Here is a 57,671-nt window from a genome sequence, read left to right as displayed (position 1 = left end):
GTGCAGGGCGTCGCGAGCGGCGCGCTGCTGCCCGTGACGCTCGCCCTCGCCGCCGACCTCTGGTCCGCGCGCCGACGGGCCGCCGTGCTCGGCTGGGTCGGCGCGGCGCAGGAACTGGGCAGCGTGCTCGGTCCCGTCGTGGGCGTGGGCGTGGTGACGCTGGTGCACAACCACTTCTCGTCGGTGCCCCGCGACGACGCCTGGCGCGTCGTCTTCTGGATCAACGTGCCGCTCGCGCTCCTCGCGATGGTCCTGCTGCAGCTGACGGTCCCGAAGCGCGCGGTGTCGAAGCAGAGGGTCGACGTGGTCGGTGGGCTGCTGCTCGCCGTCGCGCTGGGCCTGTCGGTGATCGGCCTCTACAACCCCGAGCCCGACGGCGAGCACATCCTGCCTCCGAACGGGGCGTGGCTGCTCCTCGGCGCCGCCGTCGCGTTCGTCCTGTTCGCGCTCTGGGAGCGGTTCGCGCAGGTCAAGCTGATCGAGACGTCCGGGATGCGGGTCACGCCCTTCCTCGCCGCCTGCGCCGCCTCGGTGTGCGCGGGCGCCGCGCTCATGGTGACGCTGGTCGACATCGAGATCTACGCCCGGATGGTGCTGCAGCGCGACGGCGTGGCCGCGGTGCTCACCCTCGTCCGGTTCCTGCTCGCGCTGCCCGTCGGCGCGATCCTCGGCGGCTTCCTCGCCACGCGCTTCGGCGACCGGATCGTCTCGGTGGCCGGCCTGGTCGTCGCCGCCGGCGGGTACGTTCTCATCGCGCAGTGGCCCACCGACGTGCTGTCCGCGCACTACCTGGGCTTCCTCCCCGCCCTCGATACGTCGCTGGCGATCGCCGGCTTCGGGCTCGGCGTGGTGATCGGCCCGCTGTCGTCGGCGGCGCTGCGCGCGGTGCCGCTGTCCCAGGCCGGGATCGCCTCGGCGCTGCTCGTGGTGGCCCGGATGAGCGGCATGCTCATCGGCGTCGCCGCACTGACCACCTTCGGCTTCTACCGCCTGAACTCCATCCTGGACTCGATGCCGCCGATCGCGCCGCAGGGCAGCTTCGTCGAGACCGGGCTGGCCGTGTTCCGGCAGACCCAGGAGGCCTACGGCCGCATGTTCGGCGAGGTCTTCGGCGTGACCGCCGGCATCTGCCTGGTGGGCGCCGTGATCGCGGCCTTCGTCGCGGGCGGCCGGAACGAATCGGAGCAATCGGCCACCGTCGACGGCGAGGCGCTCGTACCCTCCCGGTAGGGATCGGCGCGGGGGCGCCGGTCGACGAGCGGGGGCTCTCATGGGGGATCTGTCCGTGCGCCGCGGCGCGCCACGCGTGCGACTGCTGGGCCGGCCGGGCGTCGGGAGGACGACGCTGGCCGCGGCCCTGCGGTCGCGCTCCGTCGAGATCGTCGAGGACGACGTCGAGGCCGATGCGCTGCTGTACTGCTTCGCCGGTGGCCTCCGCGCCACGGACCGCGCCGCGATCGACGCGCTGGACGCCGATCCGGCGGGCCCGCCCGTGATCGCCTGGACGAAGGCCGACGCCGCGGGCTCGTGGCGCGCCGCCGACGAGTACGCCGCGCGGCTCGGTGAGGTGCTGGGCCAGCCGGTGATCGCGGTGATGGCGCTGCTCGCCGGCGTGGAGGCCGACGACCTGCCCGCGATCCGCCGCCTCGCCGGGGCGCCGCTCGCGCTCCCGGAGTCCGCGCTCGACGCGGCGCGGGCGCTGGGCGCGGACGCGCCGCTGCTGCGCCGGCTCGGCGGCTACGGCCTCGCCTGCGCGCTCGGCGCGCTGCGGGAGACCCCGTCGATGCCCGACGACCTGCTGCTGGCGAGCCTGCGCGAGCTGAGTGGCGTGGATGCGCTGCTGCCGCCCCTCGCCGCCGCCCTCGAAGGGTTCGAGGCCCGCCGGGAGGCGGAGTTCGACGGTGCGCTGCGCGCCGTGGCCGCCACCGACTGCGCGCGCCGCGACGAGGCGGAACACCTCCTGCTGGACCGGTTGGGGCGGGCGTCGTGACCGCGCTGGTGGCCGGGCAGGACCCGGCCAGCGCGGCCGCCGTCGCGGACCGGCTCGGCGGGGACGCCGCCGCCGTCGGCGCCGACGGCGTCCCGGTGCCGCTCGGCGAGCACCGCGGCGACCACGACGTGCTCGTCTACGTCCTCGACGCCTGCGTCCCCGCCGACCCGGTCGACGCCGTCGCGCTCGGCCGCCTGCGGGTGGGCCTGCCGGCGGTGCTCGCCGCCACCGGCGCCGACGTCTACGCGGACGCCGCCGACACCCTGGCGGAGTCAGGGCGGCGCCTCGGGGGCGAGGTGGTGAGCGTGCAGCCGGACTCGGGCGGCGGCTTCGACGCGCTGCGCGCCGCGCTCGCCGACCCGCTGCCGCCCCTGCCCGCGCAGGCGGCGACACCGCCGGGGGCGGAGGAGCGGACGGGCGTGCGGGCGGCGGGTCCGCCGAGCCCGGCGCTCGAGCGGGCCGACCGCTCCGCCTACCTGCGCTCGACGATCGCCCGGGTGCGGGCGCAGCTGCTCGCCGACTCCGCCGACGGCTTCCGCCGGCACGAGGACGAGCCGGGCGCCGACGTGCGCGTCCGGCTCACCGAGGTCGTGACGCGGCTCGAACGCGCGCTGTACGCGCACCTGTGCGCCGCCTACCGCGGCACCTTCGCGGGCTGGCCCGAACCGCCCGTCCCCGCGGTGCCCGTCCTGCCCCGCCCCGACCCGCCGGAGGCCCCCGCGCACCGTCGGCGGCCCGAGGACCTCGCGGTCCTGATCCTGGGCGCCTCCGCCGGTCTCGGCATCGGCCGCGCGGTGGCCGCGCCGCTCGAGGCGCTGGGCGCGCTGCGCTGGCTCGCACTGCCCATCAGCCTGGCGGTGGGCCTCGCCGCGGCGGTGTGGCTGCTGCGGGTGCGCCGCCGCAGCGCGGCCCGCACGGACCGCCTCAGCTGGGCGGACGCCGCCACCGCGGGGTTCCGGCAGCGCGTCGAGTTCGAGGTGGCGGCGGCGCTGGTCGCCGCCGAGGCCGACGCGGCGCTGCGCCTCGCGCGCGGACCGGGAACCGAACGGCGGGCTGGTGCGTCCAATGAATATGGACCCTGATTTCGGGCTGTTCGGTGCGCCGGACTCCGACGCGTTCGGCCCCGGCCTGTTCGACGGTGCCGTCCCGGCCGCCGCGCCGTCGCCCGGCGGGCTGTGGGTGCAGGCCGACGGCGGCTGGTTCGACGTGCACGCCCTCGATACGGACGGGGACGGACTGGTGGACACCGGCACCCTCACCGACGCCGACGGCACCGCGGTGTTCACCGATCTGGACGCCGACGGGGTGGCCGACGTCTACCACCGGGTGCGGCCGAACGGAACCTTCGAAACCTGGCGATTCGTCGAGGGGCGGTGGCGGTTGCTGGATAGGGGCGATGTTGGTTGAATCCGTTCGATAAGGTTGCGATCGCAAACCTGAATGGAGGGGGACCATGGCGAACCGGTTCAAGGGAAGGCGGGGCGCCCGCGGCGCACGCGCCGGCGTCAGGCTGACCCGGGCGCAGGAGCACGTCCTCTCCGCGCGCACCGCCGAGGGAGCGGGCCCGCTGTGGACGATCAGCGAGTACATCGTTCTCGACGGGGGCGTCGACCGCGACGTCCTCCGCCGCGCCGCCACGTACGTGCTCCGCGCCGCCGAACCCCTCCTCGTGCGGATCGAGGAGAAGGCGCACATCCAGGTCGCCGAGGCCGGAACGAAGGTCGCGGTGGAGGAGGTGGACCTCCGGCGCGAGGCCGACCCGGAGGGCGCCGCCCGCAGGTTCGCCGAGGGCCGCCTGACCACGCCGCCGCAGGGACCGCGCGCCCGCATCGCGCTGGTCCGCACGGCGGAGCGCCGGGTCCGGCTCCTGCTCGAGTGCGACCTGGCCGTCGCCGACGGGTACACCGCCGCCCGCGTCCGCGGGGCGATCGCGCGCACCTACACCGCGCTCGTGCAGGGCCACCCGGTGCCGGAGGACCCGATCCGCCCGCTCCGGGCGCTGCTCGACGCCGAGTCCGGCTACCTCGCCTCCCGCGACCGCGCGGAGGACGCCGCCTACTGGCGCGCCGCCGGGCTCCCGAGCGCGGCCGTGCTGCCGGGTGGCGCCCCGTCGAGCGCGCCGGACGGCCAGGTCCGGGCGCCCCTGCTGCCCGTCGCCGCGGACCTGGCGCGGAGCCTCGACGCCGAGGCGCGCGCCGTGGGAGTGCGGAACGTGGCCGTCGCGATCGTGGCCGCGGCGATCGTGACCGCGCGCCGCACCGGCGCCGAGCGGGTGCGCATCGATCTGCCCGTGTCCGGGCGCATCGACGAGACCGGACTGGACACCGACGGCGCCGCCGGCACCACCATCGCCGTGCGCGTCGAGCTCCCCCGCGGCGGCACGGTCCGCACGTGCCTGCGGGCGGCCGACACCGCGTTCCGGCAGGCCTTCCTGCACCAGCGCGGTCGCCCGCTCGACGGCGAGCACGGGTCGAGCGGCGTCGTCGTGAACTACCTGCAGCCGGTCCCCGAGGACTTCGCCGGCGTGCCCGGCGGCACCGAGGTGATCAACGCGGGCCCCGTCCGGCACCTCGCGTTCGTCGCGCTCGCCCACGACGACGGGCTGAGCCTCGACGTCCGCGGCCGCGCGGGCGTGTTCGACGCGCCGCAGGTCGCGGCGCTCGCCGCCGAGTGGCACGGCGCGATCGCCGCCCTCGTCGCCGATCCCGACGCGCCCCTCGGCCCCCTCCTCGACGCCGTCGCGGCGGCGCCGCCGGTCACGCCGCCCGCCGCGCCGTCCGCCGCGCCGCCCGGCGGAGCCGACGACGTCGCCCTCGTCGCCGAACTCCTCGGCGACGTCCTCGGGGTGCCCGACGTGCGGCCCGACGACTCGCTGTTCGACCTGGGCGGCACCTCGCTGGTCGCGGTCCGGATCACCGACCGGCTCGCCGAGCTGCGCGGCGTGCAGGTCCCCGTCGTCGAGGTCTTCGACAACCCCACACCCCGTGGCATCGCCGCACTGCTCGCCACGGCGCCGCCCGCCGCCCCGCCGGCGCGGCCCGCGGCCGGGGAGGCGCGGGGCGGGGAGGCGGGCGCACCGTCGGACCCCGGCACCGCGCGCCCCGCCGGCCCGGCGATCGCGCCGCTCGGCGATGTGGCGGAGGCCCCGGCCTCGTACGCGCAGGCCGGCCTGTTCCGCGACTTCCAGCTGGGCGGCCCCTCGCCCGTCTACAACATGCCGCTCGTGCTCGACTTCGACGAACCGATCGACGCCGACGCCATGGCCCGCGCCGTCCGCGACCTCGTGGACAAGCACCGGGCGCTGCGCACCGTGCTGCGGCTGCGCGGCGACGACGTGGTGCAGGACCTCACCGTTCCGGTCGACGACGCCCGGCTGCTCGAACGGCGCACCGTGCCGGCCGAGGACCGCGACGACGCCGCCCGCGAGTGCGCCGCGTACGCCTTCGACCTCGCCGCGGAGCCGCCGTTCCGCGGCTGGCTGCTCGCGGATCCCGATCCCGACGAGCCGCAGCGGCTGGTCCTCGTGCTGCACCACACCGCCGGCGACGGGGCGTCGGTCGGGCCGCTGCTGCGCGACCTCGTGGCCGCGTACGCCGCCCGCCGCTCCGGCGTCGCACCGGACCTCGGCGCGCCCGCGGTGCAGTACGCCGACTTCGCGGCCTGGCAGGTCGCGCGGCTGCAGGACCCCGACGGGCCGATCGCCGCCCAGCGCGACTACTGGCGCCGCACGCTCGACGGGGCGCCCGCCGAGACGGTGCTGCCCGTCGACCGCCCGTACCCCGCCGAGAACGGTTCCGCCGGCGGGACCGTCGATTTCGCGTGGCCCGCCGAGCTCACCGAGCCGCTGCGCGCCGTGGCGCGCGAGCACGGCGCGAGCCTGTTCATGGTCCACTACGCCGCCCTCGCGGCGCTGCTGTCCAAGCTCGGCGCCGGCGACGACGTGGTGATCGGTACCGCCGCGTCGGGCCGGCCCGCGTCGTGCGACGACGTGGTCGGCATGTTCGTCAACCTGCTGGCGCTGCGCACCACCGTCGACTGGTCCGCCCCGTTCGGCGACTACCTGCGGCGCACCCGGTCGACGGTCCTCGACGCCTACGCCCACCAGGACGTGCCCTTCGGCGAGGTCGTCGCGATGCAGCCGCGCGGCTCCGCCGACCGGCACCCGGTCTTCCAGGTGATCCTCGGCTGGAACGAGGACCCGGGCTGGAGCGGCCTGCGCGACGTGCTCGGCGCCGAGGTGGTGCCGACCGCCGCCGGGACCTCCCGCGCCGACCTGCTGTTCAGCGTCACCGAGACGGCCGGCGGGCTCACCGGCGGCGTCGAGTACCGCACCGACGTCTTCGACCGCGCGACCGTCGAGACCCTGGTCGCGCGGTGGCGCCGGCTGCTGGAACAGGTCGCGGCCGATCCGCGCACCGCGGTCGGCGCCCTCGACGTCCTGCTCGACCCCGAGCCCGCGCGCTTGGAGGCGTGGGGCGCACCGTCGGGCCCGGAGCGCACCGCGACCGTGCCCGACCTCATCGACGAGTGGATCCGCACCACCCCGGACGCGCTCGCCCTCGCGGACGACACCGAGTCCCTGACGTACGCCGAGCTCGACCGGGCCGCCAACCGCTGGGCCCGCTACCTGCGCGCGGAGGGCGTGCGCCCCGGCGACATCGTGGCCGTCACGGTGCCGCGCTCGGCCCGGCTCCTCGTCGTGGAGCTGGCCGTCCTGCGCGCCGGCGCCGCCTACCTGCCCATCGACCCCGCCTACCCCGACGAGCGCAGGGCCTTCCTCCTCGAGGACGCGGCACCCCGCCTCGTGGTCGCGCCCGACACCGACCCCGACCCGCGCCGGTTCGACGGTGCCCCGCTCACCGACCTCGAGCGCGGCGGGCCGCTGCGGCCCGGCGACGCCGCCTACGTCATCTACACCTCCGGCACCACCGGGACGCCGAAGGGCGTCGTCGTGCCGCACGCCGGCGCCGTCGACCTGGCCGCGGCGATCGTCGCGGAGACGGGGGCGGGCGCCGGCGCGCAGGTCCTGTCGAATTTCTCCGTCGGCTTCGATATCTCCTTCTGGGACCTGCTCAGCGCCCTCGCCACCGGCGCGACGCTGCGCATCTCACCCGAGACCCGCGTGGGCGACGAGCTCGCCGACTTCGTCGAGGAGCACGGCGTCACGCACGCGCTCATCACCCCGTCCGTGCTGGCCGCGGTCACGCCCGGCCGGATGGCGTGCCTGACGTCGCTCACCGTCGGCGCCGAGGCCGTCACCCGGCCGCTGGTCGACACGTGGGCGCCGGGCCGCCGGCTCGTCAACGCCTACGGCCCCACCGAGCTGACCGTCGCCGCGACCCTGGGGCGGCTGGTGGCGGGGGAGGACGTGGTCTCCATCGGCCGCCCCATCGGCGGTGCCCGCGCCTACGTCCTCGACGCCGGGCTGCGGCGCGTGCCGCCGGGCGTCGTGGGCGAGCTGTACGTCGGCGGGCCGGGCGTCGCGCGCGGCTACGCCGGCCGCCCCGGACTCACGGCGTCGCGGTTCGTCGCCGACCCGCTCGGCGCCGACGGCGCGCGCGTCTACCGCACGGGCGACCTGGTGCGCTGGCTACCGGACGGATCGCTGGAGTACGTGGGCCGCGCCGACGACCAGGTGAAACTGCGCGGCTTCCGGATCGAGCCGGGCGAGGTCGAGGCCGCGCTCGCCGCGTGCCCCGGCGTCACCGCCGCGGCGGTCACGGTGCAGGGCGACGGCGCCGCCCGGCGCCTCGTCGGCTACGTCACCGGCACGGCGTCCGAGGCCGACGTCCGGGCGGACGCCGCCCGGCGGCTGCCCGCGCACATGGTGCCCGCCCGGGTGGTCGCGCTCGACGCGCTGCCGCTCACCGCGAACGGCAAGGTCGACCGCGCGGCGCTGCCCGCGCCCGACGTGAGCGACGAGGCCCGGTACCGGGCGCCCGCCACCTCCGCCGAGGAGACCCTCGCGGCGGTGTTCGCCGAGGTGCTCGGCGTCGAGAAGGTCGGGGTCGACGACTCCTTCTTCGAGCTGGGCGGCGACTCCATCACGTCGATCCAGCTCGTGGGCCGTGCCCGCGCCGCGGGCCTGACCCTGACCGCGCACGACGTCTTCGCGCACCGCACCGTCGCGGGCCTCGCCGCCGCGGCGGGCACCGTCGATCCCGCGGACGCCGCCCCCGACGACGGCATCGGCGAGATCACGCCCACCCCGGTGTTCGCCTGGTTCGCCGCGCACGGCGGCACGGCCGACGGCTTCCACCAGTCGGTGCTGGTCCGCACCCCGCCGGCCGTCGACGCCGGGACGCTGCACGCGCTCACCCAGGCGATCCTCGACCGGCACGACGCCCTGCGCGCGGAACTCGAGTCGCGCCCGGGGGGCGCCTGGACACTCACCGCGCGGCCCGTCGGCGCGGTCGACGCCGCCGACGTCGTGGAGCGGTTCGACGCCACCGGCCTGTCGCTCGACGAGGCGGGCGCGGCGATCGCCGCCGAGCACCGCCGGGTGACGGGCCTGCTGCGGCCCGGCGCACCGTCGCTGCTGCGGGCCGTGTGGTTCGACCTGGGCCCCGGGCGGGAGGGGGCGCTGCTCGTCGCGGCGCACCACTTCGTGGTCGACGGCGTGTCCTGGCGGATCCTGCTCACCGACCTCGCGACCGGCTGGCACGCCGCGTCCGCCGGCCGGCCCGTGGTCACGGCCCCGGTGGGCAGCTCGTACCGCCGCTGGTCCACGGTGCTCGCCGACCGCGCCGCGCAGGCCGGCCCCGACGAGCTCGAGTACTGGCGGTCCGTGCTCGACGGTGCGCCCGCCCTGCTCGACGGCGCGCTCGACCCCGCCCGCGACACCCACGGCGCCGCCGGCCACGCCGACCTGAGCCTGCCCGCCGACGTCGCCGGGCCGCTGCTCGGCGCGGTGCCGGAGTCCTTCCACGCCGGCGTGCAGGACGTGCTGCTCGCGGCCTTCGCGACGGCCGTCACCCGGTGGGCGGGCGAGCGGGGCCGCGCCGACGACTCCGTCCTCGTCGAGGTCGAGACGCACGGCCGGGACGAGTCCCTGGCCCCCGGGCTGGACCTGACGCGCACCGTCGGCTGGTTCACGAACGTCCACCCGCTGCGGCTGCGGCCGGGCGGGGGCGCGCCCGCCGCCGTGGTCAAGCGGGTCAAGGAGCAGCTGCGGGCCGTGCCCGACGGCGGTATCGGCTACGGCCTCGCCCGGTACGGCCACGGCCGCCGGGCGGCGGAGTTCGACGCGTTGCCGCAGCCCGAGATCGGCTTCAACTACCTGGGCCGCACCACCGGCTCGGGCGACGGGCCCTGGGCGCCCGACCGCCGGTTCCCCGACCTCTCCCCGGCGCCGGACGCACTCGCGCTGCTGCATCCGATCGAGGTGAACGCCGCCGCCCGGGACGGCGCGGACGGCCCGGAGCTGGTGGCGTCGTGGACGTGGGCGCCGGCGCTGATCGACGAGGACGCGGTGCGCCGGCTCGGCGCGCTGTGGTTCGAGGCCCTGCGCGAGGTGGTCAGCGCCGCCGGCAGCGGCGACGGGGGCCACACCCCGTCGGACTTCCCGCTCGTCGCGCTCACCGCGGAGCAGGTGGAGCGGCTCGACGACCGCTACCCGGGCCTGCAGGACGTGCTGCCGCTGACCGTGCTGCAGCAGGGCTTCCGGTACCACGCGGAGTTCGGCGAGGGCGACGCCGACGCCGACCCGTACGTGGTGCAGACGGTGATCGATTTCGAGGGCGCCGTCGACGAGGACCGGTTCGCGGCCGCGGTGCGCGCGCTCATGGACCGCCGCGAGGCGCTGCGCGCCCGGTTCGTCGCCGACGGGCTGGAGGCCCCGGTCCAGGTGATCGCCGCGCCGGGCCCGGTGCCGTTCCGCCGCGAGGACGTGCGCGGGGCGCGCGATCCAGAGGCCCGTTTCGGCGAGCTCGCCGCCGCCGAGCGGCGGCGCGGCTTCCGGCTCGACCGGGAGCCGGGCGTGCGGTTCCTGCTGGCCCGGCTGGGGGAGCGGGAGTTCCGGTTGGTGGTGACCAACCACCACATCCTGTGGGACGGCTGGTCGGCGCCGGTGATCTTCCGCGATCTGCTGGCCGGCTACGCCGCCGGCGACCTGCTCGCGGGCGCCGATCCCGTGGCCCTCGCGGCCGGCCGGCCGCGGGCGAGTCTGCGCGACTACTTCACCTGGCTGCAGGCGCGCGACCGGGAGGCGGCGCGCGCCGCGTGGGCGGAGGAGCTCGCCGGCCTGGACGAGCCGACGCTGGTCGCCCGGGACCTCCCGCGGGCGCACCCGAGCCGGGACGGCGGACCGTCGGGGCAGGGGCGCGACGAGGTGCGGCTGACGATCCCCGCGACCGTGGGCGCGGCCGTCACCCGCCTGGCGGGGAAGCTGGGCACCACGACCGGCGCGGTCCTGCAGGCCACGTGGGCGATCGCCCTGGGCGGCGCGACGGGCCGCGACGACGTGGTCTTCGGCGCGGTGCAGTCGGGCCGGCCCGACCAGCTCGACGGCGTGGAGGACCTGGTGGGCCTGTTCATCACCACGTCGCCGGTGCGGGTCGCCCTCGACCCGCGCGCGACGGTCCGCGAGGTCGCCCTCGGCGTCCAGGCGCAGTACGTGCGGCTGCTCGACCACCAGCATCTGGGCCTGACCGAGATCACCCGCGTGGCCGGCGGGGACGAGCTCTTCGACTCGCTGTTCGTGGTGGAGAACTATCCGTCGACGGCCGGCGCCGCGATCCCCGGCACGGACATCGAGGTGGTGGACGTGCGCGGCGACGACGCCACCCACTACCCGCTGCACGTCGCGGTGGTCCCGGGGACGACGATGCACGTCCGCGCCGGGTATCGCACCGACGTCCTGGGCCGGGCCGCGGTGGAGGACCTCGTCGACCGGTGGCGGCGCGTGCTGACCGCGGCGGTGATCCGGCCCGACGCCCGCCTGGCCGAGGTCGACGGCACGGGCGAGGCCGACCGTCTGCTGGTGCGCCGCTGGGGCGGCGCGATCGGCGGCGTGCCCGCGCGGACCCTCCCGGACCTCGTCGAGCGCCGCGCCGCGGCCCGCCCGAAGTCCCGGGCCGTCGCGGGCGACGGGGACCCGCTCACCTACGCCGAGCTGGATGCGCTGTCGAACCGCTGGGCGCGGCGGTTCATCGCCGAGGGCGTGGGCCCGGGCGACGTGGTGGCCGTGACCGCGCCGCGGTCGGCCGGTTTCGTCGCCGCGGTGCTGGGCGTCGCCAAGGCCGGTGCCGCGTTCCTGCCGATCGACGCGTCGACGCCGCGCGAGCGCGTCGACGCCATGTTCGCGGACGCGCACCCGGCCCTCGAGGTCGACGGTGCGCTGCTCGACGCCGGCCCCGGCGACGACGCGACCGACGAGCCCGTCACCGACGCCGACCGGCGGTCGCCGCTCACGGCGCAGGACGCGGCGTACGTCATCTTCACCTCCGGGTCGACGGGCGTGCCGAAGGGTGTCGCGGTCACCCACGCGGGCCTCGCCGACCTGGTGCGCTCCTTCGCCGACGAGCTGGAGCTGGGGCCGGGGACCCGGACGCTGCACAACGCGTCCGTCGGCTTCGACGCCGCGGTGTGGGAGATCCTGTGCGCCCTCGCCACGGGCGGCACGCTCGTCGTCTCGGCGACGGTGCGCGCGGGCGCCGAGCTCGCGGCCTTCGTGGAGAAGCAGCGCGTCACCCATGCGCTGCTCACCCCGTCGGTGCTGGCCTCCGTGCCCGCCGGGCGGATGAGGGGCCTGACCTCGCTGGTCGTCGGCGCGGAGGCGGTGCCCCGCCCGCTGGTCGACCAGTGGGGGCCCGGCCGCAGGCTGCTCAACGCCTACGGGCCCACCGAGGCGACCGTCGTGGTCTCGACGGCGCGGATCCGGCCCGGCGAGAGCGGGCCGGTGCCCATCGGCCGGCCCGTCCGCGGAATGGCGGTCCGCGTGCTCGACGGTGCCCTCCGCCGCGTGGGCCCCGGTGTGGTCGGCGAGCTGTACGTGACGGGCGCGGCGGTGGCCCGCGGCTACGTGGGGCGGCCGGGCCTGACGGCGTCGCGGTTCGTCGCCGATCCGTACGGGACGGCGGGCGCGCGCATGTACCGCACCGGCGACCTGGTGCGCTGGCTGCCGGACGGGTCGCTGGAGTACGTGGGCCGCGCGGACGACCAGGTGAAGATCCGCGGCGTGCGGATCGAACTCGGGGAGGTCGAGGCGGCGCTCGCCGCGTGCCCCGGTGTGAGCGCGGCGGTCGCGGCGGTGCGCGACGCTGCGGCCGGCGCGCGGCTCGTCGGCTACGTGGTGGCCCCCGGCCGGTCGCCGGAGGAGATCACCGCGACCGTCACGCGACGCCTGCCCGCGGCGATGGTCCCGTTCGTGGTGGTCCTCGACGCGCTGCCCGTCACGCCGAGCGGCAAGCTCGACCGGGCGGCGTTGCCGGAGCCCGTGTTCGCGGCGGCGGCCGGCTACCGCGCGCCGGAGACCGCCGAGGAGCGCGCCATGGTGGCCGTCTTCGAGGCGGTCCTCGGCGCCGACCGGGTCGGCCTCGACGACTCCTTCTTCGACCTGGGCGGCGACTCCCTGTCGCTGATGCGGCTGGTGGACCGGGTCGACGTGGACTTCGGGGTGCGCGTGCCGATCGCGGCGCTGTTCGAGAGCGCCACGCCGGCGTCCGTCCTCGCCTCGCTGTCCGCCGCGGGCCGCGCCCGGTCGGTGGAGGTGCCCGTCGACGACGTGCGGTTCGCACCGTCGACCCCCGGCGTGGTGCCGTCCGGGCACGGGGTGCTCGTCACCGGTGCCACCGGCCTGCTCGGCGGACACCTGGTGCGCGCGGTGCTGGAGGCCGACCCGGAGGCCCGGGTGGTCGCGCTGGTCCGGGCCCGCGACGAGGCCTCCGGGCTCGACCGGATCCGCGCGTCCATGCGGCGTTACGGCTCGTGGGCGGAGGGGTACGAGGGCCGGATCACGGCGCTGCCGGGCGATCTCGCGGCCCCCGCCCTCGGCGTCGACGCCGCCGACTGGGACCGCGTGATCGCGCAGGTCGATGCGATCATCCACTGCGGGGCGCGGGTCAACCACGTCGAGCCCTATGCGCGGCTGCGCGCGGCGAACGTCGACTCCACGCGGTTCCTCCTGGAACTGGCGTCGCGGCGGCCCGGCACCGTCTTCCAGTTCGTGTCGACGATCTCGGCGGCCGGCTCGTTCGAGGAGATCCCGGACGCGGGGTACCCGCAGTCGAAGTGGGTGGCGGAGCGGATCGTGGAGCTCGCGGCGGCGAGCGGCGTGCGGTCGACGATCCTGCGTCCCGGCCTGCTGACCGGCGCGCTCGATTCGGGGGCGACGAACACCGACGACGCCTTCTGGAACCTCGTCCGGTCCATCGCGACGGTGGGGGCGGCCCCGTCGGAGATGCTGGACCAGACCCTGGAGATGACGCCGGTCGACCGCGCCGCGGAGGCGATGGTGGAGATCCTGCGCACGGGCGCCGAGCCGCTGCGCACCCTCGAGGTGGGCAGCGGCTCGCAGGTGAGCTGGCGGGAGATCGTCGAGGCCCTGCGCCGCGGCGGTTTCGCGATCGAGCCGGTGCCGGGCGCCGAGTTCCTGGACCGCCAGACGGCGGCGTTCCGCAGCCGCCCCGAGGTCGCCGAGGCGCTGGCCCGGTCGATCCTGCTCATCCGGGCCGGCCTGGAGCGCGACACCTCCGGCACGGGCGGGGCGTTCGTCCCGACCGCGGTCGCCGACGGGCGCATCGGGCTCGACGGTGACCGCGACCCCGTCGGGGACGCCGGACTGGACGTCTACGTCGACTACTTGGTGCGCATCGGCTTCCTCCCGGGTGCGGGGGACAGGGCCGAGGTGTGATGTGAGATGTTGCACGTCACCCTCGGTTCTGTGACCTTGCCCGATGTGTGACACTGGTTCAAAGGTTCGTATGCGACTTTGGAGATGACACCTATGACGTCAGCCACCATTCCCGGCCTCGACGGGGACGCGATCCCCACGAAGCACGCACAGCTCGTCGAGTGGGTGCGCGAGGTCGCCGAGCTCACCCGGCCCGACCGCGTGGTCTGGGCCGACGGCTCGGACGCCGAATGGGATCGCCTGACCTCCGAGATGGTCGCCGCGGGCACCTTCACCAAGCTCAACGAGGAGAAGAAGCCCAACTCCTTCCTGGCCCTCTCGGACCCGGCGGACGTGGCGCGCGTGGAGTCGCGCACCTACATCTGTTCGGAGACCAAGGAGGCCGCCGGGCCGACGAACAACTGGGTCCGTCCCGCCGAGATGCGGGCGACCATGACCGACCTGTACCGCGGCTGCATGCAGGGCCGCACCATGTACGTGGTGCCCTTCTGCATGGGCCCGCTGGGCGCCGACGACCCGAAGCTGGGCGTCGAGATCACCGACAGCCCGTACGTCGTGGTGTCGATGAAGATCATGACCCGCATGGGCTCCGCCGTGCTGGACAAGCTCGGCGAGGACGGCTTCTTCGTCAAGGGCCTGCACTCGGTGGGCAAGCCGCTCGCCCCGGGCGAGGCCGACGTGCCGTGGCCGTGCAGCGAGACGAAGTACATCACCCACTTCCCGGAGACCCGCGAGATCTGGTCGTACGGTTCGGGCTACGGCGGCAACGCGCTGCTGGGCAAGAAGTGCTACGCGCTGCGCATCGCCTCGGCCATGGCGCACGACGAGGGCTGGCTCGCCGAGCACATGCTGATCCTCAAGCTGATCTCGCCGGAGGACAAGGTCTACTACATCGCCGCCGCGTTCCCGTCGGCCTGCGGTAAGACCAACCTCGCGATGATCCAGCCGACCCTGCCGGGCTGGCGCGCCGAGACCGTCGGCGACGACATCGCGTGGATGCGCTTCGGCAAGGACGGCCGCCTCTACGCGGTGAACCCCGAGTTCGGCTTCTTCGGCGTCGCCCCGGGCACGTCGATGGACTCGAACCCGAACGCGATGAAGACCATCGAGGCCGGCAACACCATCTTCACGAACGTCGCCAAGACCGACGGCGGCGATGTCTGGTGGGAGGGCATGTCGGCCGCGCCGCAGCACCTCACGGACTGGAAGGGCCAGGACTGGGAGAGCTCGGCCGCCGAGGGCGAGGACGGTGCCGTCACCGTCGCCGCGCACCCGAACTCGCGGTACACCACCCCGATGGCGCAGTGCCCGTCGATCGCCCCCGAGTGGGACGATCCGCAGGGCGTGCCGATCTCGGCGATCCTGTTCGGCGGGCGCCGCAAGACCACGGTGCCGCTGGTGACGCAGGCGCGCGACTGGAAGCACGGCGTCTTCATGGGCGCGACCGTCGGCTCCGAGCAGACCGCCGCGGCCGAGGGCAAGGTGGGCACCGTCCGCCGCGACCCGATGGCGATGCTGCCCTTCCTGGGCTACAACGTGGGCGACTACTTCGACCACTGGCTGAACATCGGCAAGCAGGCCGACGAGTCCAAGCTGCCGGCCGTGTTCTACGTGAACTGGTTCCGCCGCGGCGAGGACAAGCGCTTCCTGTGGCCCGGATTCGGCGAGAACAGCCGCGTGCTCAAGTGGATCGTCGACCGCATCGAGGGCAACGCCGCCGGTAAGGAGACGCCGGTCGGCATCGTCGCGACGCCGGAGGAGCTGGACCTCAGCGGCCTGGACACCCCCGTCGAGGACGTCGCCGAGGCGCTGGCCGTGAACGTCGACGAGTGGCGGGGCGAGATCCCGTCGATCGAGGAGTGGTTCGCGTTCGTCGGCGACAAGCTGCCCACGGGCCTGAAGGACGAGCTGGACGCGCTCAAGCACCGCCTGGGCTGATCCCCCGACACGGACTGCGCCCCCGCCGGGAACGGCGGGGGCGCAGTGCTGTCCGGGCGTGGTTCACAGGCGGTCGCCGCGGCCGTAGCGGCCGAATTCGAGCAGGATCAGTGCGGCGGCGACCCGGAGGACCTGGTGCGGGCGCAGCATGACCGCGCGCTCCTGGTCGAAGGAGCGGTACTTGCGCAGGTACCGGTACAGCCGCTCGACGTGCAGCAGCGGGTCGAAGGCGTGCACGGCCCGCCGGGCGGTGGCCCCGGCCCACGGGTGTCGCAGGGCGGCCGCGTCGTCGGCGAACAGGTCGGGGAAGGGCGCGAACGCGAGGGAGACGCGCTTGTAGCCGTGATCGCGCGCCCACGCCACCGTCTCGATGGTGAGCCGCTCGTCCACGCCGTTGGGTGACCGTCGCGCCCGCAGCGGCAGGTCGAGGGACAGGTCCTCGGGACCGGCGGGCAGGTACCGATGAGCGGCGCAGACGGTGCCGTCGGCGGTCCGGGCGAGGGCGAACACCCCGTCGGGCGTCGAGCCGTCGAGCATGCGCCCGAGGATCATGGAGAACCCGCGGGTCGGGTCGTGGCCCGCGAGAGCCTCCATCCGGCGGACCGCCTGCCGGTCGAGGTCGGTGACGTCGCCCTCGCGCACGATCTCGACGGTGACGCCCGCATTGCGGGTCCGCGACACCGCCTGCCGGAGGTTGCGGAACCGTCGGCCGACGAGGTCGAAGGAGCCGGTGTCGATGACCACGTCGCGACCGATGGGCACGGCCCGCAGGCCGTGCGCCTCCCAGAGTGGGCGCGCGGCCTCCCCGGCACCCAGGACGGCGATCGGCCGGCGCCCGGCGCGGCGCACGAACTCGGCGATCGCCGCCGCACGGCCCTCGGGGGTGAGGCCGACGGGGTCGCCGCTCGCGACGACCACGCCGAGCCGGATCGCATAGCTCAGGATCGCGTCCCCGGTGGGTGCGGCGACGTGGTGCTTCTCGGGCCGGAGGGCGAACGGTGCGAGCGGATCGGCGACCGACCGGCCGACCAGATCCGAGACGCTTCGATCACCGAACGACATGCTGTGATTATGCGCCTTCCGCACGGCCCCGCGACGGTGCGGTTCGCCACGCGTGCACGGGGAATACGGGGCGGCGCCCTCCGGGCGCATCGCGCGGGAGTCGCACCGGGCGACAGTGAGTGGCGCGGTGTCGCGCGGCGCGCTCAGTCGGGCGGAGACCACCGCTGCGTGCTGCGGAAGACGCGGTCCAGCAGCGCGTTCGGGGCGGCCCGCATCGCGGCGTCACGGCCGCGGGCGAGGAGGGGCGTGGACGCCTGCAGGGCGGCGCCGAGCAGGTGGGCCTGCCGTGCGATGGACTGCGTGCGGGGCCGGCGCGCCTTGTCGTAGGCGGAGAGCTTGGCCGGGATGTCCCGGGGGTCGTGGTCCCGCGCGATCGGCCGGAGCAGCGAGACCAGCACCGCCGCGTCCTCCAGCGCCAGGTTCGCGCCCTGCCCCAGGGTCGGCGGCATCGCGTGCGCCGCGTCGCCGACCAGCGTGGCGGGACCGCGCGAATACGTGCGCAGCGGGTGCGCCAGCCGCTCGATCGGCTGGTAGCCGATCCGGTCGGGCGCGGTCGCATCGAGCAGTGCGGGGATGGGGTCGTGCCACTGCCGGTAGCGCTCGAGGAGTTCCCCGGGCTCGGGCAGGTCGTCGTCCGCGGAGGGGCGCACGGCGAACCAGTACACCCGGCCGTCCCGCAGCGGGACGTACCCGAACCGCTCTCCGCGGCCGAAGCTCTCGCCGCTGTCGGGCAGCTCGACGGGGGTGTCGGTGATGCCCCGCCACGCCCCGTAACCGCAGTACGCCGCTCCCGGATCGCCGGCGTGGCTGCCGCGGACGCGGCTGCGGATGCCGTCGGCGCCGACCAGCACGTGCCAGTCCTCGAGGAGGCCGCTCGGCCCGAGGTCCAGGGTCTCGCGGCTGAGGCCCTCCACGCGGATGCCCGGCCGCACCGTGTCCGGCGCCAGGTCCTTCAACAGCGCCCGGTGCAGCTCGGTGCGGTCCACCACCCGGAGGTCGGCCAGGGTGTCCGGGGAGAACTCGCCGAGCCGGGCGCCGTCCGCGCGGCGCGTGCCGTACGGGGCCGGCGGCGGACCGTCGGCCACGACCTCCCGCACCCGGTCCTCCAGGCCGAGCGACCGGAGCGCCGCGAAGCCGTTCGACAGCAGCGTGAGACCGGAGCCGCGGGGGAGGAACCGGGCGGCCTGTTCGAGGACGATCACCTCGGCGCCGGCGCGCTGCAGGCCGGAGGCCACCGCCAGCCCGCCGATGCCGGCGCCCACGACGGCGACGCGCAGTGAGTTGGTCCTCCACATGCTCACGACGCTAGTGCGCGACGGTCGCCGTGTCATCGGGCACCGCTGCGTGACACGCGCTGTTGTCACGGGCTGTGCTGGGTTTGGGATCGCACGCGACCTGTGGTTATCCTTGTTCGTCCCTCCGAAGCTGAGATGAGGGCAGAGCCCTCGAGGAGTGACCGTGGCCGTCGCCGACGAATGGGAACTGTGGTTCCCCGATGCCTACGAGATCGGTGCGGAATCGGTGCGTTCCTTCGCGCGCGCCACCCGCAGCTGGGACGTGCCGTACGCGGTCAGCCGCCGTCTCCCGGACGACGTGGCCGTGCCCGCCACCATGCTCGGTGCGCCCATGCTGCAGGCGGCGTCGGCCGTGGTCGGTAAGGCGATCCCCGGCTGCAACCTGGCGGCGATCATGCACGCCGGCCAGTCCTTCACCTACTTGCGCCCGCTGCACGTCGGTGACGTCCTCAGCCTCGGGGTGCGGCTGACCTCGCACATCGTCAAGGCCGAGACCGATCTCATCGTGGTCGAGTGCATGGTCTACGCCGACGGTGAGCCGTCGCTCGATGCGGAGATCTTCCTGGTCCACAGCCAGCGCGAGAACGGCATCGACCTCGAGGCAGCCGACCGGCTCGCCGACGAGGTGATGATGACCGGCACCGGGCCGTCGCACAGCGACTCCTACGCCGCCAACGTCGCCGCGTCCCGCTGACGGTTCTCAGACCGCGGCGCCGAGCACCCCGTCGAGGGCGCGCGCCATGTCGGCGGCCTCGATGCGCATGAGCACGGCCTCGTCGACCCCGGCCAGGTCCAGGCCCGAGTCCGCGAGCCGCAGCTCCCGCTCCTCCTCGGCCGCCTCGATCACGTTCCGCACGAAGCGGCCGTTGCCCAGGCGGTCCAGCCGGTCGGCGATGCCGGCACAACAGGTCTCGAGGACCTCCGCGGCCCCGCCGGTGAGCACCGCGTCGCGGCTGCGCGCCATGGCCGCGCCGATCTCGGCGAGCTCGCCCGGGCTGTAGCCGGGGAACCGGATGCGCCGCGCGAACCGCGACGCGAGGCCCTCGTTGGCGGCGAGGAACCGGTCGATCTCGGCGTCGTACCCGGCGATGATCACCACCAGCCGGTCGCGGTCGTTCTCCATCCGCGCGAGCAGCGTGTCGATCGCCTCCTGCCCGAACGCGTCACCGCCCGAGAGCCCCTCCTGCACGAGGGTGTAGGCCTCGTCGATGAACAGCACCCCGTCGAGCGCGGAGTCGATCACGGCGCTGGTCTTCTGCGCCGTGGCGCCGAGGTACTGGCCCACGAGGTCGCGCCGCGAGCACTCGACCACGGTGTCCGTGGCCAGCAGTCCGAGGCCGCGGTACATGCGCGCGACGATCCGCGCGACCGTCGTCTTGCCGGTGCCGGGCGGGCCGGTGAACGCGAGGTGCAGCGAGCGGCTCCCGCTCGACAGCCCGCGGTCGGCGCGCACCTTCGCCAGCTGCATCGTCGTGCGCAGGCGGGTGACCTGCTCCTTCACCTCGCGCAGCCCCACCTGGCGCTCCAGCTCGTCGGCGGCCGCCGCCAGCAGGTCGTCGCCGGCGTCGGCCGCCTCCTCCGGCGCGGGCCCGGGCGCGTCCGGGCCGTCGAGCACCAGGCGGTGGCTCGGGTCGCGCAGGGCGGCCTCCGCGGGCGGATACGACGGTGCCGCCCGCTCCAGCAGTTCGCGCGCGCGTTCCTCGTCGCCCTGCTCGCGCAGCACGAGGGCGTGGCAGTAGCGGGCCGCGGCGGCCGCACCCGGTACCGGCCCCTCGGCGGCGGCCGCGAGCAGCCGGGCGGCCTCGGTGAACCGTCCCAGCTGCGCCGCGGCGGAACCGGCCACGGTCGCCGCCGCGGCGACGAGCACCGCGTCCTCCCACCCGGCGTGGCCGTCGAGCGCCGTCAGGACGTCGGGCCACCGTCGGGTCCGGGCGGCGACGACGGCGCGCTGATAGTGCGCGATCGGGCACGGCGCGGCCGCGTCGAGAACGCGCTCGGCCTCCTCGGGCGCACCGTCGGACAGCAGGCGAGCGGCGTAGGCGACGTGCGCGGTGGCGGCGTCGCGCAGCGGGTAGTCGACGTACAGGCCGGTGGCGAAGGTACTGGTCAGCGCGCCCGGCGGCAGCCCGAGCCGGCGGGCCGCGGCGCCGATCGCACCGGCGTGCCGGTGCAGCGCGGCGAGCACCTCGGCGGTGTTCTCGCCGGCGGCGGCGCGGCCCAGCCACGCATCGGCCATGCCCGGATCGGCGCCCGTCGCGGCCTCGAAGGCGCGGCGCGCGAGGGCCGCGTCCGGTGCCGCCGCCTCGAATTCGCCGAACCCGATCCCCAGTGCCGCGACGCCCGCCTGGAACGCGCGAAGCGCAGATGTCCCCATGTGGTCCCCCCAGACCCCGGTGTTGCGATCACAGTAGCGGGGTCGACGGTGCCGCGGGGCGGGTTCGGCGAAGGCGGCGGCCGCCGGTCAGCGGGCCAGTCGCGCGATCTCGCGGATCTCGGCGAGGTCGGGACCGTACTCCGGCGACGACCAGAACCGCAGCCGCCAGTGGTCGTCGCCCTCGCCGGCGTGCCGCGCCGCGGCCTCGACCTCGTAGTAGCCGCGGGCCATCGGGAACTCCAGGACCTCCCCGGGGCCGTCGTCACCCGGGGAGAACCACTCGACCGAGCCGGAGGTGTCCACGCAGAGCTGCGTGTGCAGCACGGTGTCCCACTCGCCCTCCGCCGGCGGCACGGCGTCCCAGTGCTCGAGCTCGATCGGCATCGCCGCCTGCGCGCGCGACGGCGATGCGAATCCCGCGGTGGCGCGGTTCGTCGCGGCGCCGTGCACGGTGACGGCGGCCAGCAGATCGTCGGGAACGCGGTGCCCGAAGCAGCTGCCGAAGAACTTGCCGCCGCGCAGGTCGAGCACGCCCGACAGCTGGGTGAGGATCCGAGGTTCGAGGCGCATCGGTCCATCATGACGGATGCCCGCGGGCCGCACCCGCCGCCCGGGCGCGGCGTGGGGGATCACCCTGATGCCGCAGGTGACGAGATTCTGGCATTCTCGGTGACATGTCACAGACTCCGTTCGCACCGGCGACGCTGCCCACGCCCGAGACGGTGGCCGCGCGGGCCGTCGGCGTCACCAAGGTCTACGGCGAGGGCGACAACGTCGTGCACGCCCTCGCCGGGGTCACCGTCGACTTCCGGGCGGGGGAGTTCACCGCCATCATGGGACCGTCGGGCTCGGGCAAGTCCACGCTCATGCACTGTCTCGCCGGTCTCGACTCCGCCTCGGGCGGCTCGGTGCAGGTGGGCGGCACGGAGCTGACCTCGCTGAACGACAAGCAGATCACCCAGTTGCGCCGCGACCGGATCGGGTTCGTCTTCCAGAGCTTCAACCTGGTGCCCACGCTGACGGCGATCGAGAACATCACGCTGCCGCTGGACATCGCGGGCCGCAAGCCCGACCAGCAGTGGCTCGACACCGTGATCGACCGGCTCGGGCTGCGCCCGCGCCTCGGCCACCGGCCGACGGAGCTGTCCGGCGGCCAGCAGCAGCGCGTCGCCTGCGCCCGCGCCCTGGTCGGGCGGCCGGAGATCATCTTCGGCGACGAGCCCACGGGCAACCTGGATTCGCGGTCCGGCGCGGAGGTGCTGTCGATCCTGCGCGCCGCGGTCGACGACCTCCGGCAGACGGTCGTGATCGTGACCCACGATCCGCGCGCGGCCTCCTACGCCGACCGCGTCGTCTTCCTCGCCGACGGCCGCATCGTCGACGAGATGCGCAGCCCCACCGCGGAACGGGTGCTGGAGAAGATGATCCACCTCGACGAGCTCGTCGCCCGCTGATGGCGAACCCGATGCGCCGGGTGGCGCTGCGGAATCTCCTGGCGCACAAGGGGCGCCTCGTCCTGACGGTGCTCTCCGTGCTGCTCGGCACGTCCTTCATCGCGGGCTCGATGGTGTTCACCGGCACGCTGTCGAAGGCCTTCGACGGGATCTCCGACGAGATCGCGGTCGGCGTCGACGCGCGGATCTCCCCCGAGAACGCCCAGGGACAGGGCGGATTCGGGCCCTCGGGGCCGGGTGTGCCGCTGTCCGTGGTGGACCAGGTGAAGGCGGTGCCGGGCGTGCGCGTCGTGGTCCCCGCGATCACCGGCACCATCGCGCTGCGCGACGGGAACGGCGACGTGGTCTCGCCGACGGGCGCCCCGCAGGTGGGCGGCGCCTATCTGCCGCCCGGTGAGAACCTCGATCCCGACGGACTGAAGATCACCTCCGGCCGGGCACCGTCCGCCCCGAACGAGATGGTGCTCAACGAATCCGCCTCCGAGCGACTGAAGCTGCCCGTGGGCGCGAAGACCACCATCGTCGCGCCGCATTCCCCGGGGCCGATCGACGTGACGATCGTCGGGCTGTACACGATCTCCACCGACTCCGGCGGCTACCTGGGCGCGCTGTTCGCGAAGGACGAGGCGCGCAAGCTCTTCGGCGACGGCGCCACCGCCCCCTACATCGAGGTCGGCGCCGCGGAGGGCACGTCGCCCGAGCAGCTGCGCGACGCCCTCGCCGAGCGCCTGCCCGACCTGAACGTGCAGACGGGCGCGGAGGTGCGGCAGGAGTTCGAGGACACGATCAACCAGGGCCTGAGCTTCCTCAACTACTTCCTCGTCGCGTTCGGGCTCATCGGCCTGCTCGTCGGCGTGTTCATCATCTACAACACCTTCTCGATGCTCGTGGCGCAGCGCCTGTCCGAGCTCGCGCTGCTCCGCGCGATCGGCGCGGGCCGCGAGCAGGTGCGCAACTCGGTCGTGCTGGAGGCGCTCGTCGTGGGCGTGGTCGGCAGCGCGCTGGGCCTCGCCGTGGGCATCGGGCTCGCGGTGCTGCTGCGCGCCGGCGTCACCGCCGCGGGCGCGGGCTTCCCCGACGGCGGACTCGCCGTGAGCCCGGCCGTGGTGATCACCGTCATGGTGGTCGGCACCGTCGTCACCGTGATCTCCGCGCTGGTCCCCGCGGTGCGTGCGTCGCGGGTGCCGCCCGTCGCCGCGATGCGCGCGCAGGACGGCGGCTCACCGCAGTCGCTGCTGGTGCGCGGCGCGGTGGGCGCCGGCCTGCTCCTGTGCTCGCTGGCGCTGCTCTTCGTCGCGACCACCGAGGTCGGTTCCACCGCCGCGATCGAGGTCGGCATCGCCGGCTTCGGCCTGATCCTCGCCATCGTGATCGGCGGCCCCGCGCTCGTCGCCCCGCTGCTCGGCGGGGTCGGGAAGATCATCGCGGCTCCGTTCGGGCCAGCGGGACGGCTCGGGCGGACCAACGTGATGCGCAACCCGCAGCGCACCACCGCCACCGCCTTCGCACTGGTGATCGGGGTCGCGCTGGTCGGCGTCATCGGGACGCTCGGCGCGTCCATGCAGAAGTCGGTGGACGCGCAGGTGGACAAGGGCATCCGCTCCGACCTCATGCTGCAGGCGCCGTCGCTCGGCATGCCGCCCGCCGCCCTCACGGCCATCCAGGACGTCCCCGGTATCGGCGCCAAGACCATCCTCTACTCCGTCCCGCTGCGGATCGGGGACGACCGGCGCAGCGCCCTCGGCATCGACGGCGACATCACGACCGCCTTCAACCTCACCCGCACGGCCGGTGAACTGACGCTGAAGCAGGGCGGGCTGCTCGTGGACGACCGCACGGCGCGCCGACGCGGCTGGGACGTGGGTACCGAGGTGGAGCCGATGTCCGCCGTCGGCGCCGCGAAGACGAAGCTCACCGTGACCGGGATCTACTCCGCCACCGGCGGTTCCCTGTCCGGCATCGTCATCACCGCCGCCGACATGAACACCCTCTACCCGCCGGCGAGCGGCGCCACCGCCCCGCTCGTCTCCCCGCAATCGGTGTTCGTCAACGCCGCTGACGGCACGTCGGTCGGCGACCTCAAGGAGCGCCTGCGGGAGGCGGTGAAGCCGCTACTCGTGGTGAACGTCGACGATCAGGACGACCTCAAGGACCAGGCGGGACAGGCGATCACGGCGCTCATGGGCGTGCTCTACGGGCTGCTCGGCCTCGCCGTGGTGATCGCGATCCTCGGCATCGTCAACACGCTCGCCCTGTCCGTGGTCGAGCGGCGCCGCGAGATCGGCATGCTCCGCGCGATCGGCCTCATCCGGTCGCAGGTGCGTCGCTCGATCTACCTCGAGTCGATGCTCATCGCGGTCTTCGGTGCCGCGCTCGGTCTTGTGCTGGGCGTGCTGCTCGGCGTCTCGCTCGTGCACGCGCTGCGCGATGAGGGGCTCGGCTCCGTCGTGGTGCCGTGGTCCACGGTGGTCGTGATGCTGGTGGCGTCCGCGTTCGTCGGCGTCGGCGCGGCGATCCTGCCCGCCATCCGCGCGGCCCGCACGCCCCCGCTCGCCGCGATCGCGGAGGGCTGAGTCCTCGAACGTTCCGAAAGTCGAATTCTCCGGGGCAGCGCGCCGGATGCTGTCGTCGTGCGCCGGAGAACTCGACTTTCGGACGGCGTGTCACAGATCGCGCGCGGCCGGTGTCCCATGTGCGGAAGACTCTTTCTTCGCATGAGGAGGCAATCATGAAGGTCGTCGTGATCGGCGCGGGCTACGCGGGCACCATCGCCGCGAACCGGCTGGTGAAGAAGGCGGACGCGGAGGTGACCGTCGTGAACCCGCGCCCCGGCTTCGTCGAACGGGTGCGGCTGCACGAGCACATCGCCGGCAGCGGCTCGGCCGTCACCCCGCTCACCGAGATGCTGGACCCGCGGATCCGCCTGGTCGTGGGCGCCGTCGACAAGATCGGCGACGGCACGGTGCTGCTCGCCGACGGCACCTCCCTCTCCTTCGACCGCGCGATCTACGCCGCGGGCGGCGCGCCGACCGGACCGTCGGGCACGCTCGCGGTGGGCGCGCTCGAGACCGCGGAGGAGGCGCAGCGCGCGCTCGCCGCGCTGCCCGACGGGGCCGCCGTCACCGTGGTGGGCGGGGGCCTGACCGGGATCGAGACCGCCGCGGAGGTCGCTGAGGCGCGCCCCGGCCTGCGGGTGCGGCTGCTCAGCGAGGGCGCGGTCGGGGCGTCGCTCGGGCCCGGCGCGCGGGCGCGTGTGCGGCGCGAGCTCGACCGCCTCGGCGTGACCGTGGAGCGCGGCAGGTTCGACGGTGCCGACGGCGCCGACCTCGTGCTGTGGGCCGTCGCGACGCAGGTCAGTGACCTGGCCGCGCGCAGCGGCCTCGCCGTCGACGACGCCGGGCGGGTGGTGGTCGACGAGTTCCTGCGCAGCGTGTCGGACCCGCGGATCGTCGCGGTGGGCGACGGTGCCGCCGTCCCCGGCGCGCGGCTGAGCTGCCAGACCGCGCTGCCGCAGGGCGCGCACGGCGCGGACAACCTCGCGCGGGAGCTGGCGGGGAGGCCGGTGAAGGCGTACTCGATGGGCTACACCGGGCAGAACGTCTCGATCGGCCGCAAGCGCGCGGTGATCCAGGCGGCCCGGCGCGATGACACCCCCACCCGGATCCAGTTCGGTGGACGCACTGCCGCGGTGATCAAGGAGGCGGTCTGCCGCGGCGCCAAGGGTGCCGCACGGACCGCGCGCTACGCCTGGTTGCCCGCGCCGCGATGAGCGCCGAGGAGCCCTTCGCCGAGCACCGCCCGCTGCTGTTCTCCGTGGCCTACGAGATCCTCGGCAGCGTCGCTGACGCGGAGGACGTGCTGCAGGAGAGCTACCTCCGGTGGCGCGACGTGGACCTCGGCACCGTCGGGAATCCGCGGGCGTATCTGGCGCGCATCGTCACCCGGCAGGCGCTCAACGCGCTGCGGGCGGCATCGCGGCGGCGCGAGGAGTACGTCGGGCCCTGGCTGCCGGAGCCGCTGGAGGCACCGTCGGGCGACGGGCCCGCCGAGCACGTGCTCACCGGCGAGGCCGTGACCACCGCGATGCTGTTGGTGCTCGAATCGCTGACCCCGACCGAGCGTGCGGTCTTCGTGCTGCGGGAGGTCTTCGACTTCGGCTACCCCGAGATCGCGGAGGCCGTGGGCAAGAGCGAGGTGACGGTGCGCCAGACCGCGCACCGGGCCCGCGGGCACGTCCGGGCGCGCCGGCCGCACGCCGTCGCCGATCCCGCGCAGGCGCAGGGCGTCGCCGAGCGGTTCGTCCTGGCGGCGGCGACCGGGGACGTGCAAGCCCTCATGGACGTGCTCGCGCCGGACGTGGTGTACCTCGGCGACGGCGGCGGGGTGGTCTCCGCGGCGCGGCGGCCGGTGCAGGGCGCGGACCGCGTGGCGCGGTTCGTCGCGGGGCTGTTCCGCAAGGGCGCAACGTTGGGCGAGCTCGGGATGCGGTTCGCGGTCTACAACGGCATGCCGGCGATGGTCGTGACCTTCGACGGGGTGGTCGACCAGGTCACCTGCATCGAGGTCGGCGGTTCCGCGGTGACCGGGGTGTACACCGTGCGCAATCCGGACAAGTTGCATCGAGTCATCGGATGACTGCCCCAGAATGGAACGAGTTGCCCTTCGTCGTCGTGCGGCGTGGAAAGGCTCGTTAACTTCGTGCTGTCGGTGAGGGTCTATGCGGTTCCGCTACTCGAATGCACCCCTAAGTAATATGCAAACGCAAATCCAACGACGATGCTCGGGTCGACCATTAGCTTGTGACCTGCCTATTTGTGCAGCGCTGTGAGCGGCATCACGAAATGGTCACGGTTGCATTTCGAAAAGGCTTTGCTACTGCCAGGTAGTGAACCCTGTGATTAACCTTCGCGGTGATTGAGTGCAGCCGCATGTTCGGCTGTGTCTGCATACACCCTCAGTCATCCGATCGCCGCTCTCGTTCCCGGGAGGTCGATCGTCACGTGAAGACCCAGGAGAAGCCCATGCGTGAAGCAGCCCTGCGCGACATCGCCACCGCGCGCCCCACAGCCACCGCCCCGTTCACCTGGAGCCGGGCGGGGGTGGTCACGCAGGCGATGGCGGCCACGATCCTCGCGGGTTCCCTCGCCGTGACGGCGATGCCCGCGGGCAGCCTGTCGACGCCCAAGCCGGCGCAGGTGCTCGCCGTCCCGGCGGCGGCGCCGCCGTTGCGCGCCGACGTTCAACTGGTGTGGGACCTGATCCTCTCGCCGGTCATCAGCGCGCTATCACCGCAGGCTCTCGCGAAGGCCCTCGACGGGATCGACCAGCAGAAGCTGGCCGACACGATCACGCTGCTCAACGACACCCAGGTCGCCAACATCATCAGCCGGATGCCCGCCGACAAGGTGGGACGGGTCCTCGGGGTGATGGACCCGGCCAAGGTCGTGAACATCATGAACGCGATCGACAAGACCAAGCTGCAGGCGATCGTCAACGGCCTGCCACAGGGCACACTCAACTCGATCGTCGCCGGGCTGTCGCAGGACAAGCTCAACGCGGTGGTCAAGAGCATCCCCCAGGCCAAGCTGATCGAGGTCGTCAAGAGCCTCGACAGCGCGAGCCTGAAGGCGATCGTCGGTGGTTTGGAGACCAACCGTCTCATCGAGATCGTCTCGGGTCTCGACCCCGTCAAGCTCAAGGAGCTCGTCGGCGGCATCCCCAGCAGCGTGCTGGGTCCGGTGGTCGCGGGCCTGCCTCCGGAGAAGCTCGCCGCGCTCGTGGGGCAGATCCCGCCGGACAAGCTCGGCGCCGTGGTGAGCACCCTGCCGGTCGCCACCATCGCCGGTCTGGTCGAGAACCTGTCGCCGGCCGTCCTCACCGAGGTGATCGGCACCGCCGACCCCACCAAGATCGGCCCCGCCGTCGCCGGGCTGCCCACTGACAAGCTCACGCAGCTCGTCAGTTTCATCCCGACGGACAAGCTGGCCGCGGTGGTCGGCGGCTTCGACGACACGAAGCTGGCCGAGCTCGTCAACCTGATCCCGATGGAGCGCCTCGGCGCGGTCGTGGCGGACCTGCCGCAGGACAAGCTGACGACGCTCGTGCAGAGCATCCCGCAGGACAAGCTCATCAAGGTCGTCAACGCGCTGGACGATGCCACGCTGGGCAAGCTGGTCGAGGGAATCCCCGCGGAGCGGCTCGGCCCCATCGTCTCCAACCTGCCCTCCGACAAGCTGGCGCAGTTGGTCAACTCCATCCCCGTCGAGAAGCTCCGCGATGTGGTGGCGACCCTGCCCAACGACAAGCTCTCGACCATCGTGTCGGGCCTGTCGCAGGACCAGCTCAACGCCGTGGTCAAGAGCCTCCCGGAAGCGCAGCTCATCGAGGTCGTGAAGGGACTCGACGATGCCAAGCTCAAGGCCGTCGTCGGTGCGCTCCCCACCGACCGCCTGGTCACCCTCGTCTCCGGTCTCGATTCCGCGAAGCTGAAGGACCTCGTCGGCGGAATCCCCAGCAGCGTCCTCGGACCGGTCGTCGCGAGCCTGCCGGACGACAAGCTCACCGACCTGGTCAAGCAGATCCCCGTCGCCAAGCTCGGCACCGTCGTGGCGGGCCTGCCTCCCGCGACCATCGCCAAGCTCGTCGAGGGGCTCGACAGCACGGTCCTCACCGAGGTGATCGGCACCGTCGACCCCGCGAAGATCGGTCCCGCGGTCGCCGGCCTCCCCAGCGACAAGCTCAATGCGCTCGTCGGGTACATCCCCACGGACAAGCTGGCCGGTGTGGTCGGCAGCTTCGATCAGGCCAAGCTGACCGAACTGGTCAAATCCATCCCGGCCGAGAAGCTCGCGGGCGTCGTGGGCGAGCTGCCACAGGACACGTTGACCACCCTCGTCAAGGGCATCCCGGTCGAGAAACTGATCGGCGTGGTCTCGGGCCTCGACGACAAGACCCTCGGCCAGCTCGTCAACGGCATCCCGGTGGACAAGCTCGGGCCCATCGTCGCGAGCCTGCCCACGAACAAGCTCGCGCAGCTCGTGGGTTCGATCCCGGCGGACAAGCTCAAGGACGTGGTCGGGACCCTGCCCGACGCGACGCTGAACACCATCGTCTCGGGACTCTCGCAGGACAAGCTCAACGCCGTCGTCAAGGCCCTTCCGCAGGACAGACTGCTCGCCGTCGTCAAGGGCCTCGACGACAAGACGCTCCAGGCGGTCGTCGGATCGCTCGAGACCGAGCGCCTGGTCACGCTCGTGTCCAGCCTGGATCCGGCGAAGCTGAAGGAACTCGTCGGCGGCCTGCCGACCGACGTGCTCGGTCCCGTGGTCGCGAGCCTGCCGAACGACAAGTTGACCGAACTCGTCAAGGCGATCCCGGTCGACAAGCTCGGCGCCGTCGTCGGAGGCCTGCCCACCGAGACGATCGCCAAGCTGGTCGAGGGGCTCGACAGCACGGTCCTCACCGAGGTGATCGGCACCGTCGACCCCACGAAGATCGGCCCGGCGGTCGCCGGCCTGCCGAGTGACAAGCTCACCACGCTCGTCAGCTACATCCCGACGGAGAAGCTCGCCGAGGTGGTCGGCGGCTTCGACCAGAAGAAGCTGGGCGACCTCGTCGGCCTGATCCCGGTGGATCGCCTCGCGCCCGTCGTCGGCGGGCTGCCGACCGACAAGCTCACGCAGCTGGTCAAGGGCATCCCCACCGACAAGCTGGCCGCCGTGGTCTCGGGCCTCGACGACAAGACGCTCGGCGACCTCGTCAACGGGATCCCCGTGACCAAGCTCGGCCCCATCGTGGCGGGTCTGCCCACCGAGAAGCTGATCCAGCTCGTCGGCTCGATCGACTCCGACAAGCTCCGGGCGATCGTCGGCGGGCTTCCCGACGACAAGCTGCTCGGCCTCATGGACGGCCAGCTCATCGGTCGCGTCGTGTCCCTGGTGGTCTCCAGCCTCGGCACCCCGGGCGGTGCGGCTCGACTCCCCGAGTTGGTCACCGGCGTCGTCGGCGGTGCCATCACGGGCGGGGCGCAGCTCGTCCCGAACCTGGTCGCGTCCATCCCGTTCGTCGGACCTGTCGCGGCCGGGCCCGTGAAGCTCGTCGTCGACACCGTGGTGACGCCCGTGCTGAACTTCGGCCTCGGCATCATCGAGCCGGTGATCAAGCTCGTCACGACCATCGTCACGATGCCGATTCAGCTCGCCACGTCGGTGATCAAGGGCGGCGGTCTGGATGATCTCTTCGGCCAGGTGCAGAAGGCTCTCACCGGCGGGTCCGCGACCGCGTCCGGTGTGCAGCAGGGCGCGACGGCGCTCGCCGCCGCGGACGCCGCGGGCACGCCGACGACGTCGGCGCTGTCCATGCTGCCGGTCGCGGGGACCACCGCGCCCTCGGCCGACGCACCGTACGTCGGCAAGCACCGCTCGCCGGACGCCGACCCGACCGCCGACGCGCCGAGCCCGACCGTCGCGCCGAGCCCGACCGTCGCGCCGAGCCCGACGGCCGGCCCCACGAAGACCGCAGAGCCCACGAAGACGGAGCCGACCACCACGGCCGACCCGGCGAAGACCGCCGAGCCGACTACCGCGTCCGAGCCGACGAGCCCGGCCACGCCGGAGGCCGGTACGCAGCAGCCCACCGGCGGGGCCACGGGTGAGCAGCAGCCGGCCCAGCCGGAGGCCGGCAGCCAGGCCGACGTCGCGGGCGAGCTGGTCGACGACGCCCTCGCCGGGATCGGCGCGGACAAGACCACGGACACGGGCACGGGCGCCACGTCCGACGACGCCCCGACGGTCGCCGACTCGGCGGCCTGATCCCTTCCCCTCCGGCCCCCGGCCGCGGCGATCCCGCGGCCGGGGGCCGGACCCGTGTCCGGGCATGCCCGCCGCGGCGTCGCGGCCGCGTCAGCGCTTCCGGAAGACCAGGACGAGGTTCGACACGAGCAGCTCCCGCACGCCGGGGACGCGCACCAGCCACCACGCCCACGACGGGTGGTACCGCGGGAACGCGGCCAGGAGATCGGCGTTCCCGACGGTGGCCGCCCAGTCCAGCCCGTCCGCGGCGCCGACCTTGAACAGGGACGTCCCGTAGAGGTTCTTCGGCGGGTGCCCGTGCCTGCGGGTGTACATCCGGGCGGCGCGCTCGCCGCCGAGGTAGTGCGTCAGCCCCATCTCGTGGCCGCCGAACGGGCCGTACCAGAGCGTGTAGCTGAGGATCACCATGCCGCCGGGCCGGGTGACGCGCAGCATCTCCTCGCCCATCGTGCGCCAGTCCCGGACGTGCTCGGCGACGTTGGAGGAGAGGCAGACGTCGACGGCACCGTCGGCGACGGGGAGCGCGAGGCCGGAGCCCCGCAGGCCCCGCGAGGACGTGATCCCGGCGGCGTGCGCCTCCGACGGGTCGGGTTCGACGGGCACGTACACGGCGCCGTGCTCGGCGAACGCGTCCTCGAAGTAGCCGGGCCCGCCGCCCACGTCGAGGACGAGGGCGCCGTCGAGATCCCCGTAGAGGTCGCCGGTCAGGTCGACGGTGTCGCGCGCGAGCGAGCCGTAGAACCGGGCCGGCTCCGACTGCTCGAACCGGAAGTCGGACAGCAGCCCCACCGAGCGCCGGAGCGTGGCGCGGCGCCGGAGCTGTTTCGTCGCGTTCTTCCAGGTGGCGGGGTACACGCCACCGGACGGTACCCTAGAAGCCGTGCGTGAAGTCCTCCTGCTGTGTTGGCGTGACACCCGCCACCCGCAGGGCGGCGGCAGCGAGCTGTACCTCGAGCGCGTCGGGCAGGAGCTGGCCGCCCGCGGCGTGCGGGTCACGCTGCGCACCGCGATGTACCCGGGCGCGGCCCCGTCCGAGACCGTGGGCGGCGTCCGGATCTCCCGCGGCGGCGGCCGGTTCACCGTGTATCCGATGGCGCTGCTCGCGATCGTGCTCGCCCGGTTCGGGCGCGGCCCACTGCGCGGCATCCGCCCCGACGCGGTGATCGACACGCAGAACGGCATCCCCTTCTTCGCGCGGCTCGTCGCGGGCGTGCCGGTCACGGTGCTCGTGCACCACTGCCACCGCGAGCAGTGGCCCGTCGCGGGCCGGCTCGTGGCGCGGGTCGGCTGGTTCATCGAGTCGCGGCTCTCGCCGTGGCTGCACCGTCGATCGCAGTACCTCACCGTCTCGTTGCCCTCGGCGGAGGAACTGGCGCTGCTCGGCGTCGGCCCCGAGCGGGTGGCCGTGGTGCGCAACGGGATCGATGAGGTCGCGCCCGGCGTCGCCGACGTCCGCTCGGCGACGCCCCGGATCGTCGTGCTCTCGCGGCTCGTGCCGCACAAGCAGATCGAGGACGCCCTCGACGTGCTGGCCCGCCTCGTCCGCCGCGTCCCCGACCTGCACCTCGACGTGATCGGCAGCGGCTGGTGGGACGAGGAGCTCTACGCCCACGCCGCGAAGCTCGGCGTGCTCGACCGGGTGACCTTCCACGGCCACGTCAGCGAACAGCGCAAGCACCGGCTGCTCTCGCGCGCCTGGGTGCACGTCATGCCGTCGCGCAAGGAGGGCTGGGGGATCACGGTGATCGAGGCGGCCCAGCACGCGGTGCCGACCGTCGGGTACGTCTCGTCGCGGGGCCTCACCGACTCCGTGGTCGACGGTGCCACCGGGCTCCTGGTCCGTGATCTCGCCGGGCTCACCGAATCGGTGTACGCGCTGCTCAGCGACGCCGACCTGCGGGAGGAGCTCGGTGCCAAGGCGCGGGAGCGGGCGGGGGAGTTCTCCTGGCCCGCCACCGCCGACGGCGTCTCCCGTGTCCTGTCCGCGTCGGTGGCGGGGGAGCGCGTCGGCGGGCTGGTCTGAGTCCTGCGCCGACGCCGGCCCGGCGCGGCGTGTGCGGGCCTGACGGGCTGCTGAGGCTCGATGCGGGGTTGGGTTGTCGTTCCGACCGCCATGCGCGCGACGCATGGCGGCATCATTGCCGGTCAGAAGCGAGTTTCTCGGTGCAGGCATGCGTGGCGCGCATGGCCGTCGGAGCCAGACCGGCCGCTTCACCCCCCCATCCGACCATCGGTGCGGGTCGGCGGTCTGCCCTCGGCGTGTCGTCGCCGACACGCACTGAGGCTCCGGTGGTGTGGGAGCCGCGAGTCGCGGAGTTCGAGGCGATGCCGTGGGGGCCCTGCACGTGTGTGAGATTCTGTCCGCTGAGCGGGCACAATCCACCGCAGGGCGGAGCGTGAGCGGAGCCGGGCGGGAAGCCACCTGCGCGACGGTGCGGAGAGCACCGACGATTCGGGCGCAATCCGTTAGTCTGAATTCGTGATGAGGCAACGCGAGGTGACGCCGCGGATGGCGTGGTACTTCATCGGCCTCGGCGCGTTCCTGCTGGTGGTGGTGCTGATCCGCGATTGGTCGACCTGGCCGGACTTCCGCACCGTCCTCGCCGCGGCGATGGCGGTCCTCGCCGTTGCCGAGATCGGCGTCGGCGTCTACGCGCTGATCCGGGCGCGGAGGAGCCGTGATGCCCCGACTCGGTGATAGCGAAACGCGGACGGTCCCGGTCGCCGTGCTCAAGGCGTTCGCCGGGCTACTGCTGCTGCTCTGGCTGACGCTCGGTGCGGCGTTCGTGCTGGTCGACTGGCCTGTCGACGGCCCGCGAGGCCAGGGCGTCGCCCACGGCCTGATGTTCGCGGTGAGCCTCGTCGTCGCGATCACCGCGGCCCAGCTGTGGCGGATCGCGGTCGGGTCGGATCCGGCGATGAGCGCGCGGGACGCTCGGGGCCTCGTCGGCGGCTTCGTCCTCATCATCCCGGCGATGACACTGATGTGGATGGACTTCGATGACTGGGCGGCGTGGCGCATCACTGCGGTGGCGGTGCTCTTCGCGACGCTTCTCGTACTCAGTGTTGTGGACATTCTCGGTCGGCGCAGGCACAAGGGCGAGATCGTGGCACCGATCACGGCGATGACGGTCCGCACCGCCCGCGGCGACCGGGAGGTCCGCATCGCGCAGCCGGAGGGCCTGCACGACCGGTGGATGACGCGCTGGTCGATCGGGACGCCGCAGGGCACCGTCCAGCGCGTCTCCTACGGTCCCGACCCGATGCGTTCGCTCACAGCTGCACTCGCCGACGCGGAGGCCACCGTCGCCGTAATCTGAAACGGTGGCTGAAACTTCGGGGCGGCGCCCCGCGATCCTGACCGTCGACGACGATCCGAGCGTGTCCCGGGCCGTGGCCCGCGACCTGCGACGCAAGTACGGGGACGAGTACCGGATCGTGCGTGCGGAGAGCGGCGAACAGGCCCTGGAGGCGCTCAAGGAGCTCAAGCTGCGCGGCGACCTGGTGGCCGCGATCCTCGCCGACTACCGCATGCCGCAGATGACGGGACTGGAGTTCCTGGAAGCGGCGATGGACGTGTACCCGGGCGCCCGCCGGCTGCTGCTCACCGCGTACGCGGACACGGGCGCCGCGATCGAGGCGATCAACGTGGTCGACCTCGACCACTACCTCCTCAAGCCCTGGGACCCGCCGGAGGAGAAGCTCTACCCCGTCATCGACGCGCAGCTGGAGGCCTGGCTGTGCAGCGACCACCGGCCCGTCCCGGAGACGAAGGTCGTCGGCCACCGCTGGTCGGCCCGTTCGTCCGAGGTGCGGGAGTTCCTGGCCCGCAACCAGATCCCGTACCGCTGGTACACCGCCGAGTCGCCCGAGGGGCAGCGCCTCCTCGCCGCCGCGGGCAGCGACGGGCAGCAGCTCCCGCTCGTCGCCGCCGCCGACGGGACCGCGCTGTGCGCACCGTCGGACAGCGAACTCGCGGCGCACGTGGGCCTGAACACCACCCCGTCGGAGGAGTTCTACGACCTGGTCGTCGTCGGCGCGGGCCCGGCCGGCCTCGGCGCCGCCGTCTACGGCGCCTCAGAGGGGCTGCGGACGGTGCTCGTCGAGCGGTCCGCGACCGGCGGGCAGGCGGGACAGAGCTCGCGCATCGAGAACTACCTCGGCTTCCCCGACGGGGTCTCGGGCACCCAGCTCACCGACCGGGCGCGGCGGCAGGCCACCAAGTTCGGCGCCGAGATGATCACGGCGGCCGATGTCGTCGAGCTCGAGGTGACGGGCTCCGGGCGGCGCGTGCGGTTCTCCGACGGCACCGTCGTGGGGGCGCACACCGTCATCCTCGCCACCGGCGTCGCGTACCGGCAGCTGGACGCGCCCGGCATGGAGCGGCTCACGGGTGCCGGCATCTTCTACGGCTCGGCGATGACCGAGGCGCCAGCCTGCGCGGGCCAGGACGTCTACATCGTGGGCGGCGCGAACTCGGCGGGCCAGGCGGCGGCGTACCTGTCGAAGGGCGCCCGCTCGGTGACGCTGCTGGTCCGCGGACCGTCGCTCGAGGCGTCGATGTCGTACTACCTCATCCAGCAGCTGAACGCGATCGACAACGTGCACGTGCGGCCGCACACCCAGGTGATCGAGGCGCACGGCGACGACCACCTCACACAGCTCACCCTGCGCGACACCCGGTCCGGCGAGACCGAGCAGGTCCCGGCCGACTTCCTGTTCGTCTTCATCGGTGCCGAGCCGCGCACGGACTGGCTCGACGGCGTCGTCGCGAGGGACGGGCGGGGCTTCCTGCTGACCGGCCCGGACCTCACGGTCGACGGTGCCGCCCCGCGGGGATGGGAACTGGACCGGCCACCGTTCCACCTGGAGTCGAGCGTCCCCGGCATCTTCGTCGCCGGCGACGTGCGGTCCGAATCGGCGAAGCGCGTCGCCTCCGCGGTGGGCGAGGGCGCGATGGCCGTCATGTTCGTCCACCGCTATCTGGAAGGAGTCGACTCGTGAGCACTCATGACCCGTGCTTCGTCGACGAACTGCGCACCCTGTTCCTGTTCGAGAAGCTCAGCGACGAACAGTTGGAGTGGCTGTGCCGGCGCGGCCACGTGGAGACCTTCCCGGCCGGCCCCGTCTACTCCACCGGTGACCCGGCGCAGTGGCTGTACGTCCTGCTCCAGGGGACGATCGCGCTCTCGCAGAAGGTGGGCGACGCCGAGGTCGAGACGACCCGCTCCGACCAGCGCGGCGCGTACGCCGGCGCGTGGTCGGCGTTCCTCGGCAAGGGCGGCCCCGCGCAGAAGCAGTACAACTCGTCGATGCGGGCGGTCACCGAGGCGCAGTTCTTCATGCTGCCCGCCGAGGATTTCAACGAGGCGATGCACGAGTGGTTCCCCATGGCCGTGCACCTGCTCGAGGGCGTCTTCTACGGCGGGCAGCGCACCCGGCAGATCGTCGAGCAGCGCGAGCGGCTGCTGGCGCTGGGCTCGCTCTCCGCCGGGCTCACGCACGAGCTGAACAACCCCGCCGGCGCGGCCACCCGCGCGGCGGCGGAACTGCGCACGCGCGTCGGCGGGATGCGGCACAAGCTGGCCGGCATCGCCAGCGGCAAGCTCGACCGCACCCGGCTCGTGGACCTCGTGAAGTTCCAGGAGGAGGCGGTCGAGGCGGTCGCGGAGGCCCCGGACCTCGGCCCGCTCGAGGCCTCGGACCGCGAGGACGAGATCATGGACTGGCTCGACGATCACGACATCGGCGACGGGCACGTGCTGGCGCCGGTCTTCGTGGCCGCGGGCCTGCAGACCGACTTCCTCGACCGCGTCGCGGGCTCGCTCGACGACGGGCCGGTGCTCTCCGGCGCGCTCCGGTGGCTGTACTACACCGTCGAGACCGAGCTGCTCATGAACGAGATCACCGACTCCACGGGCCGGATCTCCACGCTGGTGCAGGCGGCCAAACAGTACTCGCAGATGGACCGCGCGCCGTTCCAGGTGCTCGACGTGCGCGAGCTGCTCGACAGCACCGTCGTCATGCTCAGCCGCAAGCTGGGAGAGGTCACCGTCGTTCGCGACTACGACCCCGACCTGCCCGACATCCAGGGCTACGGCGCCGAGCTGAACCAGGTGTGGACCAACCTCATCGACAACGCCGTGCAGGCCATGGACGGCCGCGGCACGCTGACGCTGCGCGCCCACCGCAAGGAGGACTCGGTCGTCGTCGAGGTCGCCGACACGGGCACCGGCATCCCCGCCGACGTGCTGCCCCGCATCTTCGAGCCCTTCTTCACCACCAAGGGCGTGGGCGAGGGAACCGGTCTGGGGCTGGACATCTCGTGGCGCATCGTCGTCAACAAGCACCAGGGCGACCTGGCGGTGCGGTCCGAGCCGGGAACACCGTGTTCACCGTGGAACTGCCCATCGCCGGGCCGCAGCGCGAGCCCGCGATCGACGATCCCGCCGAGGTGGGAGAAGGACTGGAACCATGAGCGAACCGACCGACCCGATCGACCCGACGGTGCCGCCCAGCGGCACCGGGTGCGTGGAGTGCGACGCCGCCGGTGGCTGGTGGGTGCACCTGCGCCGCTGCGCGACGTGCGGCCACATCGGCTGCTGCGACTCCTCGCCGTCGCAGCACGCGAGCGGCCACGCCCGCGAGAGCGGGCACCCGATCGTGCAGAGCTACGAGCCCGGCGAGTCCTGGTTCTGGGACTACGTCTCCGAGGACTACTACGACGGTCCGCGGCTCGCCGACCCGCAGCACCGCCCCGTCGACCAGGCCGTGCCCGGCCCCGCCGGCCGCGTGCCCGCCGACTGGCGCAACCACGTGCACTGAGCCCGAGTCCTCGCCGGCCCGATCAATGCGAGGATGGCAATAGCCGTATCCGGACCAGGAGGACAACCCGTGCCGCAGACCGTCAGAGGAATCGTCGCCCGCGCGAAGGGCGAGCCCGTCGAAGTCGTCCCGATCGTGATCCCCGATCCCGGTCCCGGCGAGGTGGTCGTCGCGGTGCAGGCGTGCGGCGTCTGCCACACCGACCTGCACTACCGGGAGGGCGGCATCAACGACGAGTTCCCCTTCCTGCTCGGCCACGAGGCCGCCGGCATTGTCGAAACCGTCGGCGAGGGAGTCGATCACGTCGCGCCCGGCGACTTCGTCGTGCTCAACTGGCGCGCCGTGTGCGGGCAGTGCCGCGCCTGCAAGCGCGGCAAACCGCAGTACTGCTTCGACACCTTCAACGCCACACAGAAGATGACGCTCGAGGACGGCACCGAACTCTCGCCCGCCCTCGGCATCGGCGCCTTCGCGGAGAAGACCCTGGTGCACCAGGGGCAGTGCACGAAGGTGGACGCCGACGCCGATCCGTCGGTGGTGGGGCTGCTGGGCTGCGGCGTGATGGCCGGCCTCGGCGCCGCGGTGAACACCGGCGGCGTCTCGCGCGGCGACACCGTGGCCGTGATCGGTTGCGGCGGTGTGGGAGACGCGGCCATCGCGGGATCGCGACTGGTCGGCGCGCGGACCATCATCGCCGTGGACCGGGACCCGAAGAAGCTGGAGTGGGCTCGCGAGCTGGGTGCCACGCACACCGTCAACGCCGCGGAAACCGATGCCGTGGAGGCGATCCAGGAGCTCACCGACGGCTTCGGCGCCGATGTGGTGATCGACGCGGTCGGCCGACCCGAGACGTGGAAGCAGGCCTTCTACGCCCGCGACCTGGCCGGCACTGTCGTGCTCGTGGGCGTGCCCACCCCGGACATGACGCTGGACATGCCGCTCATCGACTTCTTCTCGCGCGGTGGGGCTCTCAAGTCGTCCTGGTACGGCGACTGCCTGCCCGAGCGGGACTTCCCGCAGCTCGTCGACCTGTACCGCCAGGGCCGCCTGCCGTTGGAGAAGTTCGTCACCGAGCGGATCGGCCTCGACGAGGTGGAGCAGGCCTTCGAGACGATGCACCGCGGCGAGGTGCTGCGCTCGGTGGTGGTCCTGTGACGCTGCGCGTGGAACGCGTTGTCACGTCGGGCACGTTCAGCCTCGACGGCGGCACCTGGGAGGTCGACAACAACGTCTGGCTGGTCGGCGACGACAGCGAGGTCGTGGTGATCGACGCCGCCCACGCGGCCGCCCCGATCATCGACGCCGTCGGCGGCCGGACGGTGCGCGGAATCGTCTGCACCCATGGGCACAACGACCACGTGACCGTCGCGCCCGAGCTGTCCGAGCGCCTCGACGCGCCGATCCTGCTGCACCCCGGCGACGACGTGCTGTGGGACATGACGCACCCCGGCGTCGCGCACGAGGACCTGGCGGACGATAGCCGGGTCGCGGTGGGCGGCACAGAGATCCGCGTGATCCACGCTCCCGGCCACTCGCCGGGGTCGGTGTGCCTGTACCTGCCGGAGGCGGGGCAGCTGTTCAGCGGCGACACCCTGTTCGCGGGTGGGCCCGGCGCCACCGGCCGCTCCTACAGCGACTTCTCGGTGATCATCGAATCGATCCGCGACCGGCTGTTCGCGCTGCCGCCGGAGACGGTCGTGCACACCGGCCACGGGGACGGCACCACCCTGGGCGCGGAGTCCCCTCACCTGGAGGAATGGATCCGCCGGGGTCACTGATCGCCCGCCCCGGCCCGAACCCGGGTTGTATCTTCTTTGCATGACCAGAGTGCAGATGGGGCCGCAGGCGAGCAGGTGGTGGATCGCCTACCTGCTCGTCTTCGGCGCCGCACTCCTCGCCGCGGTGCACGATCGCCACTGGGCGGTGGTGCCGCTGGTCGCCGCGATCCTGCTGGTCGGGCTGGTCGCCACCACGGGCTCGCTCCGCGCCCAGCTGGCCGTGCACCTGGCCGCCTGCGCGTTCGCCGCGGCGTCCACGATCATCGCGCTGGTCGGGCACGACCTCTTCTGGGCGGCCTTCGGCGTGTTCGCCATGCTGGTCCTCGCCGGTCTCGTCCCGCCCGCGCTCCGCGAGGGATCCGGTGGCCGGATCCGCACCGAGGAACTGGTGGGCCGGTCCGTGCAGCAGGCGGAGCGGCTCCTCGGGTACCCGCGGAACCTGCAGCCCGGCGGCCTCGGCACGCCGGTCCTCGTGCGCGTCCCCTTCGGCCCGGGGCCCGACGGTGCCGACCGTCGCGCCGGGCTCGTCGTGACGTCCGTGGCCGTCGACCCCGCAGGGCCGTGGATCGCCTTCGGCGTCGCGCCCGCCGCGTTCGCGCCGGCGCTCGGCCGCCGCACGCGGGACGCCCTGCAGGCGGAGTTGCACACTCGCGTCGGCGGCTTCCCCGCCGACCTCCGTCCGGCCCGCGCCGGCGCGCGGCTCTCGACCGATGATTCGAGATGTAAAATCTCGACATGATCAGAGTGTCGATCGGGCCGCGGGCGAACACGGCCATGGTCCTCGTGTCCGGTCTGTTCCTGGTCAACGCCTGGTTCGCGGCGGCGACGGGCGACAAGACTGTGGCCACGATATGGGTCGCAGCGGCGGTGTTCGTGCTCGTGGACATCACGTCGTCCCTGAAGCAGCGGGCCTGCGCCCTCGCCTGCGCGAGCGGACTGGTCGTACTCTCGCTGGCCTTCGCCCTCGGCTCCGGCGACCGACTGCGGATCATCGGCGCCGCCCTCATGGTCGCGTTCACCGCGGCGCTGATTCCATGGCGCCGCAAGCGATCCGGCGGAGGCGCCGTTCGCACCGAGGAACTCGTCGGCTGGACCGTCGCCGACGCCGAGCGCGTCCTCGGCTACCCGAAGGGGCTCCAGCCGGCGGGCATGGACGCGCCGACGCTCGTGCCCATCCCCGCGGGGGCGGCACCGCCGGACCTCGACGACCCGGCCGTGCGTGCCGAACTCGTCGTCACGGCCGTGGCCCTCGACCCGGCGGTCCCGTCGATCACGTTCGGGGTCGCGCCGCCGCACTCGGTGCGGCGGCGCGATGTCACGCGGGAGGAGATGCAGGCCGAACTCGTCGCCCGGGCGGGCGGCTTCCCCGGCGACCTGCGCCCCGAGACGCGGGTGCTGGGAGCGCCTAGACCGAGATGAGGGCGGGCGTACGGTCGGCGACCTCCATGATGCGGTCCCGGAGGAGGCGGAAGACGGTGTCCACCGAGCGGGTGGCCTGCGTGGTGTCCGGGTGCATGGCGTTGAAGTCCAGGCCGGACTCGTCGCGGTTGATCCAGGTGAACACTTCGCGCGAGGGCGTGGCATTCGCGAACACCGAGAAGTCGTGCTGCCGAGCGAGTTCCGCGCCCGGCACCCGCGTGACGTCGATGTAGGAGAGCATCGGCGCGGCGAAGCCGTGCTGCACCGGGAACTCCGGATCGTCGGCGAGCAGGTCGATGATCGGGAAGACCGGCGTGCGGTCCAGCTGCTTCGCCACCGAGACCGCCTCGTGGGCGTTGCGCGCGACCTCGTCGAACTCCCCGGCCGCCGAGAACTGCACGGGCACCAGCGTCACGTACCAGCCGACCGCCATCGCGTCGCCGGTGGCGGACCGGTCGGCGCGGGGGATGAGCATGGTGAACAGCTCCTCGCCCGTGAGGTTGTGGTGGACCTGTCCCAGGACGGCGAGCAGTGCGCTGCTCATGTTCGCGCCGGCGCGCTTGGCCGCGGTGCCGAACCGGGCGGTGCGCTCGGCGTCGATGAACGAGGCGTGCACGGCGATCCGGCCCGGCGCCGCCTCGCCCTCGGCGAGGCCCAGCGGCAGCGGGAAGCGGGGCATGCCGCCCGCGCGGCGGAGCGTCTCGCGCCACTGCACCACGTCGGGATGCGTGCGCGTGAGGGTGTCCGCCAGGGTGCGCTGCTCCCGGGTGAACTCGCGGTGCGGGCGGACCGGCACCGGCGTGTACGCGGAGCCGCTGCGGGCCGCCGTGTACCGGGAGAGGATCTCGAAGAAGCTCACGGCCTGGGAGACGCCGTCCGTGTACAGGTGATCCGAGCAGACCACCACCTGGAAATGCGGATCCACGGCGCCGGGGCGCGCGTTCTCGATGCCGGTCACCGCGAAGGCGAAGGCCGCCCACTCGTGCAGCTCGGGCACGTTCGTCATGAGGTAGTCCTTCACGGTGGCGCCGGGATGCGCCGCCGAGGTGGCCTCGACCGCCAAGTCGATCTGCTCCGGAGAAAGCGTGCGACCGCGCGGATTCGGATCCGTCGATACGGGAAAAGCGGTGTGGAAGACGCCGTGCGCGCGCACGAATTCGGTGAAGACCGATTCGACGGTTCTTTCGTCGAAAACATCGTGGATCGTGAATGTGGTGAACACCAGCCGGCGCGTGCAGGCCTCGCCGTCGATGCCGCTGCGCAAGTGGTCGGCCTGCACGAAGGACGTGCAGACATCCAGGTCAGGGGCGGTGCGCATCGCCTCCTTGGTGGCCGCGTCCGGAGCCCAGACGGCCCACTCTCCCGCCGGGCACTGCCACTGCTCTGAGAAACCCGAGATCATGAAGACCATGATGACGAAGTAGATAGCGCGGCAAAAGACGCGCGAACAGTGAGAAACCCGACAATTGTGAGGGGTTCACATTTCGTCGTGCATGACGCATCATGCGCAGCGCTAATTACAGCGCGTGGTAATGCGGGTTGATGGCGCATTCGAGCTGCAAAATGAACGGCAGGTTTCCCACACGCTGTACGAGAACCGGTCACACCGACGGGGCCGGGGCGGCGGCACCGTCGCCACCCGGCGACCCGCGCCGGCGACCCGTCGCGGCCACCACCGCCCCGCCCACCAGGACTGCCGCCCACAACAGGTGCGTCGCCCACGCCCCGCCCCGCTCCGCCGTCGAAGCGGAGACGGTCGCGATGTCGCCCGGAACCCGGTAGAGGCGCAGCTCAGGGGTGTCGACCGTGAGCGTCAGGCCGGGAAGCGGCACCGTCGGGAAGACCGTCGCACCGTCCACCCGCACCGCCTCCACCAGCACCCAGCCGACGCCCAACTCCGCCAGCCGACCCGCGAGCGCGTCGCCGCCGACGGCCAGCGCGGCCTCCGCGTCCGACGCCGCGCCCGGCACCCGATCGACCGCGCGGCCACCGACGCGGAGTTCACCGGTCTGCAGCACGGGCGCCCGCAGCATCCGCGGCGCCGGGTCGAGGACCGGCGCATCGGGCCCGTACGGGAACGTCCGGAACATGCCCGGCGGCAGCACGGCGACCGATCCGCGGTCCGCGGGAACCGCCTCGGCCACCGTGCGCCAGGCCGCCGGATAGGTCACCGGCGCCAGCGCGCCGCCCACACCCCACGCGAGGCCCGGCAGCACCGCGACCGGCACCGCCACCGCGACGACGGTGCCCGCCGCCCGCGCGGCGGCGGGCACCGCGGCCACCAGCGCGGCGGCGCACGTGGCGTACAGCGGCAGCGCCAACGCCACCCACTTCTGGCCGTCCCGCAGCAGCCCGCTGCCCGGGATCGCCTGCACCACCGCCTCGAGCAGCGCGGTCCCCGGGCCGGTCGCCGCCAGCGCCGGCAGAACCACCGCGCATACCGCCAGCAGCGCGAACCGGCCCAGCGGCGGGGCGAGCAGGCGGGCGCGGAGCACCACCAGCCCGCCCACCAGGAGAGCGAGGGCGAAGGCGGTCCAGAGCCAGGGGGCACCGTCGGGCACGGCCTGCCGGTTCCAGATCCCCCCGAGGCCGAGCAGCGAACCGGCCGTGCCGAGCCCCGGCTCCGCGCGCGCCGCGAACACGGCGACGCTGGCCGGATCGGCCCGCACCCCGCTGCCCGAGACCAGCGACGGGTACAGCCACGGCGCGGCCGCGCAGACGAACAGGACCAGCTGCCACGCCCACCGGCGCGGCGCCGCGACCAGGCCCGCGATCAGAGCGAACACGGCGCCCGTCGGCGTCAACCCGCCCGCCGCCAGGCACGCGGCGAAGCCGCCGAGCTGCGCCCCTCCCCGCAACCGGAGGCCGACGACCACGGCCCAGCCGATCGCCGCGTACCCGGCGAGCAGGCTCCAGTGCCCCTGGAGCAGCCGCTCGGCGACGAACGGGTTCCACAGGCCCACCGTCGCGGCGGCCAGGCCCGCACCGAGGCCGGCGTCCCGGCCCACGGCGGCCAGGACCGCCAGCGCGCACCGCCCGAAACCCCACCCCGCCGCCACCAGCGCGACGAACAACAGGGCCGTGACCAGCACGCCACCGTCGACCACCTGCGAGCCGACGGCCAGCAACCAGTCCTGCGGCGTGGCGCGCGCGGCGTTCTCGCCGAGGCCGAGGGCCGTGTCCGTGAGGTACGAGCGGGGCGTGGAGACCGCGTCGCGGAGCAGCAGATACCGGCCGCGGAGGGCCAGCGGGCCCAGGATCGCCACCGCGAGCACGGTCGACCAGGCGGCGAGGGCCAGGTCGCGCGATCTCATTGTCGCCACCCTACTGACACAATGGCCGGGTGCGAGGTTTGGCGTGGGTCACGGTCGGCTCGATGGCGGCGAACCTCTGCTCCTACCTGGTCCACCTGCCCGCGAGCCGCTGGCTGGGACCCGCGGCGTACGGCGAGTTCGCCTCGCTGCTGCAGCTCGTCCTCGTGCTGGCCGTGCCGGCGCTCGCCCTGCAGACGGTCGTCGCGCGGCAGGTGGTCCGCGGCGCCGGGGCCGCGCAGATGCGGGCGCTGGGCTACCGGATCGCCCTCGGCGCGGGCGTCCTCGCCGCCGTCGCCGTACCGATCGCCGCCGCCGGGCTGCACACCCGCGCCGGAACGGCCGCCGCCGCGCTCGCCGCCGCGCCCGCGCTGGTGCTGCTCGCCGTCGAGCAGGGCCTGCTGCAGGGCGAGCGGCGCTTCGGGCGGCTCGCGGCCCTGCTCGGGATCGCCGGGGCCGGGAAGCTCGTGTTCACCGTGCCGGGGCTGCTGCTGGGCCCGGGGCCGGCGCTCCTGGGTACGACGGTCGGCGCCCTGGTCGCCGCCGCGGTCGGCCGGGCGCTGGCCGGCGACCCGGCCGGCACCGGCACCGCGCCCGACGCCGGGGTCCGCGCGGTGCTCGGCGCCAGCTCCGTCCAACTGGTGCTGGCCGTGTTCGCCTCGCTCGACCTCCTGCTCTCGCGGCCGGTGCTCGGCGCCGCCGCGGCCGGCACCTACGCCCTGGGGGCGGTGGCCGCCAAGGTCGCGTTCTGGCTGCCGCAGGCCGTCGGCGTCGTCTTCTACCCGCAGCTCGCCACGCCGGACCGCGCCCGCGGCGCGCTGCGCACCGTCGTGGGCCTGCTGACGGCCCTGGGGCTCGCCTGCGTCGCCGGTGCGGCGGTGTGCGCCCCGCTCGCGACCATGCTCGCCGGCGAGGAGTACCGGCCCGTCCAGGGGCTGCTGTGGCTGTTCGCCGCGCAGGGCGCGCTGCTGGCGCTGCTGCAGGGCCTGCTGCTCTACGCCATCGCCATCGAGCGCACCCGGATGGCGCTGTTCGCGTGGGCCGTCGTCGCGGTGGAGGCGGCGATCCTGCTCACGCTGCCGCACACCCCCGCGGAAATGATCACCGCCGCGGCGCTGTGCGCGCTCGCGGCGGTGATGGTGGTCGGTGCGGTCGTGACCGTCAGCGCTCGTCGCGCTTCCGGAAGTCGATCGCCTCGGTCTGCGACTCGTCCGGCCTCGGCTGGGCACTGAACGCCTCCGTCGCCGGATCCTGCTCCGGTCCGGTCGGATCGTCGTCCAGCGGGACCGTCGGCGCCGCATCGGCGGCACCGGTGGACCGTCCGGTGCCCGGGCCGCCCGCCGTGGCGGCGCCCCGGCCCAGGAACAGCGCGAACACGCCGAGACCCAGCGCGATCAGGCCCAGCACGCCGCCCGCGACGGGCACCACGTACTTGGCGACCGCGATCTTGTTCTGCGCCGACTTCGCGACCTCCGCCTGCGAGCGGACCGTCGCCTCGACCCAGGTCTGCTTGGCGTCGAAGACGTCGAGCTTGAAGTCGCGGACCGGCTTCGGCGTGTTCGGCGCCACCTGGCCGGGCAGGCGGAACTGCTGCGTGTAGTGCAGCGACTGGTTGACGATGACGCCCGAGGTCGGGTCGACCCACAGGTCGACGTCGGTCTTCGCCCAGCGGTTCAGCGTGATGTCGTCCTTGGGGTCGACGCCGCCGATGCCCCACCAGCTCGCGGGCATGGTGAGCACGGTGCCCAGCGTCGGGTCGTTGCCGTCGCGGATGGTGGAGAGGTCCACCCAGTCCTGCTGGCCCTGGAAGTGCAGCGTCTTGGTGCCGCTGACCTCCTTCTCCTCGACGAACTTCAGGCCCACGTTGCTGCGGGTGACGAGGTCGAAGAACTCGTACTTACCGTCCTGGGTGGTGCCGGCCGGGAAGCGGTACTGCAGGCCCTTGCGGTCGGCGATCTTCACGGCCGGGGTGCTCTCGCCCGGCTGGTAGGTGGCCTCCGAGGTCTTCCCGGTGGGCTTGCCCGTCTCGCGGTCCAGGGAGACGCGGTCCAGCCACGCCTGCACCAGGCCGTCGTCGCAGGGCCGCTTGTCCAGCGCGGCGCCGCTGAGCTCGGGGTGCCGCGGCTCGCCCTTGGTCTTGATCGACGGGACGACCATGGAACTGCCCGACTGCACCGTCATCGTCGACTTGTCCGACGGCGTGGTCACCAGCGTGCGGGTCTGCGTGGTCACCGAGACCTCGTTCACCACGGCCTTCGGCTTGTCGATCGAGCACATGTCGAGCGACTTCGCCGGGAACTCGGCGTCGGCCTGGGAGTCCGCGACCTTCTCGGACTTCGCCACCGTGGTGGTGTCGATGTCCAGCGGGATCGTCGTCAGCTTGCCCGCCACGTACGCCGGTCCGGCGATCGCGGCCGTGATCAGCAGCGCGCCCAAGAAGATCAGGATCGGACCGATAACGCGCGCCAGCCGGCTACGGCCTACCGCCATCGAAGTGTCTCCTCACATCTCTTGTGGAGCGCGTGCGTGGTTCGCACACGCCGTCGGGGCACGCGGTCGCGCTCCCTTACAAGTACCCGAGCCTACAGGTGGTGCGGGGGTGGCACGGGCCACGCGCGCGGGCGGCGGCCGAATCGCGGGTAGATTCGGTGGACGATGAGCACCGTCGGGACCAGCGAGTTCGCATCTGCAAAGCCTGCGGGTGCGGCCGGTTTCGTGCCCGCACTCGAGGGCATGCGCGCCTGCGCCGCGATCGCCGTCATGATCACTCACACCGCCTTCCAGACTGGTCAGGTGGGCTATTCGGTGGCGGGCCGCGTCTGGGGCCGCTTCGACATGGCGGTGGCCGTCTTCTTCGGTCTGTCCGGTTTCCTGCTGTGGCGCGCGCACGCCCGCGCGGCGTGGTCGTCGTCCGACGGTCCGCGGACGGGGCGGTACTACCGGTCGCGATTCGTCCGGATCATGCCCGCGTACCTCGTGGTCGCCCTGGTCGCGCTCGCGCTGCTGCCGCGGTCGACGGCACCGTCGGGCTCCACCTGGCTCGCCAACCTCTCGCTGACCCAGGTCTTCGTCCCCTATTCCCTCACCGACGGCCTCACCCAGATGTGGTCGCTGTCGGTGGAGATGCTGTTCTACCTGTTGCTGCCGCTGGCCGCGCTGGCACTGGTGCGGCTGCGCGGGGAGTCGGCGCGGTGGCGGGTGCCGGTGCTGCTCGCCGCGGGGGCGGTGTCGCTGAGCTGGGCGTGGGTCGGGGCGGCGCTGCCCCTGCCGCCGGGGGTGAACCACCACAACTGGCTGCCCTCGTACGTGCCGTGGTTCGTCGCCGGCATCGTGCTCGCCGAGATCGTGAGCGCGCCGGTGTCCCGATTCGCAGTCGCACGACGGTGGGCGCGGCGTCGCGTGTGCTGGCCGGCGGCGCTGGTGGTGTTCGCGGTGATCTGCACGCCGCTGGGCGGCCCCGTGACCTTGAACAGCCCCGAATCGTGGCAGTTCGCCGTGCGCATGGGCCTCGGCGGGGTGCTCGGCTTCCTGCTGCTCGCCCCGCTGGTCCTCGCGCCGGCGGGGGAGTCGGCACGGTGGCTCGGATCCGGCGTCATGCTGGCGCTGGGCCGCTGGTCGTACGGCATCTTCATCTGGCACCTCGTGGTGCTCACTGCTATTTTCCCGCTGTTCGCGATCGTGCCGTTCAACGGCGCCTTCGGGAAGGTGACACTGTTGACGCTGGTCTTCTCGGTGGCCGTCGCGGCGCTGAGCTATGCCTGGGTGGAGGAGCCGGCCCGGCAGTGGCTCGCCCGTCGCGAGGCCCGACGGTCCGCCGCCGCCCAGCCCGCCGATGCCGCGCAGACGCGGAACGGGCCGTCAGCCGCGGAGTCCGTCGCGACGGTGGGGTAGTCCCGCACGGAAGCCATGCGTCCCGCGCATACCCCGAAGGTGCTGCGTGGGGGACGGCCGGTCCCCCTACGAAACGCGCGGCGTCCGATGAGGGAGCGAACGGCTCGCCCGCGGATCGGCGCCGCGCGGAGGACGAAACGCCGCGTGCCGCGCGGGCGGATCCGGATGGGTATGCGTGGCGCGCATAGCAACTCTGCGCGACCACTCCTCCCCTCGCGGCTCAGTCCGCCGCCTCGCCGGCCCCATCGACCCCATCGGCCGCCGCTCCGCCGTCGCGGCGGCGCCGGAACCGGACGGGCGGCACCGTCGACCAGGCCATCAGCAGCACGCCGACCAGCGCCAGCCCCTGTGGCCAGGGGCCGTGGCCCACGTACCCGGCCTCGGCGTGCCACGGGCCCGTCGCGAGCAGCAGCATCCCCGCCAGCACGAACCCGGAGGCGCCGAACACCCGGATCGCCGCCCGACGGTCCGCCGAGACGTGCAGTCCGGAGACCACCCACGTCGCGAGACCGGCGGCCGCCCAGAGTGCGAGTCCCGGCCATCCGCTGAGCACGAACGCGACCGCCCCGATCCCGGCACCCGCCGCGACACCCGGCTGCCAGGCCCGCACCGGCCCGCCCGGACCGCGCGGCCGTGAGCCGGGGACCAGCGCCAGCGCGGCGAGGATCACCAGCAGCGCGAGGCCGCCGAACAGCCCGATCCGGTACGGCGCGTTGAGCGCGAACCGCAGGGTCACGGCGCCCTCGGTCCCCTGGGGCACCACCCAGCCCTGCTGCCAGCCGTTCACCGTGACGGCGCGCAGCGGCGCGCCGTCCGGCCCCGTCGCCGCCCAACCGGAGTTGCGGCTCTCCGGCACCACGAGCACCTGGTCGGCGTCGGCGCGGCTGACCGTCACCACCCGGCGGTCCGGGGTCCAGCTCTGCACCTTCACACTCTGGTCCCGGGGCGACGCCTCGGCCGCCGCGGGCGTGTCCAGCGACAGGGTGTCCACGCTGAAGGCGAGCCCCGGCGTCGCGACCACCTGCGCCTTCCCGGCCGGCAGCGGCACCGGCGCGGGCTCGCAGGCCACGGCGCGGACCGGCGCACCGTCGCGCAGCTCCCGCGCCCCGGCCTCGATCCGGAAGCGCAGCACGCGGTCACCGATCCGCACCGTCGGACCGGTCTCGCACGGCACGACGACCGGGCGGTCCGCGGGCGCGGGCTCGGAGCCGGGGACGGGTGCACCGTCGGGCCCGACGGCCCGCACCTCGGCCAACCCGGGCGCCATCTTCTCCGGGAAGCCGAAGTCGTTGATGTTGATCCGCTCGTCCCAGTCGAGCAGCGAGATCGAGATCGAATCCGTCACGGCCGGATCGACCTTCACGGTCACGGAGTCCCCGGCCGGGACCTCGCGCACCTGCCGGCCGGTGCCAAGGTCGACGCCGATCCGCGTCGGCCGGGCCGGTGCCTCGCCGCGCGGCAGTTGCAGGGTCAGCCCGCCCACGACCTGCGGCGACGGCAGTCGCAGCCGCAGGACCGGCTTCGGCGACGTGGGCTCCGTGACCGACTGCGGCGCCGACCAGACGGTGTTCGGGTCCCCGTCGACGGCCGCCGCGGAGCTCGCGCGACCGTCGGTGACCGCCGATTCCGCGAACGCCGACGGTGCGCCCGGCGCACCCAGCAGCGCCGACAGCGCCTGGCCCGGCCGCGCCCGCACCGTCAGCGACGGCGTGACCGCCGGGGCGCCGGGCCCGTCGACGGTCCGCCGCAGCGGCCCCGGCTCCTCCGGGCCGATCGCGATGTCGGCGCACTGCACGGGCCCCGGCGCACCGTTCTCGCCGGGCGTGACCACGCAGCCGGAGCGGCCCATCGTGTCCTGCCCGAAGACCCAGCGCTGCGCGGGTCCGGACGGCGGCAGCGCGACGTCGTGCCGCGCGGGGATCGCCTTCCCCGAGCGGGTGTCCGTGAGCTCGGCCTCGGCGATCGCGAACTGGTTGCCCCACGACCGGTCCGCTGTCTCGGCGGCGGTGATCCGCACCCAGCGCGTCGGCTCCGACGGCGCGACCAGCGTGATCGGCGTGTTCGCGGTGACGGGATCGGAGTAGACGGTGCCCGCCTCGGTCGTGATGAGCAGACGCGTCACCGCGGGCCCCAGCGCCCGCCCGACGGTCACCGTGACCGACAGGTCCGCGCGCGGCTCGGGCAGCGTGAACTGCAGCCACTGGTTGATCGCGTGGTCGAGGCCGGACGAGACCCACGCGGTGTTCTTGTCGCCGTCCACCGCGGCCGCCGTCCCGGCGCCGGGGAGCACGGTGCCGAGCTGTGTGGCGTCGGCGGCGGAACTGGACGCGGAGACGGTCGCGCCGTCCCACGTCCCGTCGACGAGTCCCGCAGCCGGGTAGTCGGGCAGGCGGTTGAGGGTGCGCCGCGGGTCGTCGGCGGTGCGGACCGCCGAGCTGTGGTCGTCGACCCGGCCGTAATCGGTCTCGCGGCGCTTCGGCGTGTCGGTGACGGTCAGCGGACCGCCGGGCAGGCCCGCCGCCTCGGCGTCCGAGGCGAGCAGCGCCGCGCCCAGTTCGCGGCGGCCCGACGCGGCGGCGTCCGCCTGCAGCCCCAGCAGCGCCTCCGGTCCGCCCGCGACGCGCGGCATCGACGCCAGGTCGGCGACGTACGGCCCGGTGGGCACGGCGCCGTCGACCCGGTAGATCGTGATCGCCGGCAGCGGCGGCCGCAGACCCGAGTCGACGACCACCTTCTCGACGGTCGGCGGCGCGACGTCGGGCCCGAACCGCGCGACCTCGCTGATCCCGGGCGATCCCTCGATCGCGGCGCGGGCCAGCGCGGGCCGGGCGGAGCGTGACGTGCCGGGGTCGAGGTCGGCCCGCAGCACCAGATAGGAGACGCCCTGGCGGCGCAGCGTCGCGGCCAGGCCCGCCGACGGGGTGCCGGCGCTGAACAGCCGCTGCACCGAATCGAGGGCGCGGATCGCGCCGGGCGGGTTCAGCGGAATCGCGTCGCGCACCGCCCACGGCGTCTCCGCGAGGGGCTGGATCGGCTCGTCGCGCGTGAGCCCCCACAGCTGCGCGCCGAACGGAGCGCCCGGCACGACCAGGGCGCGTTCGGCGCGGGCCTGGCCGGGCGCGGTCCCGGCGGCGTGCGCCGACAGCCAGTCCGCGGCCTGCGACCAGTAGTCGGGGATCCGCTCGTACGGCCCGCGGGGCGCGAGCTTGCCCGTCCACGCCATGCCGCCCGCCAGCGCGAGCACCACGACCACGGCCAGGGCGCCCGCGGCCAGGCGGTCCTGCTCGGGGTGCGCCAGGGCCCGCCGGACCTTCGCCAGGCCGACGGTGCCGGGCAGCGGCGCCCGGGCCAGCAGGTGCGCCATGCCCAGGACCAGCGGCAACCGCAGGAACGGTTCGAGTTTGTAGACGTTGCGCAGCGGCGCGCCGACGCTGTCGAGGAAGACCCGCACCGGCTCGGCGAACGGGGAACCCAGGCCGCTCGCGTAGCCCGCGCCGATCCCCGCCAGCCCGACCAGCAGCACCGTCGCCCAGACGCCGCGCTTGGGCATGCCCCGCATGGTGAGCCCGGCGATGCCGGCGCAGGCGACCAGGCCCGTCACCACGACCGCGGCGGGGGAGGTGGTGAGCATGGCGCCGGCGCCGCGCTCGTCGGAGATGAACGGGCTCCACGACGTGGTGCCGCGCAGCACCTCCGGCACGGACGCCCACTGCGTCGTCGCGCGGGAGGACTCGATGAACTCGAGGAAGGGCGGGCTGACGCGCCCCATGATGAGCAGCGGCACGATCCACCACGTGGTCGCCAGCGCGACGCACACCACCCACCACGCGCTGAACGTCCAGAAATTCCGAGTCCCGGCACTGTGCCGGTGCACGCGCACGTGCAGGAGCCACCACAGCGCCGCGACCGCGCACGCGAATCCCGTGGCCACGGCGTTCACCGCGCCCATCAGTGCGACCGCGACCGCGGAGCGGGCGGCCAGGTTCCGCAGCGGCACGTCGGCGCCCTGCAGCACCAGTACCAGGGGCAGCAGCACCCAGGGGGCGAGCATCACCGGCGCGGTCTCGGAGCTGATGGCGCCCAGCGTCGTGAGCACCTGCGGGGCCAGCACGAACGCCGCGGCCGCGACGACCCGGCTGCCGCGCGAGCCGGTGCGCAGCGCCTCGCTGAGCCGGATGATCCCCCAGAAGCCCGCGAACAGCAGCAGCGCCCACCACAGGCGCTGCGTGATCCACGGCGGGACGTGCAGGAACTGGCCCAGCGCGAAGAACGCGCCGTGCGGGAAGAAGTAGCCGTAGGCCTGGTTCTGCACCTGGCCGAGCGGTGACTGGCTGGACCAGACGTTGGCGGCGCGGGCGAGGAAGCCGAGGGGATTGGCGGTGAGGTCGAGCTTGGTGTCGGCGACGACCTTCCCGGGCGCGCTGAGGAAGCTCAGCGCGAGCAGGGCGACGAACGCCCACGCGCCTGCGCGGCGGGTCAGGGGTTCGTCGGAGAAGTGCGGGCTACTTGTTGGCACCCGAGTCGTCGCGCTCGCCGTAGTTCGACGAGCCCTGCAGGAAGCCCTTGTCGGGGTTCACGGAGGAGACCTCGGAGGTCGGGGTCGTCTGACCGACGGCCGCGCCGCTCACCAGTGCAAGGGCCACGGCGACGACGATGCCGGCGAGCGCTGCGGTGGCGCTGGCGATGATCGAGGTGCGGTCCATGCGGGAAAGTCTACAGGTCCAGCTCGGCGCAGCCCGACGGCACGATCATGACCGGCCGCTTGCAGCCGCGCAGCACGTGCTCCGACACGGACGAATGCCACAGCGCCTTGATGCCCGAGATCCCGCGGCTGCCGGAGACGATCACGTCCACGTCGAAGGTGTCCGACGCGGCGATGAGCGCCGTCCACACCGTGGTGGACACTTCGACCAGTTCTCCGTGCGCGGTGAAGCCCGCGGCGGCCGCCAGGTCGACGCCCTGCTGGTTGGTCTTCTTCGCCTCGGCGTGCACCACGTCGCTCTCGCGGGTGAGCGCGGTCTCCGCGGCGCCGGCGCCCGCGACCCCGGACATCGCCGACAGCCGGGCGGCCTGGTGGATGGTGGACTCCCACGCGGTGACGACGATCGCCTCGGCGTCGCGCCCCTGCGCGAGGACCTTGCTGGCGTACTTCACGGCGCGCTGGGAGGACTCGGAACCGTCGTACGCGATCAGAACCTTGACGGGGACACTCATGCGGATCACCTCGATCTTCACGGTTACCTGATGCCTCCAGGTTACGCCGAAACGCCACGGTTGCACGATGCACGTCGGGGCGTGTCCGGCGCCGCGGAAGGGCGGTCCCGGGCTGGTTTTCGCGGGCCTGCCAGACTGCGGTCATGCGAAGAAACCGCACCCGCGCCCGCCGCTCCGCCGCGTTCGCCGCCGCCGTCCTCGCCGCCGCGTCGGCGGTCCCGGCGGCCGCGGCGGCGGCACCGTCGACCACCGCCTGCGCGGGGTGGCGCACGACGGTCCTCCGGTCCGGCATCGGCACGCTCGAGAACCTCGCCTTCGACGGCGCCGGAACCGTCTACCTGTCCCGGCAGAACATGGTGACCGGGAAGGGGAGCCTGCTCGCGGGCACCGCGCCCGGCGCCCTGCGCACCGTCGTGGACCTGCCGAACCCGGGCGGGATCGTGGTGCGGGGCGGATCGGTGCACGTCACGACGGCGAACAGCGCGCCGTCGGGCCTGCTGGGGAAGACCGATGGCACGGTGACCGTCGCGGACCCCGCGACGGGCGCGACGCGCACCGTCGCGTCCGGCCTGACCATGCCGAACGGCCTCGCGCTGCTGCCCGACGGTCGCGCCGTGACGTCCACCGTCCTCGGCCCGCGGCAGGGGATCGTCGCCACCGCGCCCGGCGGCGCGCCCGTGCCGTTCGCGCTGCGCGGCGAGCCCGTCAACGGCCTCTGGTTCGACGGTGCCTCCGGCCGCCTCTGGGCCTCGACGTCGACCACCGTCACCACGGGCCTCTACGCCATCGACCCCGCGCGCCCCGACCGGCCGCGGCGCTACGAGGTGCCCGGGTTCGGCCCGGGCCACTTCGCCGACGACCTCACGGTCGGGCCCGACGGTGCCGTCTACGCCGCGCTCGACCTGCCGGGGACCGTCGTGCGGCTGGACCCGGCGACCGGCGCGCAGTGCACGATCGCCACCGGGCACCGCGGCGTGAGCTCCGTGCGGTTCGGCCGCGGCCCCGGCTGGGACGCCGCCGCCCTGTACGCGACCACGCTCACGGGCAAGCTCCTTCGCCTGGCCCGATAGCCGACCCGATCTGACAGACTGGCCCCGATGCAGAAGTTTCGGAACCTCACGATCCTGGTGATCGCCGCGGCGGGCGTCGCGGCGTGCGGCCCGTCGACCCCCGACGCTCCGCCCTCGACCACGGCCGCGGCGCAGGCCCCGTCCTCCGCGGTGTCGGCGGCACCGTCGTCGGGTCCCGGGCGCCCCGCGACCTGCGGCGCGGACTTCCTCGCGAAGCTCTCGGTGCGGGAGAAGATCGGGCAGCTGCTCATGGTCGGCGTCAAGGACGCGGCCGACGCCCGGCGCGCCGTGCAGCAGGGCGTGGGCGGCGTGTTCATCGGCAGCTGGACCGACAGGTCGGTGTTCTCGGGCGGGACCCTGCAGGCCGTCGCGAAGGCGGGCAAGGTCCCGGCGATGGTCTCCGTCGACGAGGAGGGTGGCCGCGTCTCCCGCGTGCCCGGCGCGAACCTCGTCTCGGCGCGCGATCTGGCCCGCACGAAGACGGTGCCGCAGGCGCGGGCCGAGGGCGCGCGCACCGGGAAGCTGCTGAAGTCGATGGGGATCACCGTGGACTTCGCGCCCGATGCCGACGTCTCCGCCCAGCCCGACGACGCCGTGATCGGCGACCGCTCCTACTCCGACGACCCCGCCGTGGTGGTGAAGTACTCGCAGGCCTTCGCCGCGGGCCTGCGCGACGGTGGCGTGTACCCGGTGTTCAAGCACTTCCCGGGCCACGGCAGCTCGTCGGGCGACTCGCATCGGGGCGGGGTGAGCGTGCCGCCGCTCAGTGCGCTCAAGACCAAGGACCTCGTGCCGTTCCGTGCCGCGGTGGATGCGGGGGACGCGGGCGTGATGGTGGGGCATCTGACGGTGCCGGGGCTCACCGAGCCGGGCCTGCCGACCAGCCTGAGCCCGGCGACGATGCGGCTGCTGCGCACGGGGAGCGGGTACGGCGCGAAGCCCTTCGACGGGCCGATCTTCACCGACGATCTGTCCGGGATGAAGGCGGTCACGGACCGGTTCAGCGTGCCGCAGGCCGTCGCGAAGTCGCTCGAGGCGGGCGCGGATGTGGCCCTGTGGATCTCGACCGATCAGCTGAGCGCGGCCGTCGACGCCGTGGAGGCCGCGGTGAAGGCGAAGCGGATCACGATGCAGCGGCTGGACGACTCGGTGCTGCGTGTGGCTCGCGCGAAGCACGCCGTACGCTGCTGATTCCGAACGGATTTCACCGGAACTTACTTGCGAGTAACCTCGTGGGCTAGGATCTGACTCGAGAGTAAGGAGGACGCAGATGGCCGGTGGGACGAAGCGTTTGCCGCGCGCGGTGCGCGAGCAGCAGATGCTGGACGCCGCCATCAAGGTGTTCTCGCGCAACGGCTTCTACGAGACGTCGATGGACGCGGTGGCCCGCGAGGCGCAGATCAGCAAGCCGATGCTGTACCTGTACTACGGGTCGAAGGACGAGTTGTTCGCCGCCTGTGTCACGCGGGAGGCCGGCCGGTTCATGCGCAGCATCGAATTCGACGCCAGCCCCACGTTGCCGCCCCTGCAGCGCCTGCGTTCGGTGATCGCCGGGTTCCTCAAGTACGTCGATCAGAACCGGGACGCCTGGCGCGTGATCTACCGCGAGGCGACCGGCCAGGCGGCGTTCGCGGCCCTGACGGAGGTCAACCGGGAGCGCGTGGTCGAGATGACCGCGATCCTGCTCCGCGAGGCCGCCAAGTACGCGCCCGAGGACACCGACTTCGAGATGTACGCCGTCGCCCTCGTCGGCTCCGGTGAGGCGATCGCGGACCGTCTGGCCACCGGCAAGGTCGAGCTCGACCGTGCCGTCGAGATCATGACCTCGTTCCTCTGGGGCGGCATCCGCGGCGAACGCCCGGAGTAGTCGTCCGACGGTGTGCGGTCGAACCGGGTGGGCGGCTGCCCGGGTGCGGCGGGCTGTGCAGTCGCTCCGCGCAGCGATGCGTCTGACGCATGCCCTGGCGACACCGCGCTAGTCGCTGGACGTCTCCATCCACCACCGACCGGCGAGGTGCGTGACCCTGGTCCGAGTCGCGTCGGTCGGGGTCGCGCCCTCGGGGTGGTAGGCGAGTCGGGTGGTGCTGATCGTGTTGCCATAGATGGAGAACCGCACGACGCCGTCCTCCTTTGAGGTGGCGTACACCTCCTGGGTGCCGATCGACCGATCTCGGTTGTCGTAGAACTCGGCCCGAGGGTCCGTGAGCACCTGCTCCGCCGCGGCTCTGAGGCGCGGTTCGTCGTAGGCCCAGCGAGCGTCCGGCACCGCGTTCGTCAGGCGCAGGGCCACCGCGCACAGGCCGATGACCGGGATGATCAGGAGTTGCCAGGTGAACCGGCGGACCCTGCGGAACCAGACGGCCAGGTATGCCAGCCAGAGGACGATCAGCGCCACGCCGCCGACGAACGACAACGCGAGAAGGCCGAGGTTCTCCGGGAAGGTCCACGCCCACAGCCACGACGCGGTATCGACCAGGACGAACAGTGCCAGGACGTAGCCCACCTGAGTCCAGTCGCGTCGTTCGCGCTCTCGATCTATCAACATGAATTGAGAGTACGGCAAGAGAAATGTGAGTGACGCATGGCCGGTATGGTTGAAAACGTCCTTGACCTGCAAAGACGCGGGGTATGCGTGCCGCGCATGGCTCTTCTGAACGATCAGTGTCCCTCGTCGCCCGGACGGGGCCGGCGCGCGAGCCCGGAGACGACGGTGCCCGCCACGGCCGAAGCCGGGCGGGCACCGTCGAACAGGGGCGACTAGAGCGGCGTGACGGTGGCCGTCACGTGCGGGAAGCCCTTCTTGAGGTCCTTGGCGACGATCTCGGTGCCGCCGGTGGCCTCGTCGCGCGTCACGTACAGGCCGATCTTCGCCGGCAGGATCACCGGACGGCCGAAGCGCACGTGGTGCACGACCGCGCCGGGGATGTGCCCCTCGACGACGCGCAGCATCGCCGCGGCCGTCCACGCGCCGTGCGCGATCGACGACGGGAAGCCGAACGCCTTGCCGCCGAGCGGCGACATGTGGATCGGGTTCCGGTCGCCGCTCACCCCGGCGTACCGGCGGATGAGCGCACCGTCGGCCGAGAGCAGCGCGTCGGGGGCGCCGGGGCGGCCCTCCTTCGGCGCGGGGCCCGACGGCTCGCCCGAGAGCGACGTCTTCTGCTGGATCAGCATCGTCGACACCTCGGAGGCCACCGATGCGCCCGAGGCGTCGGTGAACTCGGTGGTGAAGTCGATGAGCATGCCCTTGCGGTGCTCGCGCAGGTTGCCCACGGAGGTGCGCAGCGTGAGCTTCTCGCCCGGCTCCACCCGTCGGCGCCGCGTGATCGTGTTCTCCACGTGCACCGAACCCACCGCGGCGGCGGGGAAGTCGTCGGCCAGGAACAGGT

General features: G+C 73.5%; 39 protein-coding genes and 1 pseudogene (2 of these 40 running past the window's edge). 27 read left to right on the top strand and 13 right to left on the bottom strand.

All coding sequences use genetic code 11. The annotated features are described in order from the left end of the window. The 6 genes from ELY19_RS05985 to ELY19_RS05960 all read left to right on the top strand — a co-directional run. Nucleotides 1-1,230 carry the 3' portion of an MFS transporter gene (locus ELY19_RS05985; protein WP_308297425.1) on the top strand. The gene continues 351 nt to the left of window position 1, outside the view, so the window shows 1,230 of its 1,581 coding nt (coding positions 352-1,581); the start codon falls outside the window, past its left edge; its stop codon occupies nt 1,228-1,230. A 40-nt stretch (nt 1,231-1,270) separates the two neighbouring features. Then, nucleotides 1,271-1,990, top strand: a complete 720-nt coding sequence (locus ELY19_RS05980) for a hypothetical protein (RefSeq protein ID WP_126195396.1) — start codon at nt 1,271-1,273, stop codon at nt 1,988-1,990. Then, nucleotides 1,987-3,072, top strand: a complete 1,086-nt coding sequence (locus tag ELY19_RS05975; RefSeq protein WP_126195395.1) for a hypothetical protein — start codon at nt 1,987-1,989, stop codon at nt 3,070-3,072. Before ELY19_RS05980 ends, ELY19_RS05975 begins: the two co-directional genes overlap by 4 nt. After that, entirely contained in the window at nt 3,062-3,397 is a 336-nt protein-coding gene (locus ELY19_RS05970) for a DUF6802 family protein (RefSeq protein ID WP_126195394.1), read from the top strand. The genes ELY19_RS05975 and ELY19_RS05970 overlap by 11 nt, the downstream gene beginning before the upstream one ends. 46 nt (nt 3,398-3,443) lie before the next feature. Beyond that, on the top strand, nt 3,444-13,841 hold the full coding sequence (locus ELY19_RS05965) for a non-ribosomal peptide synthetase (protein WP_126195393.1): 10,398 nt from the start codon (nt 3,444-3,446) through the stop codon (nt 13,839-13,841). Between the two features lie 84 nt (nt 13,842-13,925). Continuing rightward, a complete protein-coding gene (locus ELY19_RS05960) occupies nt 13,926-15,779 on the top strand; it encodes a phosphoenolpyruvate carboxykinase (GTP) (protein WP_197715991.1) in 1,854 nt (617 codons plus the stop codon). Nucleotides 15,780-15,842: 63 nt separating this feature from the next. Here the strand turns inward: ELY19_RS05960 and ELY19_RS05955 are convergent, their stop codons facing one another. Both ELY19_RS05955 and ELY19_RS05950 read right to left on the bottom strand, forming a co-directional pair. Continuing rightward, the gene (locus ELY19_RS05955) at nt 15,843-16,841 is read right to left on the bottom strand and encodes a phosphatidylglycerol lysyltransferase domain-containing protein (RefSeq protein WP_164711529.1); all 999 of its coding nucleotides are present in this window, start codon (nt 16,839-16,841) and stop codon (nt 15,843-15,845) included. Nucleotides 16,842-16,984: 143 nt separating this feature from the next. After that, a complete protein-coding gene (locus tag ELY19_RS05950; RefSeq protein ID WP_227967222.1) occupies nt 16,985-18,136 on the bottom strand; it encodes an FAD-dependent monooxygenase in 1,152 nt (383 codons plus the stop codon). Between the two features lie 163 nt (nt 18,137-18,299). Here ELY19_RS05950 and ELY19_RS05945 point away from each other — a divergent pair, with 163 nt between their 5' ends. Beyond that, complete coding sequence (locus ELY19_RS05945; protein ID WP_126195390.1) at nt 18,300-18,830, top strand: FAS1-like dehydratase domain-containing protein; 531 nt, start codon at nt 18,300-18,302, stop codon at nt 18,828-18,830. Between the two features lie 6 nt (nt 18,831-18,836). On the opposite strand, the gene eccA is transcribed toward ELY19_RS05945, so the two are convergent. Together eccA and ELY19_RS05935 are read right to left on the bottom strand one after the other, a co-directional pair. After that, on the bottom strand, nt 18,837-20,510 hold the full coding sequence (gene eccA, locus ELY19_RS05940) for a type VII secretion AAA-ATPase EccA (RefSeq protein WP_126195389.1): 1,674 nt from the start codon (nt 20,508-20,510) through the stop codon (nt 18,837-18,839). Between the two features lie 87 nt (nt 20,511-20,597). Beyond that, nucleotides 20,598-21,080, bottom strand: a complete 483-nt coding sequence (locus ELY19_RS05935; protein WP_126195388.1) for a hypothetical protein — start codon at nt 21,078-21,080, stop codon at nt 20,598-20,600. A gap of 104 nt (nt 21,081-21,184) precedes the next feature. Here ELY19_RS05935 and ELY19_RS05930 point away from each other — a divergent pair, with 104 nt between their 5' ends. From ELY19_RS05930 to ELY19_RS05910, 5 genes are all read left to right on the top strand, one after another. After that, nucleotides 21,185-21,964: an ABC transporter ATP-binding protein gene (locus ELY19_RS05930; RefSeq protein ID WP_126195387.1), complete on the top strand. Its 780-nt coding sequence runs from the start codon at nt 21,185-21,187 to the stop codon at nt 21,962-21,964. Continuing rightward, nucleotides 21,964-24,537: an ABC transporter permease gene (locus ELY19_RS05925; RefSeq protein WP_227967220.1), complete on the top strand. Its 2,574-nt coding sequence runs from the start codon at nt 21,964-21,966 to the stop codon at nt 24,535-24,537. The genes ELY19_RS05930 and ELY19_RS05925 overlap by 1 nt, the downstream gene beginning before the upstream one ends. A gap of 155 nt (nt 24,538-24,692) precedes the next feature. Continuing rightward, nucleotides 24,693-25,733, top strand: coding sequence for an NAD(P)/FAD-dependent oxidoreductase (locus ELY19_RS05920; protein ID WP_126195386.1), 1,041 nt, complete (start codon nt 24,693-24,695; stop codon nt 25,731-25,733). Then, nucleotides 25,730-26,599 carry an RNA polymerase sigma-70 factor gene (locus tag ELY19_RS05915; protein ID WP_126195385.1) on the top strand — a complete coding sequence of 290 codons (870 nt, stop codon included), beginning with the start codon at nt 25,730-25,732 and terminating at the stop codon, nt 26,597-26,599. Before ELY19_RS05920 ends, ELY19_RS05915 begins: the two co-directional genes overlap by 4 nt. Before the next feature lie 386 nt (nt 26,600-26,985). Next, entirely contained in the window at nt 26,986-30,774 is a 3,789-nt protein-coding gene (locus ELY19_RS05910) for a magnesium transporter MgtE N-terminal domain-containing protein (RefSeq protein ID WP_164711528.1), read from the top strand. 90 nt (nt 30,775-30,864) lie between these two features. On the opposite strand, the gene ELY19_RS05905 is transcribed toward ELY19_RS05910, so the two are convergent. Continuing rightward, nucleotides 30,865-31,629: a class I SAM-dependent methyltransferase gene (locus ELY19_RS05905; protein ID WP_126195383.1), complete on the bottom strand. Its 765-nt coding sequence runs from the start codon at nt 31,627-31,629 to the stop codon at nt 30,865-30,867. 25 nt (nt 31,630-31,654) lie between these two features. Here ELY19_RS05905 and ELY19_RS05900 point away from each other — a divergent pair, with 25 nt between their 5' ends. The 10 genes and pseudogenes from ELY19_RS05900 to ELY19_RS05855 all read left to right on the top strand — a co-directional run bounded on the left by ELY19_RS05900 (nt 31,655) and on the right by ELY19_RS05855 (nt 40,796). Beyond that, a complete protein-coding gene (locus tag ELY19_RS05900; protein WP_126195382.1) occupies nt 31,655-32,797 on the top strand; it encodes a glycosyltransferase family 4 protein in 1,143 nt (380 codons plus the stop codon). 456 nt (nt 32,798-33,253) lie between these two features. After that, nucleotides 33,254-33,472, top strand: a complete 219-nt coding sequence (locus ELY19_RS05895; RefSeq protein ID WP_126195381.1) for a hypothetical protein — start codon at nt 33,254-33,256, stop codon at nt 33,470-33,472. Further along, a complete protein-coding gene (locus tag ELY19_RS05890; protein WP_126195380.1) occupies nt 33,456-34,094 on the top strand; it encodes a DUF6968 family protein in 639 nt (212 codons plus the stop codon). Before ELY19_RS05895 ends, ELY19_RS05890 begins: the two co-directional genes overlap by 17 nt. Before the next feature lie 4 nt (nt 34,095-34,098). Continuing rightward, entirely contained in the window at nt 34,099-35,778 is a 1,680-nt protein-coding gene (locus ELY19_RS05885; protein ID WP_126195379.1) for an NAD(P)/FAD-dependent oxidoreductase, read from the top strand. After that, nucleotides 35,775-37,252: pseudogene (locus ELY19_RS05880) on the top strand (ATP-binding protein). The gene ELY19_RS05885 and the pseudogene ELY19_RS05880 overlap by 4 nt, the downstream one beginning before the upstream one ends. Beyond that, on the top strand, nt 37,249-37,599 hold the full coding sequence (locus tag ELY19_RS05875) for a UBP-type zinc finger domain-containing protein (protein ID WP_126195378.1): 351 nt from the start codon (nt 37,249-37,251) through the stop codon (nt 37,597-37,599). The pseudogene ELY19_RS05880 and the gene ELY19_RS05875 overlap by 4 nt, the downstream one beginning before the upstream one ends. 69 nt (nt 37,600-37,668) lie before the next feature. Then, nucleotides 37,669-38,754, top strand: coding sequence for an S-(hydroxymethyl)mycothiol dehydrogenase (locus tag ELY19_RS05870; protein WP_126195377.1), 1,086 nt, complete (start codon nt 37,669-37,671; stop codon nt 38,752-38,754). Next, a complete protein-coding gene (locus tag ELY19_RS05865) occupies nt 38,751-39,377 on the top strand; it encodes an MBL fold metallo-hydrolase (protein ID WP_126198715.1) in 627 nt (208 codons plus the stop codon). The genes ELY19_RS05870 and ELY19_RS05865 overlap by 4 nt, the downstream gene beginning before the upstream one ends. A 40-nt stretch (nt 39,378-39,417) precedes the next feature. Next, nucleotides 39,418-40,116 carry a hypothetical protein gene (locus tag ELY19_RS05860; RefSeq protein WP_126195376.1) on the top strand — a complete coding sequence of 233 codons (699 nt, stop codon included), beginning with the start codon at nt 39,418-39,420 and terminating at the stop codon, nt 40,114-40,116. Continuing rightward, nucleotides 40,113-40,796, top strand: coding sequence for a hypothetical protein (locus ELY19_RS05855; protein ID WP_126195375.1), 684 nt, complete (start codon nt 40,113-40,115; stop codon nt 40,794-40,796). The genes ELY19_RS05860 and ELY19_RS05855 overlap by 4 nt, the downstream gene beginning before the upstream one ends. Here ELY19_RS05855 and ELY19_RS05850 read toward each other — a convergent pair. Together ELY19_RS05850 and ELY19_RS05845 are read right to left on the bottom strand one after the other, a co-directional pair. Next, the gene (locus ELY19_RS05850; protein ID WP_126195374.1) at nt 40,783-42,198 is read right to left on the bottom strand and encodes a condensation domain-containing protein; all 1,416 of its coding nucleotides are present in this window, start codon (nt 42,196-42,198) and stop codon (nt 40,783-40,785) included. The two genes, ELY19_RS05855 and ELY19_RS05850, sit on opposite strands and share 14 nt — an antisense overlap. A gap of 199 nt (nt 42,199-42,397) precedes the next feature. Further along, the gene (locus tag ELY19_RS05845; protein WP_227967218.1) at nt 42,398-44,110 is read right to left on the bottom strand and encodes an MmpA family trehalose lipid delivery protein; all 1,713 of its coding nucleotides are present in this window, start codon (nt 44,108-44,110) and stop codon (nt 42,398-42,400) included. 29 nt (nt 44,111-44,139) lie between these two features. Between ELY19_RS05845 and ELY19_RS05840 the strand changes: the two genes are divergently transcribed. Continuing rightward, nucleotides 44,140-45,339 carry a polysaccharide biosynthesis protein gene (locus tag ELY19_RS05840; protein WP_126195373.1) on the top strand — a complete coding sequence of 400 codons (1,200 nt, stop codon included), beginning with the start codon at nt 44,140-44,142 and terminating at the stop codon, nt 45,337-45,339. Here the strand turns inward: ELY19_RS05840 and pgfA are convergent. Next, nucleotides 45,269-46,597, bottom strand: coding sequence for a cell envelope lipid trafficking protein PgfA (pgfA, locus tag ELY19_RS05835; RefSeq protein ID WP_126195372.1), 1,329 nt, complete (start codon nt 46,595-46,597; stop codon nt 45,269-45,271). The genes ELY19_RS05840 and pgfA overlap by 71 nt on opposite strands. 165 nt (nt 46,598-46,762) lie before the next feature. Here pgfA and ELY19_RS05830 point away from each other — a divergent pair, with 165 nt between their 5' ends. After that, nucleotides 46,763-47,998, top strand: coding sequence for an acyltransferase family protein (locus tag ELY19_RS05830; protein ID WP_197715990.1), 1,236 nt, complete (start codon nt 46,763-46,765; stop codon nt 47,996-47,998). Between the two features lie 220 nt (nt 47,999-48,218). Here the strand turns inward: ELY19_RS05830 and ELY19_RS05825 are convergent, their stop codons facing one another. The 3 genes from ELY19_RS05825 to ELY19_RS05815 are packed head-to-tail and all read right to left on the bottom strand — an operon-like array spanning nt 48,219 to nt 53,212. Continuing rightward, nucleotides 48,219-52,514, bottom strand: coding sequence for an alpha-(1->3)-arabinofuranosyltransferase (locus ELY19_RS05825; protein ID WP_164711527.1), 4,296 nt, complete (start codon nt 52,512-52,514; stop codon nt 48,219-48,221). Next, nucleotides 52,501-52,701, bottom strand: a complete 201-nt coding sequence (locus ELY19_RS05820; protein ID WP_126195371.1) for a DUF2613 family protein — start codon at nt 52,699-52,701, stop codon at nt 52,501-52,503. The genes ELY19_RS05825 and ELY19_RS05820 overlap by 14 nt, the downstream gene beginning before the upstream one ends. Nucleotides 52,702-52,711: 10 nt before the next feature. Then, on the bottom strand, nt 52,712-53,212 hold the full coding sequence (locus ELY19_RS05815; protein WP_126195370.1) for a universal stress protein: 501 nt from the start codon (nt 53,210-53,212) through the stop codon (nt 52,712-52,714). Nucleotides 53,213-53,355: 143 nt separating this feature from the next. Here ELY19_RS05815 and ELY19_RS05810 point away from each other — a divergent pair, with 143 nt between their 5' ends. The 3 genes from ELY19_RS05810 (at nt 53,356) to ELY19_RS05800 (ending at nt 56,149) form a co-directional block, all read left to right on the top strand. Then, complete coding sequence (locus tag ELY19_RS05810) at nt 53,356-54,282, top strand: SMP-30/gluconolactonase/LRE family protein (protein ID WP_126195369.1); 927 nt, start codon at nt 53,356-53,358, stop codon at nt 54,280-54,282. Nucleotides 54,283-54,309: 27 nt separating this feature from the next. After that, nucleotides 54,310-55,473: a glycoside hydrolase family 3 N-terminal domain-containing protein gene (locus ELY19_RS05805; RefSeq protein WP_126195368.1), complete on the top strand. Its 1,164-nt coding sequence runs from the start codon at nt 54,310-54,312 to the stop codon at nt 55,471-55,473. A 79-nt stretch (nt 55,474-55,552) separates the two neighbouring features. Beyond that, on the top strand, nt 55,553-56,149 hold the full coding sequence (locus tag ELY19_RS05800; protein WP_126195367.1) for a TetR/AcrR family transcriptional regulator: 597 nt from the start codon (nt 55,553-55,555) through the stop codon (nt 56,147-56,149). A gap of 108 nt (nt 56,150-56,257) precedes the next feature. Here the strand turns inward: ELY19_RS05800 and ELY19_RS05795 are convergent, their stop codons facing one another. After that, nucleotides 56,258-56,827 carry a hypothetical protein gene (locus ELY19_RS05795; protein ID WP_126195366.1) on the bottom strand — a complete coding sequence of 190 codons (570 nt, stop codon included), beginning with the start codon at nt 56,825-56,827 and terminating at the stop codon, nt 56,258-56,260. Between the two features lie 212 nt (nt 56,828-57,039). Continuing rightward, nucleotides 57,040-57,671, bottom strand: partial view of a MaoC family dehydratase gene (locus tag ELY19_RS05790; protein ID WP_126195365.1) — the 3' portion only. The gene runs 259 nt beyond the window's last position; the window shows 632 of its 891 coding nt (coding positions 260-891); its start codon lies off the right edge, out of view; it ends in the stop codon at nt 57,040-57,042.

The organism is Tsukamurella paurometabola (assembly GCF_900631615.1).
In the GTDB taxonomy this organism is placed as follows: domain Bacteria; phylum Actinomycetota; class Actinomycetes; order Mycobacteriales; family Mycobacteriaceae; genus Tsukamurella; species Tsukamurella paurometabola_A.
This window is presented reverse-complemented; position numbering and strand designations above follow the sequence as displayed.

What these genes read in the sequence shown, in the direction of transcription:
- ELY19_RS05980 (WP_126195396.1), top strand. Translation starts at nt 1,271, where the DNA reads ATGGGGGATCTGTCCGTGCGCCGCGGCGCGCCACGCGTGCGACTGCTG.
- ELY19_RS05970 (WP_126195394.1), top strand. Translation starts at nt 3,062, where the DNA reads ATGGACCCTGATTTCGGGCTGTTCGGTGCGCCGGACTCCGACGCGTTC.
- ELY19_RS05965 (WP_126195393.1), top strand. Translation starts at nt 3,444, where the DNA reads ATGGCGAACCGGTTCAAGGGAAGGCGGGGCGCCCGCGGCGCACGCGCC.
- ELY19_RS05960 (WP_197715991.1), top strand. Translation starts at nt 13,926, where the DNA reads ATGACACCTATGACGTCAGCCACCATTCCCGGCCTCGACGGGGACGCG.
- ELY19_RS05955 (WP_164711529.1), bottom strand. Translation starts at nt 16,841, where the DNA reads ATGTCGTTCGGTGATCGAAGCGTCTCGGATCTGGTCGGCCGGTCGGTC.
- ELY19_RS05950 (WP_227967222.1), bottom strand. Translation starts at nt 18,136, where the DNA reads ATGTGGAGGACCAACTCACTGCGCGTCGCCGTCGTGGGCGCCGGCATC.
- eccA (WP_126195389.1), bottom strand. Translation starts at nt 20,510, where the DNA reads ATGGGGACATCTGCGCTTCGCGCGTTCCAGGCGGGCGTCGCGGCACTG.
- ELY19_RS05935 (WP_126195388.1), bottom strand. Translation starts at nt 21,080, where the DNA reads ATGCGCCTCGAACCTCGGATCCTCACCCAGCTGTCGGGCGTGCTCGAC.
- ELY19_RS05930 (WP_126195387.1), top strand. Translation starts at nt 21,185, where the DNA reads ATGTCACAGACTCCGTTCGCACCGGCGACGCTGCCCACGCCCGAGACG.
- ELY19_RS05925 (WP_227967220.1), top strand. Translation starts at nt 21,964, where the DNA reads ATGGCGAACCCGATGCGCCGGGTGGCGCTGCGGAATCTCCTGGCGCAC.
- ELY19_RS05920 (WP_126195386.1), top strand. Translation starts at nt 24,693, where the DNA reads ATGAAGGTCGTCGTGATCGGCGCGGGCTACGCGGGCACCATCGCCGCG.
- ELY19_RS05915 (WP_126195385.1), top strand. Translation starts at nt 25,730, where the DNA reads ATGAGCGCCGAGGAGCCCTTCGCCGAGCACCGCCCGCTGCTGTTCTCC.
- ELY19_RS05910 (WP_164711528.1), top strand. Translation starts at nt 26,986, where the DNA reads ATGCGTGAAGCAGCCCTGCGCGACATCGCCACCGCGCGCCCCACAGCC.
- ELY19_RS05890 (WP_126195380.1), top strand. Translation starts at nt 33,456, where the DNA reads ATGCCCCGACTCGGTGATAGCGAAACGCGGACGGTCCCGGTCGCCGTG.
- ELY19_RS05875 (WP_126195378.1), top strand. Translation starts at nt 37,249, where the DNA reads ATGAGCGAACCGACCGACCCGATCGACCCGACGGTGCCGCCCAGCGGC.
- ELY19_RS05860 (WP_126195376.1), top strand. Translation starts at nt 39,418, where the DNA reads ATGACCAGAGTGCAGATGGGGCCGCAGGCGAGCAGGTGGTGGATCGCC.
- ELY19_RS05855 (WP_126195375.1), top strand. Translation starts at nt 40,113, where the DNA reads ATGATCAGAGTGTCGATCGGGCCGCGGGCGAACACGGCCATGGTCCTC.
- ELY19_RS05850 (WP_126195374.1), bottom strand. Translation starts at nt 42,198, where the DNA reads ATGATCTCGGGTTTCTCAGAGCAGTGGCAGTGCCCGGCGGGAGAGTGG.
- ELY19_RS05845 (WP_227967218.1), bottom strand. Translation starts at nt 44,110, where the DNA reads ATGAGATCGCGCGACCTGGCCCTCGCCGCCTGGTCGACCGTGCTCGCG.
- pgfA (WP_126195372.1), bottom strand. Translation starts at nt 46,597, where the DNA reads ATGGCGGTAGGCCGTAGCCGGCTGGCGCGCGTTATCGGTCCGATCCTG.
- ELY19_RS05830 (WP_197715990.1), top strand. Translation starts at nt 46,763, where the DNA reads ATGAGCACCGTCGGGACCAGCGAGTTCGCATCTGCAAAGCCTGCGGGT.
- ELY19_RS05820 (WP_126195371.1), bottom strand. Translation starts at nt 52,701, where the DNA reads ATGGACCGCACCTCGATCATCGCCAGCGCCACCGCAGCGCTCGCCGGC.
- ELY19_RS05815 (WP_126195370.1), bottom strand. Translation starts at nt 53,212, where the DNA reads ATGAGTGTCCCCGTCAAGGTTCTGATCGCGTACGACGGTTCCGAGTCC.
- ELY19_RS05810 (WP_126195369.1), top strand. Translation starts at nt 53,356, where the DNA reads ATGCGAAGAAACCGCACCCGCGCCCGCCGCTCCGCCGCGTTCGCCGCC.
- ELY19_RS05805 (WP_126195368.1), top strand. Translation starts at nt 54,310, where the DNA reads ATGCAGAAGTTTCGGAACCTCACGATCCTGGTGATCGCCGCGGCGGGC.
- ELY19_RS05800 (WP_126195367.1), top strand. Translation starts at nt 55,553, where the DNA reads ATGGCCGGTGGGACGAAGCGTTTGCCGCGCGCGGTGCGCGAGCAGCAG.
- ELY19_RS05795 (WP_126195366.1), bottom strand. Translation starts at nt 56,827, where the DNA reads ATGTTGATAGATCGAGAGCGCGAACGACGCGACTGGACTCAGGTGGGC.